At 44.2% G+C, this 57,671-nt stretch carries 53 protein-coding genes and 1 pseudogene (2 of these 54 running past the window's edge); 27 read left to right on the forward strand and 27 right to left on the reverse strand.

Annotated elements, in window-relative coordinates:
• On the forward strand, nt 1–565 hold the 3' portion of the coding sequence (locus tag RTS10_RS06460) for a response regulator (protein WP_312539676.1). The gene continues 365 nt to the left of window position 1, outside the view; only the last 565 of its 930 coding nucleotides appear in the window; its start codon lies off the left edge, out of view; it ends in the stop codon at nt 563–565.
• Nucleotides 566–690: 125 nt separating this feature from the next.
• On the opposite strand, the gene glyA is transcribed toward RTS10_RS06460, so the two are convergent.
• The 3 genes from glyA to RTS10_RS06475 all read right to left on the reverse strand — a co-directional run bounded on the left by glyA (nt 691) and on the right by RTS10_RS06475 (nt 4,044).
• Complete coding sequence (gene glyA, locus RTS10_RS06465; protein WP_312539677.1) at nt 691–1,950, reverse strand: serine hydroxymethyltransferase; 1,260 nt, start codon at nt 1,948–1,950, stop codon at nt 691–693.
• Nucleotides 1,951–2,200: 250 nt separating this feature from the next.
• The gene (locus RTS10_RS06470; protein ID WP_312539678.1) at nt 2,201–2,806 is read right to left on the reverse strand and encodes a chorismate--pyruvate lyase family protein; all 606 of its coding nucleotides are present in this window, start codon (nt 2,804–2,806) and stop codon (nt 2,201–2,203) included.
• Nucleotides 2,806–4,044 carry a GNAT family N-acetyltransferase gene (locus tag RTS10_RS06475; RefSeq protein WP_312539679.1) on the reverse strand — a complete coding sequence of 413 codons (1,239 nt, stop codon included), beginning with the start codon at nt 4,042–4,044 and terminating at the stop codon, nt 2,806–2,808. The genes RTS10_RS06470 and RTS10_RS06475 overlap by 1 nt, the downstream gene beginning before the upstream one ends.
• A gap of 242 nt (nt 4,045–4,286) precedes the next feature.
• Between RTS10_RS06475 and RTS10_RS06480 the strand changes: the two genes are divergently transcribed.
• The 3 genes from RTS10_RS06480 (at nt 4,287) to RTS10_RS06490 (ending at nt 6,446) form a co-directional block, all read left to right on the forward strand.
• Nucleotides 4,287–4,991: a pseudouridine synthase gene (locus RTS10_RS06480; protein ID WP_138018707.1), complete on the forward strand. Its 705-nt coding sequence runs from the start codon at nt 4,287–4,289 to the stop codon at nt 4,989–4,991.
• Nucleotides 4,992–5,043: 52 nt separating this feature from the next.
• Nucleotides 5,044–5,751 (forward strand): DUF1345 domain-containing protein, encoded by a 708-nt coding sequence (locus RTS10_RS06485; protein WP_050324991.1) that lies wholly within the window; start codon nt 5,044–5,046, stop codon nt 5,749–5,751.
• A 194-nt stretch (nt 5,752–5,945) separates the two neighbouring features.
• On the forward strand, nt 5,946–6,446 hold the full coding sequence (locus RTS10_RS06490; RefSeq protein ID WP_312539681.1) for a YfbM family protein: 501 nt from the start codon (nt 5,946–5,948) through the stop codon (nt 6,444–6,446).
• Nucleotides 6,447–6,581: 135 nt separating this feature from the next.
• Here RTS10_RS06490 and RTS10_RS06495 read toward each other — a convergent pair whose 3' ends face one another.
• Nucleotides 6,582–7,232, reverse strand: coding sequence for an OmpA family protein (locus tag RTS10_RS06495; RefSeq protein WP_007115417.1), 651 nt, complete (start codon nt 7,230–7,232; stop codon nt 6,582–6,584).
• Nucleotides 7,233–7,786: 554 nt separating this feature from the next.
• On the opposite strand from RTS10_RS06495, the gene RTS10_RS06500 reads away from it, so the two are divergent.
• The 5 genes from RTS10_RS06500 to minE all read left to right on the forward strand — a co-directional run bounded on the left by RTS10_RS06500 (nt 7,787) and on the right by minE (nt 12,481).
• Nucleotides 7,787–8,755, forward strand: a complete 969-nt coding sequence (locus RTS10_RS06500) for an acyltransferase (RefSeq protein WP_312539683.1) — start codon at nt 7,787–7,789, stop codon at nt 8,753–8,755.
• 148 nt (nt 8,756–8,903) lie between these two features.
• A complete protein-coding gene (locus RTS10_RS06505) occupies nt 8,904–9,965 on the forward strand; it encodes a hypothetical protein (RefSeq protein ID WP_312539684.1) in 1,062 nt (353 codons plus the stop codon).
• Between the two features lie 179 nt (nt 9,966–10,144).
• Entirely contained in the window at nt 10,145–11,134 is a 990-nt protein-coding gene (gene minC, locus RTS10_RS06510; RefSeq protein WP_312539685.1) for a septum site-determining protein MinC, read from the forward strand.
• A gap of 255 nt (nt 11,135–11,389) precedes the next feature.
• Nucleotides 11,390–12,202 (forward strand): septum site-determining protein MinD, encoded by an 813-nt coding sequence (minD, locus tag RTS10_RS06515; RefSeq protein WP_062332529.1) that lies wholly within the window; start codon nt 11,390–11,392, stop codon nt 12,200–12,202.
• Between the two features lie 3 nt (nt 12,203–12,205).
• Nucleotides 12,206–12,481 carry a cell division topological specificity factor MinE gene (gene minE, locus RTS10_RS06520; protein WP_007115412.1) on the forward strand — a complete coding sequence of 92 codons (276 nt, stop codon included), beginning with the start codon at nt 12,206–12,208 and terminating at the stop codon, nt 12,479–12,481.
• A 129-nt stretch (nt 12,482–12,610) separates the two neighbouring features.
• Here minE and RTS10_RS06525 read toward each other — a convergent pair whose 3' ends face one another.
• From RTS10_RS06525 to pilG, 9 genes and pseudogenes are all read right to left on the reverse strand, one after another.
• Entirely contained in the window at nt 12,611–13,168 is a 558-nt protein-coding gene (locus RTS10_RS06525; RefSeq protein WP_312539686.1) for a cytochrome b, read from the reverse strand.
• A gap of 104 nt (nt 13,169–13,272) precedes the next feature.
• Nucleotides 13,273–13,836 carry a hypothetical protein gene (locus tag RTS10_RS06530; RefSeq protein ID WP_312539688.1) on the reverse strand — a complete coding sequence of 188 codons (564 nt, stop codon included), beginning with the start codon at nt 13,834–13,836 and terminating at the stop codon, nt 13,273–13,275.
• A gap of 60 nt (nt 13,837–13,896) precedes the next feature.
• On the reverse strand, nt 13,897–14,850 hold the full coding sequence (locus RTS10_RS06535; RefSeq protein WP_312114615.1) for a chemotaxis protein CheB: 954 nt from the start codon (nt 14,848–14,850) through the stop codon (nt 13,897–13,899).
• Nucleotides 14,851–14,878: 28 nt separating this feature from the next.
• The gene (locus RTS10_RS06540; RefSeq protein WP_312539690.1) at nt 14,879–21,571 is read right to left on the reverse strand and encodes an Hpt domain-containing protein; all 6,693 of its coding nucleotides are present in this window, start codon (nt 21,569–21,571) and stop codon (nt 14,879–14,881) included.
• A 171-nt stretch (nt 21,572–21,742) separates the two neighbouring features.
• Entirely contained in the window at nt 21,743–22,606 is an 864-nt protein-coding gene (locus RTS10_RS06545; RefSeq protein ID WP_312383731.1) for a CheR family methyltransferase, read from the reverse strand.
• 243 nt (nt 22,607–22,849) lie between these two features.
• A pseudogene (locus RTS10_RS06550) lies at nt 22,850–23,881 on the reverse strand (methyl-accepting chemotaxis protein); the annotation flags it as partial.
• Nucleotides 23,882–24,303: 422 nt separating this feature from the next.
• Complete coding sequence (locus tag RTS10_RS06555; protein WP_312523658.1) at nt 24,304–24,840, reverse strand: chemotaxis protein CheW; 537 nt, start codon at nt 24,838–24,840, stop codon at nt 24,304–24,306.
• 5 nt (nt 24,841–24,845) lie between these two features.
• Entirely contained in the window at nt 24,846–25,208 is a 363-nt protein-coding gene (locus RTS10_RS06560) for a response regulator (protein WP_036592735.1), read from the reverse strand.
• Nucleotides 25,209–25,442: 234 nt separating this feature from the next.
• Nucleotides 25,443–25,829: a twitching motility response regulator PilG gene (gene pilG / locus RTS10_RS06565; protein ID WP_312539691.1), complete on the reverse strand. Its 387-nt coding sequence runs from the start codon at nt 25,827–25,829 to the stop codon at nt 25,443–25,445.
• A gap of 490 nt (nt 25,830–26,319) precedes the next feature.
• Here pilG and RTS10_RS06570 point away from each other — a divergent pair, with 490 nt between their 5' ends.
• From RTS10_RS06570 to RTS10_RS06600, 7 genes are all read left to right on the forward strand, one after another.
• A complete protein-coding gene (locus RTS10_RS06570) occupies nt 26,320–27,555 on the forward strand; it encodes an efflux RND transporter periplasmic adaptor subunit (RefSeq protein WP_312539693.1) in 1,236 nt (411 codons plus the stop codon).
• Nucleotides 27,556–27,646: 91 nt separating this feature from the next.
• The gene (locus RTS10_RS06575) at nt 27,647–30,829 is read left to right on the forward strand and encodes an efflux RND transporter permease subunit (protein WP_312539695.1); all 3,183 of its coding nucleotides are present in this window, start codon (nt 27,647–27,649) and stop codon (nt 30,827–30,829) included.
• A gap of 273 nt (nt 30,830–31,102) precedes the next feature.
• Nucleotides 31,103–31,840, forward strand: coding sequence for a response regulator transcription factor (locus RTS10_RS06580; RefSeq protein WP_062332572.1), 738 nt, complete (start codon nt 31,103–31,105; stop codon nt 31,838–31,840).
• A 169-nt stretch (nt 31,841–32,009) separates the two neighbouring features.
• Entirely contained in the window at nt 32,010–33,659 is a 1,650-nt protein-coding gene (locus RTS10_RS06585; RefSeq protein ID WP_312539697.1) for a sensor histidine kinase, read from the forward strand.
• A gap of 169 nt (nt 33,660–33,828) precedes the next feature.
• Nucleotides 33,829–34,566: a methionine ABC transporter ATP-binding protein gene (locus RTS10_RS06590; RefSeq protein WP_219331866.1), complete on the forward strand. Its 738-nt coding sequence runs from the start codon at nt 33,829–33,831 to the stop codon at nt 34,564–34,566.
• A 67-nt stretch (nt 34,567–34,633) separates the two neighbouring features.
• Nucleotides 34,634–35,323, forward strand: coding sequence for a methionine ABC transporter permease (locus tag RTS10_RS06595; RefSeq protein WP_099807509.1), 690 nt, complete (start codon nt 34,634–34,636; stop codon nt 35,321–35,323).
• A 162-nt stretch (nt 35,324–35,485) separates the two neighbouring features.
• A complete protein-coding gene (locus RTS10_RS06600; protein WP_065262707.1) occupies nt 35,486–36,463 on the forward strand; it encodes a MetQ/NlpA family ABC transporter substrate-binding protein in 978 nt (325 codons plus the stop codon).
• 147 nt (nt 36,464–36,610) lie between these two features.
• Here the strand turns inward: RTS10_RS06600 and RTS10_RS06605 are convergent, their stop codons facing one another.
• From RTS10_RS06605 to rpmI, 5 genes are all read right to left on the reverse strand, one after another.
• The gene (locus RTS10_RS06605) at nt 36,611–36,928 is read right to left on the reverse strand and encodes an integration host factor subunit alpha (protein WP_007117206.1); all 318 of its coding nucleotides are present in this window, start codon (nt 36,926–36,928) and stop codon (nt 36,611–36,613) included.
• 123 nt (nt 36,929–37,051) lie between these two features.
• Nucleotides 37,052–39,466, reverse strand: a complete 2,415-nt coding sequence (gene pheT, locus RTS10_RS06610; RefSeq protein ID WP_312539699.1) for a phenylalanine--tRNA ligase subunit beta — start codon at nt 39,464–39,466, stop codon at nt 37,052–37,054.
• Nucleotides 39,467–39,475: 9 nt separating this feature from the next.
• A complete protein-coding gene (gene pheS, locus RTS10_RS06615; protein ID WP_312539700.1) occupies nt 39,476–40,531 on the reverse strand; it encodes a phenylalanine--tRNA ligase subunit alpha in 1,056 nt (351 codons plus the stop codon).
• Nucleotides 40,532–40,645: 114 nt separating this feature from the next.
• Nucleotides 40,646–41,005: a 50S ribosomal protein L20 gene (gene rplT, locus RTS10_RS06620; protein ID WP_007117209.1), complete on the reverse strand. Its 360-nt coding sequence runs from the start codon at nt 41,003–41,005 to the stop codon at nt 40,646–40,648.
• 48 nt (nt 41,006–41,053) lie between these two features.
• Nucleotides 41,054–41,248, reverse strand: coding sequence for a 50S ribosomal protein L35 (gene rpmI / locus RTS10_RS06625; protein WP_036604595.1), 195 nt, complete (start codon nt 41,246–41,248; stop codon nt 41,054–41,056).
• A 528-nt stretch (nt 41,249–41,776) separates the two neighbouring features.
• Here rpmI and RTS10_RS06630 point away from each other — a divergent pair.
• The 7 genes from RTS10_RS06630 (at nt 41,777) to RTS10_RS06660 (ending at nt 47,821) form a co-directional block, all read left to right on the forward strand.
• Nucleotides 41,777–42,220 carry an acyl-CoA thioesterase gene (locus RTS10_RS06630; RefSeq protein WP_312539701.1) on the forward strand — a complete coding sequence of 148 codons (444 nt, stop codon included), beginning with the start codon at nt 41,777–41,779 and terminating at the stop codon, nt 42,218–42,220.
• 88 nt (nt 42,221–42,308) lie between these two features.
• The gene (gene hisIE / locus RTS10_RS06635) at nt 42,309–43,130 is read left to right on the forward strand and encodes a bifunctional phosphoribosyl-AMP cyclohydrolase/phosphoribosyl-ATP diphosphatase HisIE (protein WP_312539703.1); all 822 of its coding nucleotides are present in this window, start codon (nt 42,309–42,311) and stop codon (nt 43,128–43,130) included.
• A gap of 174 nt (nt 43,131–43,304) precedes the next feature.
• The gene (tatA, locus tag RTS10_RS06640; RefSeq protein ID WP_007117213.1) at nt 43,305–43,535 is read left to right on the forward strand and encodes a Sec-independent protein translocase subunit TatA; all 231 of its coding nucleotides are present in this window, start codon (nt 43,305–43,307) and stop codon (nt 43,533–43,535) included.
• Between the two features lie 53 nt (nt 43,536–43,588).
• Complete coding sequence (tatB, locus tag RTS10_RS06645) at nt 43,589–44,347, forward strand: Sec-independent protein translocase protein TatB (RefSeq protein ID WP_219331858.1); 759 nt, start codon at nt 43,589–43,591, stop codon at nt 44,345–44,347.
• 92 nt (nt 44,348–44,439) lie between these two features.
• Nucleotides 44,440–45,165, forward strand: a complete 726-nt coding sequence (gene tatC, locus RTS10_RS06650; RefSeq protein ID WP_228274288.1) for a twin-arginine translocase subunit TatC — start codon at nt 44,440–44,442, stop codon at nt 45,163–45,165.
• A 153-nt stretch (nt 45,166–45,318) separates the two neighbouring features.
• Nucleotides 45,319–46,833 (forward strand): UvrD-helicase domain-containing protein, encoded by a 1,515-nt coding sequence (locus RTS10_RS06655; RefSeq protein WP_312539704.1) that lies wholly within the window; start codon nt 45,319–45,321, stop codon nt 46,831–46,833.
• On the forward strand, nt 46,826–47,821 hold the full coding sequence (locus RTS10_RS06660) for a tRNA dihydrouridine synthase (protein WP_312539706.1): 996 nt from the start codon (nt 46,826–46,828) through the stop codon (nt 47,819–47,821). The genes RTS10_RS06655 and RTS10_RS06660 overlap by 8 nt, the downstream gene beginning before the upstream one ends.
• A 33-nt stretch (nt 47,822–47,854) precedes the next feature.
• Here the strand turns inward: RTS10_RS06660 and RTS10_RS06665 are convergent, their stop codons facing one another.
• The 3 genes from RTS10_RS06665 to RTS10_RS06675 all read right to left on the reverse strand — a co-directional run bounded on the left by RTS10_RS06665 (nt 47,855) and on the right by RTS10_RS06675 (nt 49,536).
• Nucleotides 47,855–48,517: a hypothetical protein gene (locus RTS10_RS06665; RefSeq protein ID WP_312539707.1), complete on the reverse strand. Its 663-nt coding sequence runs from the start codon at nt 48,515–48,517 to the stop codon at nt 47,855–47,857.
• Between the two features lie 138 nt (nt 48,518–48,655).
• Nucleotides 48,656–49,078, reverse strand: coding sequence for an MAPEG family protein (locus tag RTS10_RS06670; protein ID WP_312539708.1), 423 nt, complete (start codon nt 49,076–49,078; stop codon nt 48,656–48,658).
• An 11-nt stretch (nt 49,079–49,089) separates the two neighbouring features.
• Nucleotides 49,090–49,536, reverse strand: a complete 447-nt coding sequence (locus tag RTS10_RS06675; protein WP_138018688.1) for an OsmC family protein — start codon at nt 49,534–49,536, stop codon at nt 49,090–49,092.
• A 344-nt stretch (nt 49,537–49,880) separates the two neighbouring features.
• Here RTS10_RS06675 and RTS10_RS06680 point away from each other — a divergent pair, with 344 nt between their 5' ends.
• Nucleotides 49,881–50,399 (forward strand): RNA pyrophosphohydrolase, encoded by a 519-nt coding sequence (locus tag RTS10_RS06680; protein WP_036596083.1) that lies wholly within the window; start codon nt 49,881–49,883, stop codon nt 50,397–50,399.
• A 141-nt stretch (nt 50,400–50,540) separates the two neighbouring features.
• Here RTS10_RS06680 and RTS10_RS06685 read toward each other — a convergent pair whose 3' ends face one another.
• Both RTS10_RS06685 and RTS10_RS06690 read right to left on the reverse strand, forming a co-directional pair.
• Nucleotides 50,541–50,801 carry a type B 50S ribosomal protein L31 gene (locus RTS10_RS06685; protein ID WP_007117222.1) on the reverse strand — a complete coding sequence of 87 codons (261 nt, stop codon included), beginning with the start codon at nt 50,799–50,801 and terminating at the stop codon, nt 50,541–50,543.
• Between the two features lie 169 nt (nt 50,802–50,970).
• The gene (locus tag RTS10_RS06690) at nt 50,971–52,767 is read right to left on the reverse strand and encodes a M61 family metallopeptidase (protein WP_239741418.1); all 1,797 of its coding nucleotides are present in this window, start codon (nt 52,765–52,767) and stop codon (nt 50,971–50,973) included.
• A 162-nt stretch (nt 52,768–52,929) separates the two neighbouring features.
• Between RTS10_RS06690 and RTS10_RS06695 the strand changes: the two genes are divergently transcribed.
• Nucleotides 52,930–53,295: a hypothetical protein gene (locus tag RTS10_RS06695; RefSeq protein WP_007117225.1), complete on the forward strand. Its 366-nt coding sequence runs from the start codon at nt 52,930–52,932 to the stop codon at nt 53,293–53,295.
• Between the two features lie 302 nt (nt 53,296–53,597).
• Here the strand turns inward: RTS10_RS06695 and RTS10_RS06700 are convergent, their stop codons facing one another.
• Together RTS10_RS06700 and RTS10_RS06705 are read right to left on the reverse strand one after the other, a co-directional pair.
• Entirely contained in the window at nt 53,598–54,317 is a 720-nt protein-coding gene (locus RTS10_RS06700; RefSeq protein ID WP_312539709.1) for a M48 family metallopeptidase, read from the reverse strand.
• Between the two features lie 12 nt (nt 54,318–54,329).
• Nucleotides 54,330–54,953, reverse strand: a complete 624-nt coding sequence (locus tag RTS10_RS06705; RefSeq protein WP_312523592.1) for a PH domain-containing protein — start codon at nt 54,951–54,953, stop codon at nt 54,330–54,332.
• A 173-nt stretch (nt 54,954–55,126) separates the two neighbouring features.
• On the opposite strand from RTS10_RS06705, the gene RTS10_RS06710 reads away from it, so the two are divergent.
• A complete protein-coding gene (locus RTS10_RS06710) occupies nt 55,127–55,381 on the forward strand; it encodes a hypothetical protein (protein WP_095356739.1) in 255 nt (84 codons plus the stop codon).
• A 153-nt stretch (nt 55,382–55,534) separates the two neighbouring features.
• Here RTS10_RS06710 and hemH read toward each other — a convergent pair whose 3' ends face one another.
• Together hemH and RTS10_RS06720 are read right to left on the reverse strand one after the other, a co-directional pair.
• The gene (gene hemH / locus RTS10_RS06715; protein WP_312539710.1) at nt 55,535–56,554 is read right to left on the reverse strand and encodes a ferrochelatase; all 1,020 of its coding nucleotides are present in this window, start codon (nt 56,552–56,554) and stop codon (nt 55,535–55,537) included.
• A 125-nt stretch (nt 56,555–56,679) separates the two neighbouring features.
• Nucleotides 56,680–57,063 (reverse strand): hypothetical protein, encoded by a 384-nt coding sequence (locus RTS10_RS06720; protein WP_312539711.1) that lies wholly within the window; start codon nt 57,061–57,063, stop codon nt 56,680–56,682.
• A gap of 175 nt (nt 57,064–57,238) precedes the next feature.
• Between RTS10_RS06720 and metX the strand changes: the two genes are divergently transcribed.
• On the forward strand, nt 57,239–57,671 hold the 5' end (the start) of the coding sequence (gene metX / locus RTS10_RS06725; RefSeq protein WP_312539742.1) for a homoserine O-succinyltransferase MetX. It continues 734 nt past the right edge of the window; 433 of the gene's 1,167 nt are visible here — the first part of the coding sequence; the start codon lies at nt 57,239–57,241; the stop codon falls past the right edge of the window.

Consider the following 57,671-nt stretch of genomic DNA (forward strand, 5'->3'; position numbering starts at 1 on the left):
CACCCAAATCGCGCTGCAAACCAAAGATGTATTCAAAGAAAATCTGCAGGTCACTCAGCCAACCATCGCCAAACGCAAAGTGTTGGTGATCGATGACAGTGAAATGGTATATTTACAGATGCAGCAAAAATTCACCCAGTTTGAAACGCACTGGGCAAATTCATTAGAAAAAGCGATTGAATTACTTGAAAATGACCGTTTTGGCGTGGCAATCACCGATGTGTCCTTGGGTGGCGAGAATATTTCACCCGTAATCTATGCATTAAAACAAAGCTTTCCAGATTTAGCGGTATTGGTACTCACCTCACTCAACGATAGCCACACCTTAATCGACTTGATCAATAAAGGGCAAGTCTATCGCTACCTACCGCGCCCCAGTAATTTGTTGTTACTCGAAATCAGTATTCAGCGCGCTTATGATTATCACGAAACCTTAGTCAATCAACCAAAATTACAAGCGCGACATGTCGTTGATGCCGTCACTGAAGTTGAAACGCGTAGTTTTGGTAATAAAGTCAAAAAATTCTTATCACGCTTTGGTATTGGTAAATCGCGCTTTGCCTAGCTTAAAATCTAGTGGGTAAGATAACAGGTTCAAAGCGTCGCATTTGAGCCGTCTCAATCCATGAATGCTAGCCATAAAAAAACCACCCAAATTCAAGACTTAGGCGGTTTTTTGATAGCCAATGATTAAGCTGTTTGCTCGTACACTGGGTGTTTGGCGCAAATTGCTTGGACTTTTTCACGCACTTCGCCGATAACTTTTTCATCACCGCGGCTATCGAGCACATCACAAATCCAGCCAGCCAACTCTCTTACTTCCGCTTCACCAAACCCACGGGTAGTGACTGCGGGCGTACCAATACGCACCCCTGACGTTACAAACGGTGATTTAGGGTCATTTGGTACCGCGTTTTTGTTGACAGTGATGTGAGCATCGCCCAACCATTTATCCGCTTCTTTGCCGGTGATTTCTTGTTTGATTAAGCTAATCAGCATTAAGTGGTTTTCCGTGCCGCCCGAGACGATATCATAACCGCGCGACATGATGACGTCTGCCATGGCTTTGGCGTTTTTAACCACTTGTTGTTGGTAGGCTTTGAAATCTTCGCTTAACGCTTCTTTAAAACACACAGCTTTACCCGCAATCGCGTGCATCAATGGACCACCTTGGTTGCCAGGGAACACAGCAGAGTTGAGTTTTTTCTCAATCTCTGGGTTGGCTTTTGCCAAGATTAAGCCGGAACGTGGACCGCGTAGGGTTTTGTGGGTGGTGGTGGTAGTAACGTCAGCGATTTGCACAGGGCTTGGATAAACACCTGCGGCAACCAGTCCTGCTACGTGCGCCATATCGACCATCAAGTATGCGCCAACGCTGTCTGCGATGTCGCGGAATTTTTGCCAATCAACCACTTGGCTATAAGCAGAAAAACCCGCGATAATCATTTTGGGTTGGTACTCTTTGGCTAGGCGTTCCACTTCATCATAGTCGATGATGCCCGTTTCTTTGTTCAAGCCATATTGTACGGCTTTATAGTTGATACCAGAGAAGTTTACATGCGCACCATGCGTCAAGTGACCGCCATCAGCAAGGCTCATGCCAAGTACCGTGTCACCCGCTTTTAATAAGGCTAAAAATACCGCGCTGTTGGCTTGGCTACCCGCGTGTGGCTGAACGTTGGCATAGTCTGCGCCAAACAATTCTTTGGCACGGTCAATCGCTAATTGCTCAACCACATCAACATATTCACAGCCACCGTAATAACGTTTGCCTGGATAACCTTCCGCGTATTTATTGGTCAATTGGCTACCTTGCGCTTCCATCACCGCTGGTGAACAGTAGTTTTCTGAGGCAATCAGTTCAATATGGTCTTCTTGACGCTTGGCTTCATTGTCCATCGCTTGGGCAAGTTCAGCGTCAAACTGGTGAATAGTGACATTTTTAAACATGGCAATTTCCTTTTAAGTGAGTCAAAAAATGGGCGGATAAAACCGAAAAATATAGCTTAGTTTAGCATGGTTTGGTTTTTTTTAGTGAATAATCCAGCCATTTGGCTGAATTTGTCGTATTACTTGTCGTCGGCTACTGACCTGACTGATATTGATTTGAAAAACTCATTAATACAACGCGCCATCCAAAAAATTTTCATAAAAAAAGACAGTTATCCTAACTGTCTTTTTTTGGCTAACTATTTAAATACTAGCGCACAGCAACCAATGGTTTTTGTACCCAGCCTTCGCCTTTATCACTACTGACATAAATCATACCGCTTTCTTCTTCACCCATAAGGCTATGTTCAAATGCAGATAAAAAGGTCTCACTAATCAAAAAATGCCTGCCTTGCCACTGGTAAAGGGTGGTGCGTCGCCAGCCTTGCGCTGTCACATCAATCCAGCGATTGGTCATTGTGGCGCCATGCCGACGAAACAGTATATAGCCAATCGGTGTTGTGCCCAAATTCGCCAGTTTTCGCGCATTACCAATAAGGCTAGCAAACGGAAATACTGACCGCGCCACCACCCACGCCTCTTGATTAGGCTTGCCAAATAATAAGGCTTCGCGCACCCATGCCGATTGGCTCACACCAAGCGGTAACTGCAATTGGCGCTTTTCGCTCAGGGACAAGGTTTGCCGTCCTTCAAACGTCGGCTGTACGATGAGTCTATGCTGAGATAAGGCTTCAAATTTGGCGGTAAGCGACCCTGTTGACGTCAGCCAAGGGATAAGTTTCGGCGGTATCTGCTGTTTGTGTGCCACGCTCAAATGCGCGCCAGCCAGGTTTAGGTTTAGACCAATATTTATCATTATTTTTTCAAAAACTCATTATCGGTTATTGTGCCTTGCGCGGCACCGTCACCAAAAAATTGGCTTTTATAGGTGTCATTAAAAGGTAACGCGGTCATCGCATCGGCTTGGTACGCCAATATAGCGTGCTGTTCGTCTTGGCAAAACTGGGCAATGGCAGGGGCAAACACCTTGTCATAGACACGGTGTAGCGAATGAGTCAACACCGGATAAAAGCCGCGAATCAACTTGTGCTCCCCTTGGGTACCAGGGTCAAAGTAGCGCAAGCCTTGCTTGATAGCAAATTCAATGCCTTGGTAATAACACAGCTCAAAATGTAAACAATCATATTCTTCTAGGCAGCCCCAATAGCGACCATATAACGTACTGATAGCGGCATCGTCATCGAAAAAAAACAAACTACAAGCCACGATATCACCGTGTGCGTTATGCGCTTGAGCGAGCATCAGCTTGTCTGCCATCGTCTGCCCAAGCTGCTTAAAAAATGCTAAATTCAAATACGGCTGCCGTCCTCTGACTAGATAGGTCATGGCATAGCATTGGTAAAACACCGCCCAATCCGCCTCGGTGATATCGTCACCGATTTTAACCTGACAACTTAGATTTTGTTTGAGTACCTTTTGGCGTTCCACCTTAATTGACTTGCGTTTTTTGGCAGTTAATGTTGCCAAAAACTCATCAAAATTGGCGAATTTTTTATCCTGTAGATTGCGATTTTGCCATAAAAACTGACAGCTTAGCCGCTCGCAAAGATTGGGCACATTTTGCAACGCTTGGACATCTTTTGGGGAGACAAAAAGCCCGTGCCAAGTGGATGCTTGATAGCGGCTCGCCAATTCATCAATCGCTTGTAGTAAGGTCTCATACAGTGGCGCGGTTAATGACTTACCTTGTGCCAACCAAATTCGCTCGCCGGTGACGGGTGTAAAAGGCACGCTTGTCACCAATCTTGGATAATAATTTCTACCATAGCGCTCAAAGGCTTCTGCCCAGCTAAAATCGAACACATATTCACCTTGATGATGCTTTTTGATAAACACAGGCATCACGGCAATCAGTTGCGCACTGTCATCGACAATCTGCACATACTGCACCCACCAATCGCTGCGCTCACCAATCAGCTTTGCATCTATCAGCGCTTGCCAAAAATCAAAGTGCATAAAGGGCGTATCAGGCGTCTGCCACTGTGTCTGTAAGTGCCAGTCAAACTTAGTGGTAAATTGATAGTGATAGGACATATGTTAGTATTATTGTAGTTGTATGAACGGATTATTATACCTTGTTTTTAGCCAAAAATACGGGCTTATCCTTTTGTACAATTTGGCACAATTTGGTACAATTTTGCAAAATATGTATGGCGTTGGGCGGTATTTTTTACAACACTGCCTTTATTGCAATAGCCAGGATTAGCGTTTACACTAAGTCACTTATCTGCTAGATGCGCTTTAAGCTTTTTTTCACTCACTTGTCACCCTCTACCATGCCGACACTGATTTTATTTAACAAACCTTATGGCGTACTCAGCCAATTTCGCAGCGATGATAATAACAACTTTGCGACGCTCAGCGATTATTTTAGCGACAAAAGCCTACGCGTGGCGGGGCGATTAGATGCCACTTCCGAAGGATTGCTACTGCTAACCGCTGATGGACAAGTCAATAAAGCCTTGACCCATCCACCCAAAGCCAATGCAGGCAAACAACAAGGCAAAACCTACTGGATACAGGTGGAAGGCGATGCAAGCGATGCCCAGTTACAACAACTACAAACAGGGGTGCCACTCAAAGACGGTATCACCTTACCTGCCGAAGTTGTACGGCTAAGCGAAACACAAATTGCCGAGCATATTTGGCAAGCGCCGGACAAGATTGCCAAACGCAAAGTCACCACGTGGCTCGCCATTACTATTTTTGAAGGTAAAAATCGTCAAGTACGTCGCATGGCGGCCCATGTGGGACTGCCTTGTCTTCGGCTGATTCGCATGGCATCAAGTGGCTTTAGTTTGGGAAATTTAGAGGTTGGCGCATCCACACAAATACATTTATCACCTGCCGATTTAAAGCGACTGGGTGTCCAACCTTTATCCGCAGCAACCACAAAGCCACAATCGCGCAAAAAACCTCGCCTGTTAACGCCTAAATCGCCACAATCAAAGCACCCAACAAGCCGACACAGACAGCCCTGAGTGAACAGCCGTGAGCAGACAACCGTAAGGAAACCGCTATGAGAAAACAGCCATGATCGGTTACATCTATCGTTTTTTTCAAAGCCGCCCTCGTCTACTGTTAGGGTTTGCCACCATGGTGGTGGTGTATTTTGGGTTATCGACGCTGGTTGGCCTATTGCCCAAAGATTGGACGTTGGCGGTAGCCTATGATAAATTGAAGTTTGTGACGCAATTTTTGCTGGCTTGGAATATCGGACTTTGGGTTTATTTACTGGCTATTTTTCGGATGATGTATAAAGCCGATCAAAATGCAATTTTGGATAAAGCCCATGCTGAAGACGAAGGCACGATGTTAATGCTGATTTTGGTTTTTGTCACAGCCATTGTCAGTATGCTAGCGATTGTCGTAGAGTTGGGCGCGAGCAAGGACGCCAAAGGCGCTTTGATGCTGTTTCATATCGCGCTCACCGCCATGACGATTTTGACGGCCTGGCTGTTTATTCATACCATGTTTGCTATTCATTACACCCACGAGTATTTCTTGCTTAAAGAAGAAAAAAACACAGAAATGCTAGATTTTCCTAACGATGACGACCCCGCCTACTGGGATTTTTTATATTTTTCCTACATCATTGGCACATCTGGTCAAACAGCGGATGTCGCCTTCAACACCCAGCAAAGTCGAATCATCGGTACCATTCATTGTGTGTTATCATTTTTCTTTAATACCGCAATTTTAGCCTCATTAATCAATATGTCAGCGGGTCTAATCGGTTAAAGTTAAATAAGTCAGCTAAATGAGTCAGCCCAATACAGCTAAATGAGTCGGTCAATTCAAGTGAATACATCGTCAAAATCGCTTGCTGTATGAGGTATACTATCCTCGCTTGTGGTCCTCGTCTTAACATAAAATGATAGAGCTGTCATATCCCACTACGCTAATATCTCGCTACTTTATAACTAGGAAATTGTATGATCGCACAATATTTGATGGTCGATAACGCCCTGCTCGAGCAACTGCAAAATGCCACTGATACAGCGCGAACGGCGTTACTTGAAAGTATGAGTGAGCAGCCTCAAGCGCAATTGGTAGATTTGGGCAAACTGTGGGACATTATCCATTTTGTGCTAACCAAACACAGCGCCACCCAACCTGTACCTGATGAGCCTGTCAGCGAGTTTGTGGTGGGTGTAGAAACCTTTAGCGACAATGAAGATGCCGATTTTATTGCTTTTACCCCGTGGGCACATATTGTTGAAATCGTTGATGTACTAGAACAAATTAACTTTAAAAAACGCTTAGAAAAAGTATCGATGAAGTCACTACGTGAGCAAGCTATTTTTCCACCCAATATTTGGCAAGACAAAAAGGAAAACTTGGATAAAGAATTGCTGGCTTCGTATGATGAGTTATTGGCGTTTTATAATGACGCCTTAGACAATGGCAATAATATTGTGGTGAGTATTTTATAACACCGATATAGTCCGTTTGTTATTTTTTGAACCAAAAAAGCACCTTAAACAAAAAGCACCTTATAAAAGGTGCTTTTTTTATCAATGCGCGGATGAAAATATCATCTAGCTTGACTTGATTAGTTAACTGACTGGTTAGTTAACCGATTGCGGTGCAAGGATAATCATCTCTACACGGCGGTTTGGTTCATAGCTTGAGCCAAATTGTGTTGTCGCACCGCGACCAATAGCGCTGATACGGTTACCAGAGATGCCACGATTGACTAAGTAATTAGCGACTGCTGATGCACGGCGTTGTGATAACGCTTGGTTTCTATTTGCATCACCTTCCACTGAGGCGTAACCATTTACTTGAATGTTAGTTTGGTTATAGTCACGTAGTGTGGTAGCTACTTTGTCTAACGTATTATAGAAGTTAGGTAGAATAGTAGAATCACCAACGCGGAAAGTTATCGCTTCTGGGATAGACAAGTTAATGTTATTAGTCACTGGGTCACGTGTTACCGTCACGCCAGAACCTGCGGTTTCTGCACGAAGTTTAGCTTCTTGTTGCTGCATGTAGTAACCAACACCAGCACCTAGTACACCACCGATTGCCGCATCACGACCGGTTTTTTCACCGCCCGTTGCCTTTGAGACACCCGCACCTGCGGCTGCCCCTAATAGACCACCAATAAGCGCTTTATTGTCGGTAATGCCTGTTGTTGTCGTACCAGTTGGCGTTGTTGCACAACCTGTTAAGATAACACCTGATGCTAAAGTAGCTGCTAATAATTTAGTACGCATGAGTAATCTCCTTTGAATTCCTCTAGTTATAATGGCTTAGTTATAATTGCCACGCACCAACTTGTTGTTTTTATCTCATTTGCCAGATAAACCTGACAACACTCAGTTGCTTTGTGATTGAGCTCATTATGCAATAAACTTTTCCTTTATATGTAATGATTTGTCTTAAGGATGTTGTAGGATGGCATAATTTGTTACAAAATATTTTCAAGTATTCATTATTTATATTATTTATTCTTATATATTAAATGCTTTGTGATTTTGTTGAAAACTATGCTGCATAGTCAACCTATCATCTACAGATTATTCAATAACTTGTTAATTTTTAATAAAAATTTTTGACAATTAACTTTACTGGGATTTATAGCGTAGCATCGTTAAACTCGAAAGATTTGTGCTTGCCAGTGTATAAAAATTTATTAGTGAACATTTTTGACGTTTGCTAAACTAACACTTATTTTTACAATTAACGAAGCCAAATTAATGAAGCCAAGTATTTTTTCTTATGTCTCATTCAAATAAGCTTTTTTGAATAAGCTTTGTGGGAGCCAAATATGACAAATAACAATAAACCATCATTGCTCAAAAACACGTTCAACAAACTGCGTAAAACATCATTACCTTTGGCGCAAAACGCCAGCTTAGCGGTGGCGGCAGGCACCATTACCGGCAATTCAGTGCTGTTTAGTCTACCGCTTTGGGCGATGGGCGCGGTAAAAACATTAACGGGTCATACATTGGCAGATAAATCCGTGTTAAAAATAGCCAATCACTGGATCAATACCAACAATCGTTTGATTGACAACATCCTGCCCGATATTGATTTTCGCGTCAACCTGCCTGATGACTTATCGGTCGATGGCAAATATATTTTGCTGAGTAATCACCAATCTTGGGTCGATACCACTGTCATTCAATATATCAGTGAAAACCGACTGCCATTAACGCGATTTTTTGCCAAATACGAGCTACTGTATATCCCAATTGTGGGACAAGCGTTTTATTTTTTAGACTTTCCGATGATGAAACGCTACTCGAAAGCAGCGATTGCTAAAAATCCAGCGCTAGAAGACCGCGATATCATCGAAGCCAAACGCGCTTGTCAAAACTTACTCGACAAACCTTTTACCTTACTTAACTTTATCGAAGGCACGCGGTTTACCCAAAAAAAACGTGACTTGCAACAATCACCCTATCAACATTTGCTAAAACCCAAAGCGGGCGGCATTGCACTTGCATTGGGTGCGTTGGGTGATGATCTAGACGCGGTGCTTGACATGACGATTGTGTATCCTGACGGTGTTCCTACCTATCAGGATTTATGGCAAGGTAATATCAAACGCATCGGGGTGGATATTCAAAAAATTGCATTGCCAGATGATTTGCTACAGCGGCTCATGGATGGAAAATACCAACAGGATGAACAAACCAAAATAGATATGTACCGTTGGCTTGATGATGTGTGGCAGCAAAAAGATCAACGTATCCAAGCCATGCTCGATGATTTTACCCGTCATCCCTAGCAACACATTATTAGCGACACATGACTAATGACATATCACTAGTGACACTACTAGTTAAAATCTCAGGTGAGTCATGCAAGGTATGACTTACCTGCCTTGTCCTCATTCACATTTTTTGCGGTATTGACCCCATTTTGAGCACTTTTTTATGCCAACTGCTAATTTAGACCCAAAATCCAGCCCAACGCCAAGCTCGAATATTAGCCAACCGCTCGCTGCTCACCCTGCCAAACCCAGTCGTTGGCAGTTAGCCTACGATACCATCATGATGGTTGCCATCGTGTTGGACTTGCTGCTCATGGGGTTTGACGCTTTGATGCTAAGTAGCTTTATGGCAAAAATAGCAAATTGGCTGGGATTTGTTGACAGCATCGTCAGTTATCAGCAAGGATGGCACGAGCCGCTCAAAATCGCAGGGGGTCTGTTTACCATCTTTTTGGTAGCAGAGCTTGTGGTTCGTTGGTTGATTGCCATCGCCCAAAAACGCTATTACCGCTGGTTTTTCTTTCCATTCGTGCATTGGTATGAAGTGTTGGGGTGTGCACCGCAGCTGCGCGCATTACGACTGCTGCGCGTTGGCGTGATTGGTTATCGTCTGCACAAGCTGGGCTACAAAGTTTTGCCCGCCAGTTGGCTTGCCACTATCAAATTTTATTACCAAATGATTATGGAAGAGATTTCTGATCGGGTGATTTTAACTGCGATTGACAATATCCGCACCGAAATAAGCAACGCCGATGGGCATTTGGTCAAAAATATCATCGACAAGCATCGAGATGACATACAAAAGGTCATTGTCGAAGTGCTGCAGCAAGAGGCCACACCGTTATTACAATCCACGCCCGCCCATCCTGCCATCTTTGCCAAACCTTTGGCAGAACAAGTGGGCATCGCCATTCAGCAAGCGCTGACCGATACGCCCGAGCTGCATCGCATCTTACGGTTGATACCAATTGCAGGTAGTCTAATAGAAAACCAAATGCACAGCATCGGGCAACACATTGGGGAAAATCTGACATTAAGCTTGACCACTAACCTTACCAAACCGCAAACGCTCACGCTGATGTATGAAGAAATCGCCAAAAGCTTAGTACAAATTGACGTCACTAGCCCTGCGCTAGAAAAATTAGTTAGCGATATTATTGATGATAGTTTGACGTCACTTGCCAACCAAGTTCGTATTCAACAATGGAAGCACCAAATACGCTGATTGAATCCACCGATCTGGCGCCGATAACCGCTATTCAACGCTTTTTTTATCGCCCTATTATGGCTTTGGTTGCCAAACAATAAATAGCGCGGTGAATGGTTGTTGTTTTAAATAATACTTGCTAATATGCGGTATGAATCGATTTTGATGTATAAAAAGTTATTATAAAAAGGTTTTTCATGACACAGCCCGCTGCCCTTGACTTGACCCAAGATAGTTCCTCACAAAACTTACAAAGCGTATCTAACCTATCAGAGCAGGATTCACCGCAAAGTCAGCAGCTAGCCAACCCATTACCCACCGACCCTGTAGCCACTAGCGTGAAACTTACGGGCAGACTACTGAACTTTACCCGCCTACATATTGAAGGCAATGATATCAAAGTAATTTTGACAAAGATTGCACAAAAGCTAGGCCGTCAACGTCAGTCTAACTTACCGGTGATTGTCAGTTGTCAACAGCCATTAAATTTAGCCCAGCTTTGGGGCGGCTTATGGGTGCTAGGGTTACAGCCGATTGGGTTGGTCACAGGCGCCAATGATACCCAAGCCAATGAGCTTCGCATTGCCATTTTTCCAGCAGATGGGCAACGCATTGATGGCAAAGCACCAAAAAATGCGGCGACGGGTAGTGAGCAAAAATCAAACAGCACAGCCAATACTCCATCCTCTCAATACGTTGCGCAGCCCCCTACCCAATCACTCACATCCGATAGTCAAGCGACCAAACGTCAAAATCAAACCGCCAGTGATATGGTAACCAATAATACCGCAAGCAATGATACCGCAGCTGCACCTGACAAATTTGTCGCCTCAGCGCATCACCAATCGCAGCTTGAAGGCGATTTGGTGCATAGTCAAATTTTGCGCTCAGGTCAAAGTATCAATCATGTTGGGGGTGACGTGATTTTGACCAAAGGCATCAATGCCGGCGCGGAAGCGATTACCGATTATAGCCTACACGTGTATGGCAAAGCCGAAGGGCGATTGGTCGCAGGGGCGACGGGCGACACCAATGCCAAAATATTCTGTTTGCGTTTTAATCCGTCACTGGTATCAGTTGCGGGGACTTATTGCCTAAAAGAAAATATTCCCACCGAGTATTTGGATAAAGCGGTACAAGTCAGCTACTTGGATGGACAAGGTTTGGTGTTTGAATTGATGGAATAACAATCACCCGAACAACCACTTATCCCACAATCTAGGCAAAAATCGTCAATCTCTCGATTAACTTCGAAAAGTTTTTTATGCTAAACTAGTCCAATTAACCAAATTTAGGCTAACTAAAATTTAAGTCTTAATTTCTAACGATTTACGTTAATTTATATCCATATTTTTCAAACCAGTTTAGCGTGAATGTGTGTATGGCTTGAATGATTCAATACCGCCTCACTGACACCGTGCTATGAATAGGAGTATGCCAAAGTGGCAAAAATTGTTGTTGTAACTTCAGGAAAAGGCGGGGTAGGTAAAACCACCACCAGTGCCTCTTTCGCTACGGGTCTCGCCGTCCGCGGCTTTAAAACTGTGGTGATTGACTTTGACGTGGGTCTTAGAAACCTTGACCTCATTATGGGCTGTGAAAACCGCATCGTGTATGACTTTGTTGATGTTATCTCAGGGAACGCGCGCCTGTCACAAGCGTTGGTAAAAGACAAACAACTCAATAACTTGTTTATCTTACCTGCCAGCCAAACGCGCGACAAAGACGCCTTGACAGATGAAGGAGTCGCCGAAGTCATTAATGAGTTAGCCAAACAATTTGACTACATCGTGTGTGACTCGCCTGCTGGTATTGAGCGCGGTGCCCAGCTTGCTATGTACCATGCCGATGAAGCCATCATCGTGACCAACCCAGAAATCTCATCGGTGCGTGACTCAGACCGTATCATTGGTATTTTGCAAAGCCGCACCAAAAAAGTTGAAGAAGGTACAGGCGTGGTACGTGAGCACTTGGTCATCAACCGCTATAACGCTGAGCGTGCTGAGCGCGGTGAAATGATGGATATTAATAGCATCTCTAATGACATCCTAAAAGTGCCGCTACTTGGCGTGATTCCTGAAAGCAATAGCGTACTTGAGGCATCAAACCAAGGTGTACCTGTGGTGCTGGATCAAAATTCAAAAGCCGGTCAAACTTATGATGACATGGTCGCTCGTTTCTTGGGGGAAGAACGTCCCTATCGCCATATCGAGGTGAAGAAGAAAAGCTTCCTACAACGCTGGTTTGGAGGTTAGGCTATGGGATTTTGGAGTAATTTATTTGGCGGTGAGCAAAAGTCAAACAGTGCCAATACTGCCGCAGAGCGCCTAAAGGTCATCGTTGCCAGCGAAAACCGCTTGCACAATCGGTTAACCCCAGAGCGTATCGAAAAAATGAAACGTGAGATTTTGGCCGTGGTCAATACCTACGTATCAGGCGTCAACATTGATGACGTCAATATTCAACATCACAATGAAGCGAACATGGAAGTGTTGGAGATGAATATCAGCTTGCCTGATAGTACACGTCAATAATTCATGTTGCCTTTAATCTAGGTTACTTTTAATCTAAGTTACTTTTAATCTAGGTAATCTAGGTTGTATTTAAAAAATTGTGACTAAAAAGCCCATGATGACATGGGCTTTTTTATACTATCGGCTAACTTAGCGCATACGGCGAATCAAATGGTCTTTTTGGATAAATTGGTGATACAGCGCGCCGATAATATGCAGTGCCGTGAAAACTAGCAACAACGTCCACAACAGATTTTTATGAATTTTTTCTAACGTGCCTGACAAATCACTGTTTTCACTGACAAAGGCTGGGATATCAAATAGCCCAAACATACTCACCCCTTCCCCATCAAACATAACAGAAAACCAGCCCGCCAAAGGCATGGCAAGCAAAATCAAGTACAATGCTAAATGGGTTAAATGCGATAGTTTATTTTGCCATTTTGGCATTGGTACATCAGCGGGGGCTGTGGTGACAAAACGGTTGATAATACGACCTACTGTCCAAAATAACACACTGAGTCCAAACGCTTTATGCAAATCAAAATAGGTAAAGTCAGTCGCATCTTCATTAAGCTCTATCATTGCCCAAGTCGCAATCAACAATACCACACTAATCCAATGGAAAATACGTGACGATAGCGACCATTTGTTGACACCGTGTGGGGCAATCGGCTGTGGCGCTTCATTTGCAGGAAATAATGCCATAATGGATTTTACCTTATCATGATTTGTTTTGGGTTATTCTAGCAATGTTTGGGCAAAATAAAAGTAACAAACTGTTGGCAAAATAGCTCAAAAGCGGACTGGGTCTAACTATCTAAATCCACCAAGAAATGCGAGAGCTTGTCCAAATCTGGCACTACACATAGCTCACCTGCCAACATGACTGGCTGAAAAATATAGGCGTGCTGTAGGCTGTAGTCTGCCAAATTCGGTGCGCGCGAGCTCTCGACGAGCTCGTCATTTGGTGCATTTAAGGCGGCTAATAAGTCAGGATAGTTAGTCGCTAATTCAGCTTGGTAAGTGGCGTCATCAGCGTCTTTAAGTTCGGCAATACGCACAGAATGGAAAGTCACTTCCCCGTGAATTTGCAAGGCAAGACGATGGATATCGGTGACGCTTTCTAACACCACTAAGTGGGTGGGCTGCTCATCTTTTGTCAACAAGTGATACACTGACACTTCTTGACCGCGCCAAATATAATTCCAAATGCGTTCATCATAGTTATCAATGCTCAAAATCAAGGCTTGTGGCACAATCCAGTCAGGCGAACTGCTAGAAGGAATTCGAGCAATGGTTAATTGACCTGTGGTGATACTTAGGACGCCTACATCTTCATCTTGCTTAAAGTAACGGTTTAACTCGTTTGCCATGGCTTGCTCATTTTAGTGATTAATAAGAAATTTAGCGATTATCTTGACCAGCCTATAGGATTAGCCACACAAGGCGATTAGCTGCTCAGCTAACTGCTTAGGGGTGCCAACAAAAGTAACTTGATTGCTTTCAATCATGCTTTGTGGCTGACTGGCGCAGGTGCTGCTATCAGGGGTTTGTGCCCAAATAATACTGCCATTTTTTTTGACCGTCGCTGCCGCATCACTACCATCATTGCCCATACCGGAGAACACGATAGTGATTAAGTTGTTGCCAAACGCTTCGCTGCAATTACGCATGACCTCACTGATTGGGGGTTTGTAACTGCCTTGCCAAGGTTTGCGCTGCAAAATTACCCGTCCATTGGAATCACACACCACGCTGTGGTCAATCGGTAAAATCAAACAACGCCCTGACAATAATTTTTGGGTATTGGTCACTATGTCACAGCGCCACTCGTTGTGACGATTTAAAATTCTTGGCAAGGTGTTGAGCATATTTTGGTTGAAGTGCTGCGCTAGTAACAGCGATACTGGCAAATCTTCGGGCAAATTATCTAAAAATTCCTTAATGGCGAGCGGTCCGCCCATTGATGCTGCGAGCAATACCACATATTTCCACGGTTTGATTTCACGCTTGGCAGCCTCATAGTGCGCTAGCAAATCGCTACGTTCTAGCATTATAGCGATTTTTCGCTTGAGTTGGCGTTGCCATTTGGCATATAACAGACTTTCATTGATATAAGGTGCCGTGACAAAGCCCAGTAATACAATCTTAGTCAAATTGACATTCAGCTGTTTTTCAACATTTTGAATGACTGCGTAATCATCTTGGGTATCGACTAGCCATACATCCACTTTTTGCTGAAAATGTTTTTCGGTCAGCTGTGACGCTACCAAGCATTCCACGATTTCAAATCCCCATGAACGAATAGTATCGCTAAAGGCAAGCCGTTGCTGATTTTCCTCAGCAACGATAAAAAATCGCAGCGGCGGTGAGTGCTTTGACAGCATGAATGATTGTATCCTTTACATGGTCGGCTTAGTCAGTTTTTGCTTGTTGGGTAAAGCGCGCTAACGTGTCTAACAGCATTTGTTCTTGGAATGGTTTACCCATGTATTCATTTACCCCGATACCAAACGCCCGTTCACGGTGTTTTTCACCGGTACGCGATGTAATCATGACGATAGGGATATGCTTAAGTCGTGGGTTATGGCGAATATGGTTGGCGACTTCAAAGCCGTCCATACGTGGCATCTCAATATCCAATACAATGACTTCCGGTAGCATTTCTTGCAGTTTTTCTAGCGCATCAATACCATCCGTTGCCACTTGGGCATCATAGCCGTTACGCTCCAGTAGGCGCGAGGTGACTTTACGTACGGTTACTGAGTCATCCACAATTAGTACCACGGGTTTGTGCGCTTGTTTGACCGACTTATTGGCTTTTTGCTGCTCGACTTTGGCGATATTGCTGACATTACGCATCAATGCCACCAAGTCAAGAATGAGCATGACCGAACCATCCCCCATGATGGTAGCAGCCGAAATTCCATCGATATGTGAGAGCTGACGACCGAGTGGTTTGACGACCACTTCAATACGAGAGCCTGCAATCATATCCACTTGCAGCGCCATGCGCTGACCTAAGTCAGTACGAATAATAATCACGGGTACGCTGCTTGACTGGTGCGCTAGTGCATCTACCGGGTCGCTGCCGTACAAAATCTGATTGAGATAGCGCAGACGATAGGCTTGTCCATCGATATTGATGCTATCGGCATTCGTGGTATAAAAATTAGCAATCGCATCGACATTGACCCGCATCACACGTTCAATTTGCACCAATGGTACAGCAAAGTATTTATCGCCTGCCCTAACCATCAAGGCATCAGACACCGCAACCGTCAATGGTAAACGCATGGTAAAGCGTGAGCCTCTGCCAGGCTCAGAGTCGACAGTGACTACACCACCTAGCTGTTTGACCTCACTTTGTACCACATCCATACCTACCCCACGGCCTGAGATTTGTGATACGGATTTGGCGGTGGACAGACCCGCGTTAAAGATATACTGCATGATATCAAGTGTTTTTAGACTGGTATCTTTGGCAGAAATCAAGCCTTGCTCAATCGCTTTTTCGCGTACCGCATTCACATTAATACCGCGCCCATCATCGATTAAGTTGATAACGATTTCACCGCCTTCACGCAGCACTTCAAGCGTGATTAAGCCTGTTCTTGATTTACCACTTTCAATACGTTCTTGCGATTTTTCGATACCATGGTCAACGGCGTTACGTAGCATATGCTCAAGCGGTGAGGTAATACGCTCAAGGATATTACGGTCAATTTCACCTTCATCGTTTAGGATTCGCAGTTCAACAGACTTGCCAAGCTCGGTGGCTGTTTGACGGACGACCCGTTGCAGACGTGGCGTGATACGCGAGAATGGCACAGTACGTGAGTCCATCAACCCTTCTTGCAAATCGGACTGGGTGCGTGATAACTGCAGTAGCAAGTTTTCGGTTTCACGGGTTTTATCGAGCATGGTGGTTTTGATGTCTAACAAGTCCGATGCCGATTCCGAGAGCGATTTTGACAGTTGGTTGAGCGCTGAATATTGGTCCATCTCTAACGGGTCAAAGTCATTTTCTAACGCATGTTCATCACCAATTTGTGACAAAATTTGAATCTCAAGCTCAGTTTCCATACGGCGTAGCTGATCTGCTAGACGCTGTACGGTTGCGCCCATCTCTTCGATATTGTTTGATAGACTCGATATACCCATCTCAATTCGTGAGCGGTTGATCGCGGACTCACCTGATAGGTTAATCATACGCTCCATGGTACTTGCAGAAATCCTAAGCGTCTCAGCATTAAGGCTCGATTGATCTTGCTCAGATTCAAAGTTACCCGTCATCAGCGGCATGACGCTTAGGTCGCGCTGTTTGACTTCTAACGTGTCTTGCCCGAGACTACTGCGATAGATATCAATTTGTTCAATTTGGCTGGTGAGGTTAACATTGGGGATTTCTTTTAAGCTATCAGGCTTTCGCGAGAATTGTTGCAGCGCTGCAACCAACGCCACCGGCGTTTGTGGGTTAAATTTATTTTCTAATACATAAATCGCACTTGCTAACCAGTCATGACACACCGCCAATAGGTTACCAATCATCCGAGTGGCAGGTTTGCGGCGGCTGCCTAGCTCTTCGTAGATGGTTTCCATTTCGTGCGCTAATGTAGCAATCCCTTCTGCACCGACCATTCTTGCGCCACCTTTGATGGTGTGCAATTCACGTTGCAAGGCTTGTAATGCTGCAAGATCACTGTTATTACTACGGAACTCTTGTAAATGCAGGCTGCTGCTATCAATCAGCTCTTTGGCTTCTTCAAGATACACTTTTAAGATATCTTCGTCAGGCTCTTGACCTTTCCAAGTCTCTAAACGACGCTCTTCAAAGTTGTTAATAATTTCTTCGATGTAGAGTGGATCATTTTTCGCAAGTGCGCTATCACCCTCTTTGGCAGGTTGTTTTTGCTCTATCGACTCTTCAGGATTGGCTTCAACAATCAGTGGCACCGCAAATACCAAGTCCCGACTTTGTACTGTGCCGGCGATGACCTCATCGATTTGGCGGGCAAAATCTGTGGCTTCAAAAGAGCGACTAAATTGTCGAACTTGCTTGAGCTGTGAGGCAATGGTTTCATGCAGTTTTTGTAGCAATGAAGCGGTATCGGTATCACTGGGTAAAATACCTTTGTCAATGGCGTCATACACTTGCTCACCACGTAACGCCATCTCGACGATACCCGATACCCCGATTAGCTCTGCACCCCCTTTTAAGATGTGCATATAATTAGCTAGTTCTTTGACCACCGCTAAATTGCTAAGGTTATTGAGCCATTGGTTGTAGTAATTTTGCATATCGGGCTGAATGGTTTGCACTTCATCCAAGAAAATCTGCAATAGTTCATCGTCGGTAGCAACTGGTTGGTACTCGATAGCATCCATCTCAGCTTGGTACTGACTTTTTGCCAATAATTTTCTTAAGGTTTCAATCGCCTCTTCATTGATATTGACGCGCAGTCCTGCTGCAATGGCGTCAAACATATTGATGAGCTGATTGTGTAAGCTCATTAAGCCATCATAAATGTCTTCGTTTTTGGCAAATTGCGGATAATCAGCGAGTTTTTTATAGGCAAACTGTAAGGTGCTTGGAATGATAAAATAGCTCAAACCTTCAGTCGCTTGCGCAAGCCTTGAGGCTTGTTGTTCAAGCTGCTCGGCATAAGCAATAACTTGTTCACTCTCACCAGCAAACTTAGCCTGTGCTTGCTGATCGGCATCGAGTAAGTCATCAATCCCAAGCGCTATCAAATCTTTGACAGTCAGTTTTGTGCTTTCATAAGATTCGGCATTGGCATCTGTTAGCCGCTCAATCAAGTCGGCAACAATGTCAGTGTTATCTTCCACCACCGTCACATCATGATGGATTTTATGCTCATCAATGTAGGTTTGCAGTAGATCTGTGGCCTCTTGCAAGGTCAATAACTGGCTGGCCGTGAGCGGCATTTCATTATGTAATAAGTCGCCCAGTGCTTCTTCTACCGCGGCACTTAAGCGATAAACATTGTTGAGTTCAATCAGCGCTGCGCCACCACGCAAGGTATGAAATGCCCGTAATATGGCATCAGGCACATGCGTTGCAGGCTCACCCAAATGGTGGGTGATAAAGTTATCAATATCGACCAATAACTCGTCTGCTTCTTCAATAAATACTTCATCAGCGACTTCCATCTCACTGATGTCACTAATGCCACTGACATTCTCTAGCACTTGAGTTTGGGCGTTGGCGTGACCAGACGAAAGCGCCGCATCTGTGCGTGGTGCACTTGGCGAAGCTGCTGCCTGCCCCGCAAAAGCGGATAAGGCTTGATAGTAGCTAAAGCTGTCGCCATGTTTTTTGGCATAGCTATTAGCAACGGCTTGCCATAATTGAATCACTGCGGGATAATCTGTACGATTTTGGGCAAAAATCGTGATGAGTCCACCAAATGCGTCAATGACATCAGCAACCAGGTGTAAAACCCCCTCATCAACCGCTATGGTATGGTCAAGCACGCGATTGAGCATGTTTTCAATCGACCAAGCAAGCTCCCCTAGCTGATTGGCGCCAACCATGCGACCTGAGCCTTTTAAGGTATGAAAACCTCGGCGAATTTCTTTTAAGGTATCAAAATCATTGGGCTTAGCTTGCCAAGCTTGGCTAAGCGGTGCAATTGTCTCAATCACTTCATTGGCTTCTTCGATATAAATTTCTTGAATATCGGGATCGCTGACCGCATCTGTAACCGTCGTTAGCTGCTCATATTCGCGAGACACCACCTCAGGTAAGGCATGAATATCCCCTGTGGTTGATGGCGCAGTGTCGCTCGCAACTTCCCTGCCTTGAGCCATATTATCACTGTCTTTAGCCAAACTAGCACTGACTGATACAAGGTTATCTAAGCCATTCGTTTTTGGCAGACCTGTGTTAATTGGCTGCTGCTGTAATAGATTAGTCGCTTGCAACACGGTAACCGCAGGGTCAATACTTGGCGCCCGCTGCTGCTGAAAATCTTCAACCAGTGTCGGCAGTTTGCGATGGGTATCTTTGATAAAGCCCACTAACGCATCACTAACCGCTAAAGTGCCATCTAGCACACGGTTGAGCATGTTTTCTACCGCCCAACACATCTCACCAATTTGATGAGCGCCGACCATACGACCTGAGCCTTTTAAGGTATGAAAACCTCGGCGGATATCTTTGAGCGCGACTAATTCACGGGTATCCACTTCCCATACGGGAATTTGCTCACCCAACTCAGCGAGGACTTCTTGCGCCTCTTCAATGAAAATGTCTCGGATATCTTCATCCATACTATAGTCATCATCTTTGAGGGCTTGCCTTGCAACCGCCAGCGCTTGCGATTCTTGCACGCCAGGCATTTGCATCATAGGCGTTTGCGTGGCAGCCGTTTGCGTGGCAGGTATTTGCGTGATAGACGCTTCTCCAGCAGTAGCTACCCCTTGTGATAGTGATTTAATATCACTGGCAATACGTTCGCCTTCATCATCGTAAATCACCGTATCTCTGCCAAAGTGCTTGGTGGGTGCTACCACTTCAGCGGCGGTTAATGGCGTTTCGATTAAGCGATTAAGCAATAAATTGGCGCGGTTAAGCTGTGTTTGGGTTTCATCCAAAAATTCTTCGTTGACAGACTGGTTGGATAAATAATCCAAAAATAGCTCAAAGCGGGCAATCATGTCGGCGATGGCATCACTAGCTTCCCAGCTTAATACCTGTACCGAATTTTTATGGATACGGCTAAATAATAAGCGAATTTGTTCGACCAATTCTTTGGGACGTGTTAAGCCTAATGCCCCAAAAACCTGAATGGTGGCAATCAATTCGTCATTAACTGTTAACTTATTTAAATCACGGGTTTGGATATATTGATTAAACGACCGCTTGATATTTTCAACATGCACGCGCGTTTGCCGCACCGCTTCATTTTGTGGATTGCTGGCATAGGCAAAATGCTGTAAGCCAATTTGGCTATCAAGGGTTTCAACCGTTGACAACAACTGGCTATAAAAATCTTGCAACTGGCGTTCTACCTGCCAGCTGAGTGATGACGCCATAAAGGTATCTTGCGTCATCAAGCGCACGTCATCGATAATTTGCGCCATTTGGTTTTCATAAAACACCCAACCGCGATTTGCCAAACTATTTTTGACCGATTCAAGCAGCGGCAAAATAGTGAGCGGCTCATGCACTTGATAAATAATTTTTTCAAGTTTTTCTAATACTTGACTAAATAAATTATCAAGCGTATCACTACTATTGATATCCAAGCTTGATAGCAGGGCTTTAGCGTCATGCGATTTGTGGGTTAACGCATTGAGCGCTAATAATACATCAACTGCCAGACGCGACACGGTAATATCAGGGGTGAGAGTCAAATCATGCGTCAGCATCAATGACAGACTGTTTAATAGCGAAGCATAGGCGGTTGGCGCAGGCTTGTCATTGATGGTTAGGTTATTGCACCACACTGCGACCAACTGCCAAAATTGACGCCAAGCAGGATTGATGGCAGCCTGGGATAAATAGCCAGCAACCTTGGTCAGTGCATCTAAATGTTTGCTATCGTTGGTCGCGTTTTGTAGTAGTTGCAAACTGGTATAACGCCAGATTTTAAGTAACTCATCGGCTTGGGCACTGTCCCATGAATGTTTGATGTCTGGCGTGGGTAATTGGCTTAAAAATAATAAAGTATTGTCTGCAGCAGCTTGGATGGGCTCATAAGATGATGCTATGCCAAGCAATTGCTCAAAATAAGCGATTCGGTCATTGACCCAGTCGGTATGAATCTGCTGTTTAGCTTGTACTTGTTCAATATCAAATTGCAGCAACCTCACCGCATGGCTGATTTGACTAAAATACTGCGGGGATAAAGTTTCTTGCTGAATGGCGATAGTGGTTTTATCAAGCGTTTTTGCCAGTTTTGATAAGGCTGGCTGGTTGGCAAGCGCGAGTGCACCGGTGATTTGGTGCAAATGTTGACCGATTAACTGCCACGCTGGCTGCGTGTCCTGTCGTTGTAGCAACTGGTTAAGTTCACCAAATACGTCTTTTAAAACAGGCATCAACCAGTCTAAGGCGATCAAATTACGTTGTTTACTCATACCATATTCCTAGTACAACGACTGTCAAAAACGATGACGATTTTTCTCGATGTTAAGTTAGCTGTAACGCAGTCGTTTATTAATTTCTTATATCACTTAAAATAACTTACCAGCTGTCTGGCGTCAACTCAGGTTGATAGCTTTTATAACCTTCAATATTGACTTCACTGATTAGCGCTCAATATTTGCCACTGCTTTGAGCCAATCTGGGGCAACCGTTTTGCAATAGCCATTGATTGTCGGTACGGCAATTTGCTGTAAATCTGGATCACTAAACACCAGACTTTCACCTGCGCCTAATAACAAAACACCATCATCCGCCAAATAACGGGCTAAATAACGCACGATGTCACGCTGCTCAAATTGCCGAAAATAAATTAACACATTATTGCAGACAATCATTTGGCATTGACCTGCCTCTAGAGGAATCGATTGCTGAGCATCGACTAAATTTTTGCTAAAAAACTTCAATTGCGATTTTATTGTAGGGATTAGCGTAAATTTATCCCTACCAACGTCTTTAAGATAGTGATGATACAGAGCAGGAATAAACGGTTTTTGCGCGTTGTCATAGTTGCCAAGCGTTGCATCAATCAATGATTGCTGGTGAAAATCTGAGCCAAACACCTGATAAACTTGCATCCCATCCAAGGCATTTTCTAGACATAGTGTAATCGTGACTGCCTCCTGCCCTGTCGAACACCCCACACTCCACGCTGTAAAACTATGTTGTTGGTTTTGTGGCTGCAAATGCCATGCGTTGGCAACTGCTTCAGCAAATGCAAAAGTAGGTAAATGCCGAAAAAACTGGGTTCTAGGAATCAATATATCATCGATTAGCTGATGATAGATAGTAGTATTCTGCACAATTGTCTGTAATAACGCCGTACTGTCAAGCGCATTGCGCCGCATATGCCGCTCAATGATACCTTTTACCCAGTTGTTCTGAGACTTTGGTAGGATAAAACCCACTTGGTGTTCAACATAGTTGAGCCACAGTGACAATGCTTGCTCAGATAGATGGTATTGTTGCATAAAAGTTATTTAGTCTTACCTCTAGCCTAGTTGTTATCGGTGAATAACTTATTATCGGTACGTGACTTGGCATTAAAAAATCTCAATTAGTGATTAAAACAACCGCGTCCAACTCCTCATCTAACACCCATACCCTTGTTTACTACTTATAATTCATCTAACAGTCATAAAAAGAAAGGTGGTAAAAACCACCCTTTACTTTTAGCTAACTGTTGATTACTAAGCCTAATTAAGCATTAGCCATTAAGCGCTTGCTAAAGCATCATCTGGCAATTTAAAGCCCGATACTGATTCTTGAAGCGCCGCCGCCATTTCATTAAGCTGACCGATTGAACGAGCGGCTGCCATGGTACCTGAGGTGGTTTGCGAGGTAATATCTTGAATGACGTTCATCGTATTTGAAATATGACCCGCCGAGGCTGCCTGCTGACGCGCAGCATTCGAGATACTCTGAATCAATGATGCCAAGTTGTTAGATACAGTTTGTACTTCTTCAAGCGCCTCACCCGCGTCTTTTGCAAGTTTTGCACCGCGTACAACTTCTGCGGTGGTTGATTCCATCGACATCACCGCTTCGTTCGTATCTGCCTGAATGGTTTTAACCAGTGTTTCAATCTGTTTGGTCGCTGTGGCTGAACGTTCTGCTAGGCGCTGAACCTCGTCAGCAACAACCGCAAAACCACGCCCTGCTTCACCCGCCATCGATGCCTGAATCGCCGCATTCAACGCAAGGATGTTGGTTTGGTCAGCAATGTCATTAATCAGTCCAACGATATCGCCAATCTCTTGCGATGATTCACCGAGGCGCTTAATACGTTTTGAGGTTTCTTGAATCTGGTCACGAATGGTATTCATACCATCAATAGTACGTTGCACCACTTCTGCCCCGTTATAGGCAATCGCAACCGAACGGTCCGCAACCGCAGCAGATTCGGCGGCATTTGACGATACTTGGTCAATCGACACCGCCATCTCATTAATCGCTGCAGAAGCTCCTGCAATTTCTTGCGCTTGGCTTTCAGAGGCTTCAGCCAGTTCAACTGCCGTTGCCTGTGTTTGGTCAGATGCGCGCGCGACCCGCTCTGCGGTGACGTTAATCGCAGAAACCAGTTGACGCAATTGGTCAATCGCAAAGTTGACCGAGTCTGCAATCGCCCCTGTAAAGTCTTCTGATACTGTCGCGTTCACGGTCAAGTCACCTTCCGCTAAATCGCCTAACTCATCAAGCAAACGCAAAATCGCCATTTGGTTGCGTTCGTTTTCTTCTTGGATTTTACGGGCACGCTCAGATTCAACTTCCATTTCATGACGTTGGCGCAGCGTTTCACGCTCACCTTCTGCCTTCTCTCGATAGGTTTTAGCATTAATCTGGCGAGTCAAAAAGTAAATCGCCCCAATGACGCCTAATACAATCAAAATAGAGGGCAACCAAATCGTCAAAAAACTATTGGCAACACTATTATCTTGACGCACCAAAATCAGCAATTGGTAAAGTCGATAAATAAACGCCAACGCAGCCACGCCACCACAGATACTTGCCCAAAAAATCCAGTTGGTTGAGCGTCCCCTATCCATACGATAATTACTGTTGCCAGGCCCGACCGCGACAGGGGAGTTGATATTGGTACTTAGGGTCGAAGTTTTAGTATCCATGATATGGTAAACCCTCAATTATTTTAATGAGTTAGAAAATTAGGTTATAACGCTGCTTCTAAATAACGCGTGTCTTGCGCCAATAAGCTTGGCATAAACACATACCAAATCTGCTCATTTTGTTTAAACCGACCATGCGTATACTGAGCGAGCGGTGAATCATTCGGCATTTCGATAGGCTGATATTGCCCTTGACTAAAGGTTTGGATACCCAATATCTCATCGACTTGTAAGCCACTAAAGAGCTTGGGTTGATCAATTACCAAAATCTTTTGATTGGCGGATTGGTAATTTGAGCTTAGTGGATGTAAACCTAAAAAGTTCGACAAATTGGTAATCGGTAACAACCGTCCCCGCACATTGGCAATCCCTAATAGCCAAGGTTTTGACAAAGGCACTGAGGTATAAGCAGGCAAAGATAGCACCTCAGCCACATCGCCGAGTGGGGCTACCAAGTGGTAGCCACCGAGCGAAAACGCAACCCCTAACCACTGGGTTTTTTGGTCAAAGTGAGCACCTTTTTGTCGTTTGATACCGCGGTCAGCGAGTCGTAAAAGCTCAATAAAGCCATTTGAAGACACGAAACCTACTCCATCACGGAACGGATTACAGTGATTAATGCTTCTTCTGTAATCGGCTTACTTAGATAATCCCGGGCACCTTGGCGCTTGCCCCATACACGGTCAGTTTCTTGATTTTTAGTACTGATGATAACAACAGGGATATGACTGGTTTTTGGGTCACGGGTAAGTTTGCGGGTCGCTTGAAAGCCGTTCATCTCTGGCATGACCACATCCATCAAAATCACATCTGGGAAAAACTCATTGGCTTTTTGAATCCCATCATCGCCTGTATGGGCTTCAATGACTTCGTACTGATGACGGGTCAAAATATCCCGAAATTTTGCCATTTCTGATGGTGAATCATCAACTACTAAGATTTTGGCCATAGACTTACCTTTTTACCTGCTGATTGATTATATTAATCGCTTTATATTTTGCTGTTTTGTGTATCTTTACTCATGACAGCACAACTTTAAACACGCATCCCAAATCTATGCCCATCTAGGTTGCAATCTGCGCTTTTATGTTAGTCATCTCTAGTTTGGTCGTGGCTAGTGATTGTAAACTTTAAGTATTAACAACAGTGGTACTGGCATGTTGTTAATCTTCAGCACAGCGTATTAAGACGCAGGACGATGACGTTCAATGGCGTCAAATAGCTCTTCTTTACTAAATGGCTTGGTCAAGTACTCATCTGAGCCGACAATACGACCGCGCGCTTTATCAAACAAGCCATCTTTTGATGACAGCATAATCACGGGCTTGGCAGCAAAATCCGCGTTGTTTTTGATCAGTGAACAAGTCTGATAACCATCGAGTCGTGGCATCATGATATCGACAAAAATCAAATCTGGGTTGCTATCCGCGATTTTTGCCAACGCATCAAAGCCATCAACCGCAGTAATCACGTCACAGCCTGCTTTGGCAAGTAACGTCTCTGCGGTACGACGAATGGTTTTTGAATCGTCAATAATCATGACTTTTAGGCCTTCGAAATTTGCATGCATAATATTTTCCTAAGGGTTGTTTCGCTATGATTTTGCTACCCACTGTCCTATAGCGATTGCTCAAAACTTTAAGTCATAGGCGTTGGGGCAGGTATTAAATGATGCCATCAACGCTCAAAAGTCACTGGTACAATATTTGACAATCAAACGAAGCTATTGTAAATAATTTTTATAAGATATAACAAATATTTCAGACAGATAGTTAAAAACCAACTGTATGGTAATTATTGTTAAAATACTACCATACTTTTTTGCTGCAAAGTATGCTTAAATCGATGCACTTATCGTTCATTTTTAACATCCTGATGACCATTCGAGTTTGATCTGGTGACTGCTTTGGTAGATTGCCCATAGAGCCATGGTAATATACAGGTATTACCTGATGATAGAAACATGTTGAAATAAGCTTAGAAAAACGCATTTTACTGGTTATTTCTCCATCATTTTATATTTTTTTAAGTTGATTGTTTGCGCTGAGGACGTCTCGTTCATGATAACACCGAAGTTTATCACCAAAGTTGTACCGCTGAGCCTAGCTGTGGCTAGCGCTGTTATGAGTTTGAGTGGCTGCCAAAAACAGCAAAACGACAGCAAAAGCCCGCTGTCAACCCAGAACACTCAAGTCACCACCGCGTCAGCCACCACGCAAATCGCCAATAACGAGATTCAGCTATTAGCTGCTGATGTCATCACCGCCAAAGCAGACCGATTTGAACCGAGTGTCACCGTGACAGGGACACTGCAGCCTTCAGACCACACAGTGGTGCAATCAACCGTAAATGCGCAAGTGCAGCAAGTGCTCGCTGATGTGGGTAAAACCGTGGCAAAAGGTGAGCCACTGGTACGTCTTGATATCAGTGATAGTAAAAACCAACTCGCTCAGGCGCAAGCCGACGTTGCCGCCGCCCAAGCTCAAGCCATCGTCGCTAATAAACTTGCTGAGCGTAATAAAATTTTGCTCGAGCAAGGCTTTGTCTCACAAATAGAGTATGAGCGTAGTGTAGCAGACAGCATTGCCCAGCGTGAATCCATCAAAGCCAAACAAGCCCAATTAAGTAGCGCACAAAAAATGTTTGGCGATACCACGATTTATGCGCCTACTACTGGGATTGTCAGCAGTCGCAGCGTCAATGTCGGACAGGTAGTCACACAAAACCAAGCCTTGATGGAAATCATTGACCCCAATAAACTTGAGTTTGCCGCCAATGTCCCTAGCGAAGCACAAACACAGCTACAACTCGGTCAACAAGTGCCTTTTACTATTAGTAATCAAACCAATCAGTACATCGGACAAATTAGCCGCATTTCGCCCCAAGTCGATGCCGCCACTCGCCAGCTGACGATTTATATCGCGGTTAAGCCTTCTCAGCGTAATCGTGGACTTCGACCGGGCATGTATGCGACAGGCAAGCTTAATTATGGGGTTGCACAAGTTGGGGTATTGGTGCCGATGTCAGCGGTAATGCTGGAATCTAAAGCGCTCGAGTCTGGAGCAAAAAACGCAGCCAATAAACCCACCGACCAATCCGCCACAAGTCCAACCTTAGAAGCAGGCACGATTTTGGTGGTGAGTAAAGACAATGTGATTACCAAACAGCCTATCAAGGTACTCAAACACCTTGACGATACCAGTCAGTATTTAATTGCTGGCATCGAGCCTAACACCACGGTGATTGTGGCAAATCTCAATGCCAATGACGTGGGTAAAAAAGTCGTGCTCAAATAGCTTACTGATAGTGTTTCATTCAATCATTCTATATTGTTAAAAATATTGTTAAAAATTTTATTTTCAAAAATTTTGGTATTAGGAATTTGCTATGTGGCTCACCCGCGTCAGTATCAACAATCCTGTGTTTGCTGCCATGATCATGCTCGCGCTGATGGTCATTGGATTACTGGCAACATTTCGCATGAAAGTTGAGGAATTTCCTAATATTGAATTCCCTTTTGTGGTGGTCAATACCGTTTATAGTGGTGCTTCGCCTGAAGTCATCGAGACCGACATTACCAAAAAAATTGAAGACCAAGTCAATACCATCGCCGGTGTCAAAGAAGTGACCTCCGTCACCCAACAAGGCCTGTCACAAGTCATCGTGCAGTTCGATTTAAATATCCCGTCCGATGTTGCCGCGCAAAATGTGCGTGATAAATTGGCACTGGTGACCCCCACCTTTCGGGATGAAGTCACCACGCCTATCGTTGCGCAGTACAATCCTGCCGACGCACCTGTAGTGTCTGTCACGTTTCGCTCTGACAAAATGTCGCTTCGGGAATTATCCACTTATTTAGACAACACGGTCAAAAAACAGCTACAAACAGTCACAGGGGTGGGTCGTGTCGATATCTTGGGGGGTCGTCAGCGTCAAATCCGTGTGCTACTCAATCCCACCCAAATGAATGCCTATAAAGTCTCAGTCAATCAAATTAGCAATGCGCTACGCTCAGAAAACGTCGAATTACCTGTTGGTACTATCAACAATCAAAACCAAGAAATGGTGATTCAAGTCAACGGGTTGGTCAAAACACCCAATGAGTTTAACCAAATCATTGTCGCCCAAAATCGTTCAAGCACGGGTGCTATCGTGCCTGTGTACTTATCGCAAGTTGCCCAAGTCGTTGATGGGCAAGCCGAGGCTGAGTCAGCGTCGCTACAAAATGGTCAACCTGCGGTGGCAATGGATATTATCAAAATGTCGGATGCCAATGTGATTGATGTGGTTGATAAAACCCAGCAGCGTCTGGCAGAAATCCAAGCGACCCTACCCTCAGGTGTCACTATGACGGTGGTGGCTGATAGCTCCAAAAGTATTCGCGGCTCGTTAAATAATGTGGTACGCACCTTGATTGAAGGGGCGATATTGGCGGTGTTTATTGTTTGGTTGTTCTTAGGGTCGTGGCGCTCGACCATTATCACAGGATTGACGCTGCCCATTTCGCTGCTCGGTACTTTAGCGGCGATTTGGACGTTTGGTTTTTCCATCAACATGATGACCCTACTGGCGCTGGCATTATGTATCGGACTACTGATTGATGATGCGATTGTGGTGCGGGAAAATATCGTACGCCATGTGGGTATGGGCAAACATCACCGCCAAGCGGCGCTTGATGGCACCCAAGAAATCGGGCTTGCCGTGCTAGCGACGACGCTGGTGATTGTGGCGGTATTTTTACCCGTGGCTTTTATGGGCGGGATTATCGGACGCTTTTTTTATCAGTTTGGCGTGACCGTTTCCACCGCTGTGTTGCTGTCGTTATTTGTTAGTTTCACACTTGACCCGATGTTGTCTTCGATTTGGCCAGACCCAGATGCCGCGCACCAACATGACCGACTCAATGGGCGGGTATCGTTTCGCAAGCGACCGATTGCTTGGCTATTAGCGGGTTTTCAGCGCCTGTTAGATCGGTTGACCAATCTATATAGCCATATTCTTGCGTGGAGTCTACGCCATCGTTTGATAACGGTGCTTATTGCAATTGGCTCACTGGTTGCCGCATTTTTTGCCGTGGGGTTGGTGGGCAAAGAGTTTGTCCCGCAAGCGGATATGAATGAAATCAAAGTCAAATTTGAAACGCCTGTCAATGCCAATCTTGACTATACCCAGCAAAAAGCAGCACAAGTCAACGCGGTATTACAAAGTTTTCCCGAGGTTACCAATACTTATGCCACGGTTAATGCGATGTCGTATAGCGGCAACAATCGGGTACAAGTGAATGTATCATTAGTACCCAAAGATGAGCGCACGCGCGGATTAGATGCCTTAAACCGTGCCATGCGTGAGCAATTGCAGCAGGTAGGCGGCATTAAAGTCACCTCAGTGGCAGCCGCTGCCATGGCGGTCAGCGGTGGCCTTAAGCCGATTATGATATCCATCAAAGGCAATGATTTAAATGAGCTGCAACGTTTATCCAATGAGTTTATGCAAAAACTCTCAAACGTCAATGGCTTGGTAGATTTGGAAAGCACGCTTAAACAGCCCAAATCCATGGTCAATGTCACCATTAACCGAGAAGCAGCAAATGACGCCGGTCTTTCGATTGGGCAAATCGGACAAGCATTACGCCCGCTGCTGGCCGGTGACAATGTGAGCACCTTTAAAGATGACAACGGCAACAATATCGATGTCAACGTGCGCTTAAATGACGACAACCGCCAGACCATCTCGCAACTACAATCCATGTACTTGTCATCAAGCCGTACGGATCAAAATGGTCAACCAGTGCTAGTGCCGCTATCGCAAGTGGCGAATTTTAGTGAAACCTTAGGTGCACCGCAAATCAACCGGCGTTCGCTGTTTCGTGAGGTGGTAGTCCAAGCCAACACGGACGGCAGACCGGCAGGTGATATCGGCGCGGATATCACAAAAATCCAAAACGAAATGAAACTGCCGCCCGGTTACAGCTTTGCGGTACAAGGCTCTAATAAGGACATGGCCGAATCCATCGGCTACGCCACAACCGCGCTTGGACTGGCAATCGTGTTTATTTATATGTTGTTAGGGTCACAGTTTAATAGCTTTTTATACCCTGTGGCGATTATGGCATCGCTGCCGTTATCGCTGATTGGGGTGTTCTTTGCATTATTTTTATTTGGCTCTAGTCTTAATATGTTTTCTATCATCGGCATTATCATGCTGATGGGATTGGTGTGTAAAAATGCGATTTTGCTCATTGATTTTATTAAAGAATCCTTATCAAACGGTTTGAGCCGTACAGAAGCTATTATGCTCGCAGGGCAAACGCGCCTGCGCCCCATTTTGATGACTACCGCTGCTATGGTGATGGGGATGATACCGCTGGCACTGGGTATTGGTGAAGGGTCGGAGCAGCAAGCACCGATGGCACACGCCATTATTGGCGGGGTGATTACTTCAACCTTATTGACCTTGATTGTGGTGCCTGTGATTTATACCTATTTAGATGACGGCAAACAGCGGTTTTTTCGGTTATTTGCTAAAAAGAAAGCAGAAACCTCTACCATAGAGCCCCACGACTCACTTTAAGCAATAATTCATTACAATTTTATACAGTGTAAAGAAACTTAAGAATGAGTAGCCCAGTACAATTTTAAATTGGGCTATGCATTAATTGGGCTGTGTGATTGATAGCTGTATGATTGGCAGCTAAGAAGTTTTATAAATCTGTGTAAGACACTATCATATTGGCAGTCTATTGCTATATGATAATAGGCTCTTGATTGATGATAGAAGCCTGGCTTTGATGAGCAAAAGCAATAATAACAACTGATTTATTTTAGAGAATTTTTGGAGTTGGTGATGGAAGAAAATAATAGTGGTACTAAAACCGTACTATTGATTGAGGATGATCCAGATTTAGCCGAGTTGATTAGCGAATATTTGGGCATGAACTACTATGAGGTTCAGCATGCCCCAACCGCAACAGAAGGTCTAGAGACGCTATTTAACCCTGCAAAATCCATTGATTTGGTAATTTTAGATTTGATGTTGCCGGATATGGATGGCATGCAAGTGTGTCAACGTATTCGTCAGCACAAAGATAGTCGTCTGGCGCAAACGGCGATTATCATGCTCACCGCCAAAGGTGACACCACTGACCGTGTGTTGGGTCTTGAAATGGGCGCGGATGATTATGTCTCAAAACCATTTGAACCGCGTGAACTATTGGCGCGTATCCGTGCGGTCATGCGCCGTCATGACCTGCCGCTTCATCAGCAAAAAGAAGATAACTTAGTATTTGGTCGCTTAAAGGTTTATCCGGACAGCCATGAAGTGACGATTGATGATGAGCCGGTGCGTTTGACCACCCACCAGTTTCAGTTATTGCATTACTTTGCTACCCACTCAGGTAAAGTACTGAGCCGTGAACAGCTCTGGCATGCGATGCCAAACGATGACAGCAGTGATAACATCGACCGTGCCATTGATGTGCATATTTCACGTCTGCGCGCGCTGATTGAAGACAATCCTCGCCAGCCAAAACGCATTATCACAGTGCGTGGTGTCGGCTATCAGTTTGCCACTGACCAAGTGTAAGAGTGTAAGATAGCTTGACAAATTTAACACGCAAAAGGTCATCATCCTTGGTTATTTATGCTAGCAAAGCTATTATAATAGCCAATGATGACCCACGATTTCTGGATTCTGTGTGCGATTAAGCGGCATAAAATTTAACAGTGTATTTAGCAAGTTATTTGCCAGCGTTATGCTGGCATTGGTCATTTTTGCTGGGGCAATGGTAGTTTTAAGCCATTTGGTACACGATACTTCGGCCAACACCCGCCACCAAGTCATTGCCAGCCAAGTCACCCAGCAGCTAGACCCGCTACTAGTGGAGCTACGTACCGCTCAAGACCAACAAAAAAACCTCGAAACCCGTTATTTACTTGCCCTCGTACGTCGTAGTTTTAATATCTATAGCGATTCACTCAACGCCAAATTTGGTCTATACGATGGCAAAAGTGGCGAAGCGATTATGATCATGCGTGGGCTGCCTGCCACTTTACCCCCAAACCCGCCATTTTTTTCCTCTTTGTTTCCTAGAGATGATCCAAAACACCCGACCGAAATTCAAGTCAATAGCCAATCAGGTTATGTGCTGTTATACCAATCAAAACTTAGTAACCGCCGTGCGATTTCGCCCGCGATTAATTTACTGACAGGCACCTTGCTACTGCTGCTCATCATGTCGGGCATGTTATGGATGATTGCACGTACCATGACATGGCGTATCAATCAGCTAAGTCGGCAAATCACCCAACTGGGTGATGGCGATTTCTCTGCCCGTGTCACGCCCGTGGGCAACGATGAAATTACCATTTTGGCACGCGGTTTTAACCAAACCGCCGAGCGTATCGAAACCTTGATGAATGCCAATAAACTGCTGTTAGCGCATGCTTCTCATGAGATTCGCACACCGATTACCCGTATTCGTCTACAAGTTGAAATGATGACCATGCTGGCAAGTCATTTTGACAAAACAATACAAGATAAAGTACAAAAACGTGCCGATGCCATCAACCGTGATTTAACGGGTCTTAATGATTTGGTGGAAAGTATTTTGCTCGTCAGTCGTATGGATGCCGGTCATGCGATAGAAAAAGTAGAAGACGTCGATTTATATGAGTTAATTAAAAACGAGATTCAGCACTACCCCCAAGCTAGCTTTACGGGTGGTCATATTATCATCCAAGGACAAGCCAAACTTCTCACCCACCTGGTGCGTAATTTGCTCGACAATGCCCATCTTCATGGCGTCCCACCTGTGACCGTACAGATGTACGCCATTGATGATGCGGGTAATCAGCTGGCAATTGATGCTCTACCAACCATCCAAGAGAGTACAAAAGATACCGATACTCAAAAACATACCGATACCGGAAAAGATACCGATGCTCAAAAAGATAAAGTGGCTTTTCCCGCCACACCCGCCCCTATAAAAAGCACCACCAGTGACCCCACAAACGGCGATGACATCACCGTTGACCCTGAAATGTCATCGACAAATAGTCCCGCCGCAACGGACACAGCAGATAGCGAGGCAACTTCGAGCAAACTGGCTAACAAACAAAAAAATAAATCGTCTATTTTTTCCCGTAAAAAATCTGACGTTGTGCACCTGCCAGAATTTCATCAGGTATGTATTGCGGTTATCGACCAAGGTACAGGCATTCCTGAAGACAAACGCACCGATATTTTTAGCCCATTTGTACGGTTACAACAAGAGAAAAAAGGCTCAGGGCTCGGGCTATCTTTGGTCGCGCAGATTGTCAAAGCCCATGGCGGTAGTATCATCACCGACACAGTGCATGGTCATACCCGCTTTTTGGTCACATTACCTATCACCCAATCGTAACCGCTTTTAACTCTGCCTATAGTTTTGTCACAATTTTTTTTGCTTTTCTCCTTTATTATTTAATTAAACCCACCATTCGGCATTTATTTATTCGTTAAAGCGACTAAACGCTGACGACGAGCTGTGCTAAAATTACCTTCTTTTAGCCACTGCAAAATTTTTTATTATCATGATTACCATTGATAAAGTTACCAAACGCTTCCAAACCCAAGATGGCAACTGGTTTACCGCGGTAGAACCGACATCGCTCACAATCCAACAAGGCGAGATTTTTGGCTTGATGGGTTATTCTGGCGCAGGCAAATCCACCTTGCTACGCTTGATTAATTTACTTGAACGCCCAGATAGCGGCACTGTCACCATTGATGGTAAGGAGCTGACCTCACTATCCACCCACGATTTGCGCCATGCCCGTCAAAATATTGGGATGATTTTTCAGCAGTTTAATCTAATGGCAAATCGCACGGTGGCACAAAACATTGCCTTTGCCCTAGAGATTGCAGGTTGGGAAAAAGCAGCCATTATGCCGCGGGTGATGGAATGCCTTGAAATTGTCGATTTGGTCAATCGCGCCAACCACTATCCTGCCCAGCTCTCTGGCGGTCAAAAACAGCGGGCAGGTATCGCACGCGCCTTAGCACCCAAGCCTCATGTAATGCTCGCCGATGAGCCCACCTCAGCTCTCGACCCTGCGACAACAAAATCGGTGTTAGCCTGTCTCAAGGATATTAATGACAAGTTTAACGTCACTATCGTGATTGTGACCCATGAAATGTCCGTGATTCGCAAGCTGTGTAACCGCGTTGCTCTGCTTGATAAAGGCAGATTGCTAGAAGTCGCTGACGTACATTCGGGGCAAATTCATGCCACCACGCCGATTGGGCAACTGCTAATCAGTGATGATTAACGGCGCACAAACATGGTCGATGACTGGATAATTTTTTAAGTTTTAAATTGAATCGTTGGGTAATTTCATGGCAAATACATTAACTTGGCAAAGCGCGGTTGATAATCTTTTGGGGATGAAGGCAGAAATTTGGCAAGCGTTTTGGGAGACGCTGATTATGGTGGGTATCTCAACGGTTGCGTCAGTTATCTTTGGTACCTTGCTCGGCGTCGCGCTATTTTTGACCAGTAAAAATCAGCTCGCCGACAACAAATCGCTGTATGCAGGACTTGGCAACTTTACCAATATCATGCGTGCTTTTCCGTTTGTGATTTTGATGATTGTGATTATTCCTGTCACTCGCCTCATTGTCGGTACCACCATTGGTCCAATCGCGGCATCGCTTGCTTTGAGTGTCGCAGGTATTTTCTACTTTGCTAGGCTCGTTGAGCAAAATCTGCGTGATGTGCCAAAAGGTATCATCGAAGCGGCGTTATCGATGGGTGCAAGTACAGGGACGATTATTCGCAGTGTGTTATTGGTCGAGTCACGCTCAAGTTTGATTTTGAGTATTACTACCTTGATGATTAGTTTACTCTCTTACAGTGCGGCAGCGGGTATGATTGGGGGTGGCGGACTCGGTGATTTGGCGATTCGTTATGGTTATAACCGCTACCAAAATGATGTAATGATTTTTATGGTGATTCTATTGGTGGTGATGGTGATTATTATCCAATCGGTTGGTAATATTTTGGCGCACCGTCTGGATAAACGTTAATTTTAGCTGATGGCTGTTTAAAAAATTGTTATTGATGGTTTTTCTAGGAATTATGAAAAAATTTCATATCCATAGGTTAACTCTCAATAACATTTTTTTTATAGGTATGTTAAGGTAAGCTGATTATTTTATCCGTTTATTTTTTCTTTTTTGGAGTTATGTATGAAATTAACGCATTTATCAAGCCATATCGCGCAGCTATTAGCAACTGTAGGGGTGGCAGGGATTGCCCTAGTCGGTTGTAGCAAACCAGAAAGCAAAACCGAAACCACAGCACAAGCCAGCACCACCACAACTACAACCACGACCACCGCAAGCTCAACCACGACCACGGCAGCGGCAAGCACAGGTATCGACCCGAATAAATCTGAAATTGTGATTGGTACTACTGTGGGCGACTTTGGTGACATGGTCAAAAACTCTGTAAAACCGCAGTTAGAAAAACAAGGCTATAAAGTCAGATTGGTTGAATTCTCTGACTATGTGCGCCCAAATAAAGCCTTAGCCGATGGCGATATTGATATCAACGTGTTCCAACACAAACCTTATCTTGATACTTTCAAAAAAGACAACAACTTAGATATCGTTGAAGCCTTCCAAGTGCCTACCGCACCGCTTGGCATCTACCCAGGTAAATTAAATGACCTAAAACAAGTCAAAGACGGTACCACCGTGGCTGCACCGAACGATCCAAGCAACTTTGCACGCGCGCTGGTAATGCTCAACGAACTAGGCTGGGTAAAACTTAAAGCCAATATCAACCCACTGACTGCATCAAAAAATGATATCGCAGAAAACCCAAAAAATATCAAATTGGTAGAGCTAGAAGCGGCACAATTACCACGTGCGCGCTCTGACGTTGACTTTGCAGTCATCAATGGTAACTATGCGACCAGCTCAGGTATCAAATTGACTGAAGCGCTGTTCCAAGAACCTAGCTATGCGTATGTCAACTGGTCAGCGATTCGCACCAAAGACAAAGACACACAATGGGTAAAAGACGTGACCAATGCGTATAATTCAGAAGAATTTAAACAATACGCCCACAAAACTTTCCCAGGTTACAAATACCCAGCTATCTGGGGTGAAAACCCTGCGACACCAGCAGCTGCCAGTGCAACCGCCTCTGCTGCCAAATAGTGGCATGATTGGCATAAAAAAAGAAGCATTAAGCTTCTTTTTTTTATGGTTAAAATTTATAGACAGAATGTTTTATGGTCAAAATGCGTTAATTGATTTTAAAACGCCTAAATTAACTGGAAATAATCTAAAAAATAATAAAGCGCGTTATTCTGTGAATAGTTTATCTTCAATACTGCGACGCATTTTTTGCCCCGCTTTAAAGGTAACAACGCGGCGCGCTGTGACATGAACCATCTCGCCAGTCTTTGGGTTGCGACCTGGACGTTGGCTTTTATCCTTGATTTCAAAGTTACCAAACCCCGATAGCTTGACTTGGTGACCTTTGGTCAACGTCTCCGACAACTCTGAAAAAAAATTCTCCACAAATGCGCGGCTGTCTTGGCGCGTCATGCCCAAATTTTCCATCAAATGATTGATCATTTCTAATTTGGTTAAGGTTTTTCCTTCAACTTGCATATTCATTATCATACCCACCCTACTAAATGTTCCTATTCTAGCGATTCTAGCAAATACAGTCGATAGTTATTTTTACTTTAAAATCAAAGAAAAACATTGTATCGACTGTCATAATTTGCTAGTCCAAGATTACATACGTAGCGTTGCGTGATACTGCTCATGTAGCGCAGCGATGACAGCTTCCATTTGTGCATTAATACGCTCGTCAGAAAGCGTGGCTTCGACGTCTTGCCACACCAGTGCAAAAGCAAGCGATTGTTGGTTTTCAGGCAGGTTACTGCCAGCATATACATCAAACAACCACACATCTTTTAATAGCTCGCCCCCGACTTGTTTGATAGTATCCTTCATTGATTGCATAGCAATCGACTTATCTACCACTACAGCGATATCACGGCGTACTTGTGGGAATTTACTTGGCGTCATGATGGTCAATGCCTGCTGGTGCATGTCAATCACCGCCTGTAAATTCAGCTGTGCCACCCAACTGGTCGGCAAATCCAAGGCTTTGGCAATCTGTGGGTGCAACTGACCTAACCAGCCAATCACCTTGCCTTGATAGTGTACATCGGCACTTTGACCGGGGTGTAAAAACGGCTGCTCGCTACGTTGATAACGGATAGCAGACTGCGCAAACCGCGGAAAAACCGATTCGACGTCATTTTTTAGGTCATAAAAATCCATCACACGGCTGTCATGATGCTGCTCTGGATGAGTGCTGCCGACTGCCACCATCGCCAAGGTGTCCACTTGGTTTAAGCTTGCGATATCACTGCCATCAAAACGCAGACCCGTCTCAAACAGACGCACGCGGTTTTGTTGACGGTTTAAGTTATATTGCACACAAGGCAACAAACTAGACAGCAGGGTACGACGCATGACCGCTAAGTCACTTGAGATTGGATTGGCAAGCGCGAGTGGTGCAGCAAAATGCGCCCCATCAAACAAAGCTTCGACTTTGGCATCACTAAAACTAAAACTCACTGCTTCAAAATAACCTTGATTGACCAAGCTCATTTTTAAGTTATGCAGATCATTTTGGCGTTTATTGTCAAACAAGTTACTGGTAAACGCCGGCAGTTTGTTGGCAATATTGTTATAGCCATAAATGCGGGCGATTTCTTCAATCAAATCTTCGGGCAAGGCGATATCAAAACGATGGCTCGGCGGCGTGGCAACCAGATTTTCGCCTTGTACCTCGGTGCTGATTTGTAGACTCTCTAAAATCTCAATGGCTTTGTCGGTGGCGATATCCGCGCCTAACAATTTATTGATACTGACAATCGGTAGCGTCACTGGCGTACGTTTTGGCAGTTCAGCGGTGTTTTCAACCAGCGTGATTTGACCGACCTTAACCTCACTTGAGCCCTTGCCAAATGTTGCCAATAGATTGACCGCGCGGTCGAGTGCCAATTTTGGCAATTCAAAATCAACACCCCGCTCAAAACGCTGTGACGCATCGGTATGCAAGCCAAAACGGCGTGCTTTACCTGCAATCGCCAACTGTTTGAAAAATGCGCTCTCGATTACCACTCGGGTCGTGCTATCGGTCACTGCGGTGCGAAGCCCACCCATAATCCCTGCTAACGCAATGACACCTTGTTCATCGGCAATCACCAGCTCATCACCTTGTAAGGTAATGGTTTGCTCATTTAAAAGCTCAAGGGTTTCGCCTTTTTGGGCATGGCGCACGATAATTGCGCCCACCAACTTGTCGGCATCAAACGCATGCAGCGGCTGACCGAGCTCAAGTAATACGTAATTGGTAACATCCACCAGTAGATTACGTGGCTTGACGCCTGAGGCATTCAGGGCTTGTTTCATCCAATCAGGTGATGGCGTGGTGCCTGTCAGCCCACTGACCAATTGCGCGTAATAACGCGGGCAGTCCGTGGTCTCCACGCTAACCGCTGGGCTATCGTTGTCGGTCACAGCTGCGGTGATGTTGTCAAAGGGCAGTTGAAATGTTAAATCATTGAGTACTGCAAGCTCACGGGCGATACCGCGCACACTAAAACAATCCCCCCGGTTTGGGGTAATTGAAATATCTAGCACATGATTGTCTAAGCCAAGATACGCTCGTATATCCATGCCAATGGGCGCATCATTTGGCAAAATTAACAAGCCATCAACACCATCATCACAGTCAATCTCACTACCACCGCACAGCATACCGTGCGATTCTACGCCGCGCAGTTTACCTTTTTTAATGTTAAAGGGTTCATCCCCTTGTGCAGGCGGCAGTTTGGCGCCCACCAGTGCCACAGGCACACGCACGCCAACCGCGACATTGGGTGCACCGCAAACGATTTGTAGGGGTGCTTCGCTATGCTCACCGACATTCACTTTGGCAACGCGCAGTTTATCGGCATCGGGGTGTTGGGTGACGTCAATCACTTCACCGACCACCACACCACTAAAGTCTTTGGCGACTTTATCCAAGCTATCAAGCTCTAAGCCTGCCATCGTCAGTTGTTCGCCAATTTGCTCAGCGCTTAAGTTTGGGTTTGCCCATTGGCGTAACCAGTTTTCGCTAATTTTCATTGTTTTCCCCTAAGCAAACTGCTTTAAAAATCTGACATCATTTTGATAGAACAAGCGTAAATCATTTACCCCATAATACAACATGGCAAAGCGTTCAATCCCCATCCCAAATGCAAAGCCTTGGTATTTGGTCGGGTCAATACCGCTATCGGACAATACCTTTGGATGCACCATACCGCAGCCCATCACTTCTAGCCACTTGCCCCCACCTGCATAAGTATCGGCAAGGATATCCACTTCTGCAGACGGCTCAGTAAATGGAAAATACGACGGGCGAAAACGCACCGTAAGTTTGCGACCAAAAAACGCCTGCAAAAACTCATGAATCAAGCCTTTTAACTCAGCAAAATTGGTCGATTCGCTGACATATAAACCTTCAAGCTGATGAAACATCGGTGAGTGGGTTTGGTCGCTGTCGTTGCGATACACACGTCCTGGACAGATGATACGAATCGGCAGGTTGCCTTTTTCCATCGTGCGAATTTGCACCGAACTGGTATGGGTACGTAGCACATAATTGGCATTAAAATAAAAGGTATCGTGCATGGCGCGCGCTGGGTGATGGCTTGGAATATTTAGCGCCTCGAAGTTGTAGTAGTCGCTCTCAACTTCAGGACCTGTTGCGACTTCAAAACCTGCTTGACGGAAAAACCCTTGCATACGCTCAGCAGTCATGGTGACAGGGTGCAAATTACCCGCTTGTTGTCCACGTGCTGGCAGGGTGATGTCAATGGATTCGTTGGCAAGTTTGGCAGCCAAGGCTTTGGCTTCTAAATCGCTTTGCGCTTGTTGTAGGCTGTCATTGATTTGGGCACGTACTTGATGCAGCATACCGCCGATGGTCTTTTTGCCGTCGGCATCGAGTCCGCCCAGCTGTTTTGACCAGGTGGTCAAATGGCTTTTTTTGCCCGTTAAAGTCACGCGGATGTTTTGTAGGTCTTGGGGGTTTTGTGCGGTGCTGATTAAGGCTTTGGCATCTTGAACAAATTGGGTGAATTGGTCTTGGGTGATATCGGTTAAATTTTCAGAATATTGGATAAGTTTGTCAGTCGTTATTTCTGTCATGAGCATTGCAATCTTGGTTATCAATAGTGATAGGCATTTTAACTAAAATATGGCGATAAAAAAAGCCATTAAGCTTGCACTTAATGGCTTTTTGAAAAATCGCTTTAAAACAAATTAAGCAGCCAGTGCTTGTTTTGCTTTTTCTGCCAACGCCGTAAAACCTTGCGCGTCATGCATAGCGATGTCTGCTAATACACGGCGGTCGATTTCGATGCTGGCTTTTTTCAGACCGTTGATCATACGGCTGTAGCTTAAGCCATTTAGGCGCGCACCCGCATTGATACGTGCAATCCATAAACGACGGAATGAACGTTTTTTGTTACGACGGTCACGATACGCATATTGACCAGCTTTGGTAACTGCTTGTACAGCAACACGGAAAACACGAGAACGCGCACCGTAATAACCTTTTGCACGAGCCAATACTTTTTTATGACGGCGATTTGCCTGTACACCACGTTTTACACGAGCCATAATTTACTCCTAAAGTTTTGTAATATCAGTTGATTGAATACCTATAAATTATAGGTAAGGACACATACGGTAAACACGTTTCTCATCAGACACGTGTACCAATTTGCATCCACGTAATTGACGGATACGCTTAGGAGATTTTTTGGTCAAAATGTGGCGTTTGAATGCTTGTTTGCGTTTGATACCGTTACCAGTTTTTTTGAAACGCTTGGCAGCACCACGGCGAGTTTTTAATTTCATGATAGCCTCTTGTTCGTTTTTGACAAGGATTAAACATCTTTATCAAGTGAAGTTAACCTGTTTGTCAAAAAATCCTCATCACACTGGATTTTTTGCCTTGAGGTGGGAGGCGGTATTTTATCAAAAATCATTCGTGAATGCACGCTAATGTTATCACTAATTTTTCTTTGACATCTATTTTATTGATGTTACTTTAATATTTCTCTACTATAATAGATAAATTATTATTAAGGGCTGTTTGTAGAATTTTTAAAAAATAAATTATATCAATTACTTAGCATAAAGACTTGGTAAATCTATCACGGAATTACATTAATTAAGTTAACAAATTAGTTTATGAAAACTGCGGTTAAATTGGCTAAAAGTGATAAGTGAGCCCTATTTTGGACACAGTTTACGTTAGTTTGTTTGACCTTAAGGTATTTATCGTGCTCTTAAGTTTCTGAAAAGTTTAATGTGTAATACTCTCTTATCAACATCAACATCAACATCAACATCAACATCAACATCAACATCATGAGGTTAGAATTCTTGTCAACGTTAAGCACAAATATTGAAGTTGCCCATTTCGTGTTTGAGACCGTCATGCGCGTGCGCAATACCGAAATTGGATTAGCACAACATTTAACGGTTGAAAATTTGGTGGCATTGCTTACCGAAGCCCGTTTTCGTTTTTTATATTCAAAAGGCATTAAAGAGGTTAATACTGAGTACCAAGGCTTGGTCATTAATCATATCGAGACCCAAATACTTGATCGGGCACGAGCGCGTGAAGAACTGTTATTTGAAGTCGGCGTGCAGCATTTAACCGATTTGGGTGGGGATTTTGTGTTTAAAGTCTCGCGGATGTTTGATGACTCCTTGGTGGCGTATGCCAAAATGGGCTTTGTGGCGTATGACTATCGTCAAAGCCAAGAAATCCCGTTATCAGCTACCATCAAAGAAGCCTTAGATGTGAAACCCTTTGAGATTTAGGGCTTGATGAATTATGATAAATGCACGCATCGCTTGATGGGTGCTTTTTTTTGGTTAGAGCTTGCATAGTATGATACAGGGCGTGAATATGAATTGGCTAGATACACTAAAATTTGATGACAATGGGCTCATGCCTGCAGTCGCTCAAGATTTTCATACCGGGCGCATTTTGATGATGGCATGGATGAATCGCGAGTCATTACGTCTGACTGCTGAAAAAATGCAAGCCGTGTATTGGTCACGCTCTCGCGGTAAATTATGGCACAAAGGCGAAAGCTCTGGGCATTTTCAGCAAGTCCATGAAATCCGCTTAGACTGCGATGCTGATGTGATTGTGTTATCAGTCACCCAAGTGGGGGGGATTGCTTGCCACACGGGTCGGCAGTCTTGTTTTTATCGTCTGCTTGCCGATGACCACGGACAGCTACAATGGCAAATCACTGATGCGATCATCAAAGACCCTGATGCGATTTATGGTGACAACGCTAAACCAACTCATGAACACTCGCAGCTTTCAAGCAATCCGACACAAACCCCTACGACGTCAGCGGATATTTTAACCGCGTTAGATAAAGTATTGATTGAGCGTAAAGATGCCAATCCTGATAGCTCATACGTGGCAAGCTTATACCATAAAGGTATCAACAAAATCTTAGAAAAAGTCGGTGAAGAAGCCACCGAAGCCATTATCGCTGCCAAAGATATCAACATTGCCAACGATACCCCTTATGAAGCCGTCGCCGATGATACCGCGGTGAAAGATTTGGTATATGAAGTTGCTGATGTTTGGTTTCACACAATGGTCACATTGGCATGGTTTAATATACCGTCTTGGGCTGTCACCAATGAATTGGCAAGACGTTTTGGCTTATCGGGTATCGATGAAAAAGCCGCACGTCAAATCCCTTAAGTAAGCGCCACTAAACAGTCGATAATTCCTGAGTATTGCTGGCTATCAGTGCAAAAAATTCGCCGTGTTGCACACCGTTTTTTGCACAGTTATGTCAACGCAATGGTTATGTGTTACACTGCAAATTCATATTGTCCTCACCCCTATTGTCAAGGTTAATCAAAGGATATTCTCATGGGTAGTTTCTCAATCACACATTGGTTAATTTTACTGGTTGTTGTTGTGGTCATTTTTGGCACTTCAAAACTGAAAAATGCCGGTAAAGATTTGGGTGGTGCCGTTAAAGGCTTTAAAGATGCGGTCAAAGATGAAAACGAGCAGCATCTGAACAAAAACCGTGTCCTTGAACACGAAAAAGCTGAACTCAATACCACGCAGACCCAACAAGATAAACATAACGTTTAAACCCTAGTCGTTACTTTTTCTTTGGTTTTTAATCCCTAGCTGCCACGGTTGTTATGTTTGATATAGGTTTCTCCGAAATACTGTTATTTGGGGCGATTGCACTGATTGTGCTGGGCCCTGAAAAACTCCCCCAAGCGGCGCGTACTGCAGGTCAGTGGTATGCCAAATTCCGCCGTACGGTTGCAACACTGCAATCAGAAATTGAAGCGGAACTTGATCTTGCCGAAACGCGCAAGCAAATGCAGCTTGAGCTGGAAAAAATCCGCCAAGCTGAAGTTGATATGAAGCGCGAGATGGAAGCGCTGCGCAGCAGTGTGAGCGAACTACAGCAACATGGCAAAGTGCCTTCGATGCAAGCTCACAATCAATCGGCTGATACAACCCCTAGTCTTGTTCATGATACTAACGCAGTTAGACTACCCCCTGAACCACTCAGCCATGAATCACCCAGTCATGAACCTTCCAATCATAAGCCACCTAGTCATTTAGCTAAGCCAACAACGGATATCACCGCGCTTTTACCAGACAAGCCACTAGATAATTCACTAGACAAGCCATCTGACGAATCTTATCTGACAGAAACTAAAGCAGATGATTATTTGCTGAGTCTAGAAGCTGATGTCGAAGCCGATGCAGTGGCTAAAGACTTACATGAAGCCCTATTTGCTGCCACTGAGCCAATGTATTATCGTTGGTTTTTGCTCAGTGATTATGACCGTGTCAGACGTCTTCCCAATCCACCGTTTTTACCCAATTATCAAGCCGATCCGCTACTGCACAAGTTGTCAAGTTTGGGTGGAGTTGCCCAGTGATTAAGCTTATCAAAACCAAAAAAACGCCTGAACAATTAGCCATTGAACAAGCTAAAGATGATAGACCATCGCAAGACAACACTCTGGTAGATATGCCCATTACTGAGCATTTGATTGAACTGCGCCGTCATTTGATTCACGGTTTTGCGGCGGTATTGGTGATTTTTTTGGCATTGGCGGGCTTTTCGCGGGAAATCTACGATATTTTTTCCGCCCCGTTAACGGCGTTGTTGCCAGTCAATTCTTCTATGATTGCAACCGATATCACCTCGTCATTTTTGGCACCGATTAAATTGACGCTGTATCTAGCTGTTATCTTGGCAATGCCGTATATTTTGTACCAGATTTGGTCGTTTATCGCACCAGGGCTGTATAAGCATGAAAAACGTATCGCCCTACCCGTGCTATTGTCATCGGTGATTTTGTTTTATCTGGGGATTGCGTTTGCCTATTATGTCGTGCTCAAAAGCGTGCTGGCTTTTTTTATCAAATTCTCCCCCGACAATGTGCTACCGATGACCGATATCGAAAGCTATCTAAATTTTGTGCTCAAGCTGTTTTTGGTGTTTGGGGCAACCTTTGAGATTCCTGTGTTGACACTGCTACTGGTGTTGGCTGGGGTAGTGACGGTGGATAGCTTGGCGCAAAAACGCCGTTACATCATCGTGGGTTGTTTTGGTATTGCGGCATTGGTGACACCGCCAGATGGCTTGTCGATGGTGATGCTGGCTATCCCGATGTGGTTATTGTTTGAACTCGGTCTAGTGATGGCGCGGGTATTGGTTAAAGAGAAAGCGTTATTACAGAACAACAGCTAATCTGGCGGGATACAGCTAAAATCGAATCAACCTCTCATTCATCCCCACTTAGTAAATAAACGCTAGTAAATAAATGCCTAGTAAATAAAGGAAACTGAGCAAAACTTGCCAAATTTTGCTAAAATAGCTCACTTTTCTTTTAGCAATGGCCTTATGTCAAACCCCAGCGTTATCCCCAATCAATCCCCTGTCCACAGCCCGACCCAACGCCCAACGGGTGAGCAGCAGCAGGCTGTCGATATGGCACTCACGCGCCAGTCGTTTAAGGTGGTGGCGTATGCAGGCGCAGGCAAAACCACCACGCTTAATCTGATTGGCAATCAGCTACGTGGTCGTGGGGTTTATTTGGCATTTAACAAAGCAATTGCTGCAGAAGCGCAGCGTAAATTCCCCCACCATGTTGACTGTCGTACTTTTCACTCATTGGCATTTCGTCATACCGCTCGCGATATCACCGCAAAACTGCAACTACCGCGTTTTTCTCCCAGTCGCCTCGCCTCAGATTTGGGGTTGACCCCTGTGCAAGTCAAACGCCAAATTGAAGGCAAAAGCCAGTTTGTGACCTTAACGCCAGAGCGACAAGCGCGATTTGTGTCCGATGCGGTGAGCACGTTTTGTAGTACCCATGCCAGTTACCCCGCGCCGCGCCATTTGCAGTTTCCTGACTGGTTGGTTGCCAGTGAAGCTGAGCAGCTGCGCGATACCTTATACCCGTATGTAGAGCGCCGCTGGCAACAGTCGATTGACCCGCGCCACCCTGGCGGGATTGGGCATGATATTTACCTTAAACTCTGGGCGCTATCTAAACCGGTGATTCCTGCGGATTTTATCTTATTTGATGAAGCGCAAGATGCCGACCCCTTGATGATGGGGATTTTGTCCAATCAGCCCAACCAAGTTATCTATGTGGGTGACGCGCATCAGCAAATCTATGAATGGCGCGGCGCTGTCAATGCCATGAAGCGCCTGCCGCTACCCCAAACCTTGCTTACCCAATCGTTTCGATTTGGCGACCAAATTGCTGATGTGGCGAATGGGTTTTTAAAAGCGCTGCAAGAAGAGGTGCCACTGCGCGGCAATCCTGCGATGGCGTCTACCTTAGGCAAAAGTATGGTGCATGGTCAAAAAGATGCCATTCTTTGCCGTACCAATGCCAGTGCCATGGTCAATCTGTTATCTGGGCTTAAAATGGGACATAAAGTTGCGCTACAAGCTGATACAGACCGTTTGCTTAAATTTAGCCAATCTGCCGAACGTCTAAAAAAAGGACAAGCGGCGTATGGTGTGCCTGAGCTTGCCTACTTTAACAATTGGCGCGACGTGCAGGATTATAGCGAGACGAGCGAAGGCAGCGATTTAAAAACCCTCGTCAAACTGGTCGATGAACATGGCACCGAAACGCTAAACCAGGCAATCAATAGCTTGACCACACTGGACAAAGCCGACTATATCATCTCTACAGCGCATAAAGCCAAAGGGTTGGAATGGTCACGGGTGCAAATTGACAATGATTTTTATTATGATGTGACTTCTCAGGCGGTAAAAATCTCCCCCGAAGAATTGCGCTTATTGTATGTCGCCTGTACGCGCGCCAAGATAAATTTGGATATTTTTAATATTCAAGATTTGATTCACGGACTCAAAGATAAAAAGGTGATTTATGGCTAGTCACTTATCGCAGTTTAGCACCGATTTTACCCAGCCGCAAATTGTCCTTGCGCCGATGGAAGGACTGACCGACCCATTGATGCGGGATATTTTAACCAGTATCGGGCATTACGACTGGACGGTGAGTGAGTTCATTCGCGTCACCCAGCACGTCCTGCCCGCGCATGTGTTTTATAAATTTGTACCCGAACTTTTGCATGAGGATGGTTTAAAAGGCAAAACCATTCACGGCACGCCAGTACATGTACAGTTATTGGGCAGTGAGCCCGACTTGATGGCAGGTAATGCCGTCAAAGCGGTCGAGCTTGGTGCGTTAGCCATTGATATTAACTTTGGTTGCCCTGCTAAAACTGTCAATAGTCACCGCGGTGGCTCGGTGTTGCTCACCGAACCTGAAACCTTGTATCAAATCATCCATGCAGTACGCCAAGCCGTACCATCAGATACGCCTGTATCAGCAAAAATCCGACTCGGCTATGAAGATACCTCACTAACCCAAGAAATCGGCGATGCGGTGCAATCAGCCAATGCCAGTTGGCTGACCATCCACGCCCGTACCAAAACCCAAGGCTATAAACCCCCTGCCTATTGGGAGTTAATCGCGCCCCTGACCCAGCGGTTAAGCTTACCGATTATTGCCAATGGCGAAATTTGGCAGACTGAACAAGCCATGCGTTGCCGCAAACAAGCCAACACCCCACATATCATGCTCGGACGTGGTGCGGTCACTCGTCCTGACTTAGTGAATCAAATCAAAGCGATGGATAAAGGTGACAGGGCAGAAAATATGGCTTGGCACACGCTACTTAAGCTACAAATTGCGTTTTTGCAAGGACATGCCCGTAGCGACAATATGCTGGTGGGACGTTACAAACAATGGCTTGGCATGTTAACCCAAGGCTATGAAGAAGCCAGCGAGCTTTGGCAAAATGCCAAAAAAATTAAAAATCTTGATGAGATGTTAAAATTATTAGCTAAATATCTTTGATTAGATGTATATCTGTCTTAATTGATACTTGTTTTAAACCTCGAGTTTTAAGAAATAAAAATTCCCTATTTCCTGCCATTTAAACTCATAATCACTATCCAAAACAATTTCAGCACCATAAGGTTTTTGTGTATTATAAATTAGAGATGTGCCCTTTTTATATATACTTCCTTGCCTAAAATCAAAATCAGAAGTATCGAGTGAATATTGTTCTGCATTGAAGTAATGAGGATGATTTGTACCTAAAACAAAAAAACATAAATCTATATCATTATTTTTATAGATTTCTAAATTTCTTATATCTTGAAAAACATCATAGCGATTATTTGGCTCTCTATAATTTTCACGCTTAAAAAATTTTAATTCAATCGCTGTTTTAACGCTTAAATTAGGATTTTTATATTCCATATAAATATCTATTCTTGCTTTTTTCGATTTACTTTTATTAGTTATTGCATTTAGTAATTTGCCACTCTCAAATTCCATATGAAACTTATCATCTGTACTAAACTCGTATAAGTTCCCGACCGTTTTTAAAATGCTACCAAATTCCAGCTGAAATGAAGCTTCATTCCACGCATTGATAGTACCATTGCCAATTTTTTGGATAAGAATTTTATAAGAAATATCAATAATTTCCCTTACCCTTCCTATGAGTATTTTTTTGCGTGATTGAGTACTATCTTCTAAATACATATTTCTATTACCAAATTTGAATATGAATTAATTTATCAACTTCAAAAATTTTTCAACTAGATTAAAAAAAATTGACGATACTACAAGTAGCACCGTCAATCTTAAAATAAATTCAAAAGTTGTTCTAGATTATAAAAACTAACTCAACCGAATCGCAAGATAAAACAGCATCATTGGACATGCTAGGCTCAGTGCCCAAATGATTGAGCGAAAAGTTGCCCAATTGGCAATATACGCCAACCCATAAATAATCCGTAATATCACATACAACCACGCCAACTGGGTCACCACTGATAGCGGTACAAAAAATAGCAACGCCACAATCACCGCTGCCAAGAATACTGGCAAGGTTTCATAGCTATTTTGCTGCGCGGCATTGGCGCGCGCTGCCGCGCCCGTTTGTTTACCCAAAAACTCGCGCGGATTGGCATTGTCTTTGCTTTTAAATCCGCCAAAGACCTTTGCCAATATCGCAAACACCAAGGGCAATAAACTGGCAACCATCATTGCCAGCACCACGCTGCTATTGGTGGCAGGGATAGCACTTAAGTAGGAAAACATGCCGTTATTCCCTAACCTTTAACCGTTTTATCAGTCATTTCACTAGAGGTATCATCAATGATTTCATAGTCATGGGTGATTTTGACACCGCCATTTTCTAGCATACGACTGGCTGAGCAGTATTTTTCTGCCGATAATTCGATGGCTTTTTTAACCTGCGCTTCTTTGATAGCATTGCCTTTGACCACAAAATGCAAATGAATATCAGTAAATACCGCAGGAATCGTGTCGGCACGCTTAGCCGATAGCTGACACTCTACATCGCTCACCGCTTGACGGGCTTTTTGCAGGATACTGACCACATCATAACTGGCACAGCCACCAAGCCCCATCAAAACCATTTCCATGGGTTTTGCACCCAATTTTTCGGTTGAATCCATGATAATTTTATTGCCATTTTCAGTCACGGCTGCAAAATTAATGTCTTCGTTTTTTAACCAATTTACCGTTGCTTTCATACTATCCCCAGATGTTTTAATTTTTTAAAAAAATATTCTGTATAAAATCAAGCGATATTATGCGCTTTTTATGTCCGTGAAACAATTTATAGCAAATAAACATTACACTTTTGACATAAAAACTGGTTTAATAGTGGGTAATAAAGGCAGTGATTACATTGTCCATGTTTTTTAGTAATAATAATAAAATAAGCGTCTGTTGGTAGAGATGGGTTTATGCCCGATGATTTGATTGACCAAAACTTTAATAATGGTCTGCAAGGATGTGTGTAAACCTTGCGACCCAAAAAACTTGATAATGTGATTGCCTGCCGATTTTAACCATTAAATTGAAGGTAATCGTCATGATTGATGCAGACGGCTTTCGAGCCAACGTAGGTATCATCTTGGCAAATACACACGGACAAGTACTGTGGGCAAAACGCGTGGGTCACGATGCTTGGCAGTTTCCACAAGGTGGCATTGATTTTGGTGAAACGCCGCTTGATGCAATGTATCGAGAATTGTGGGAAGAAGTCGGACTGTATCCTCAGCATGTCAAAGTGTTGTCACAAACCCAAAATTGGCTGCGTTATCGGTTGCCAAAACGTTTTGTACGACAAGGACAATATCCTTTGTGTATTGGACAAAAACAAAAATGGTTTTTGCTCCAGCTAGATGAGAACAATGTAGAACATATCCGTTTTGATACGGCAAAACCTGAATTTGACCGCTGGGAATGGGTCAGTTATTGGTATCCACTTAACCAAGTGGTGGCATTTAAACGTAATGTATATCGCCGCGCCTTGTTTGAGTTATCACCGCAGTTGCCACTCAAAAAAGAATTGTTACTACCGAAAAACGTAAAAATTCATTCCTATTAAACCTAAATAAATAAACCCAAAAAAAGCTCACTTCGGTGGGCTTTTTTTGGCGTATTGTTAGTGACTGTCTAGTATGTCCCATTCCAGCCAATAAAAAACCCTTCGCGATTGCAAAGGGTTTTTGATAATAAGCGATTAAACTTATTTTTTGTTACGACCTGCAAATGCGCCGAAACGTTTGTTGAAGCTTGCCACACGACCTTCGTTTTGGGTTTTACGTTGTTCGCCAGTATAGAATGGGTGTGAGGCACTTGAAATATCGAGTGCGACGTATGGGTATTCTTTACCTTCGTATTCGCGAGTTACTTTTGATTTGATAGTAGAGCGAGTTAAAAAGTAAACGTCAGCGTTGGTGTCGTGGAATAAAACTTCTTGATAAGCTGGATGGATATCTGCGCGCATGGTTAGGTCTCTAGTCATTATCCTGCCCTTTGGTCTGCAGTTAGTATGCGTGGCATGAATCTTTATTTTGCTAAAAATTCACCCAAACACCCAACCGATTAAAGCCAACACAGGATGGATTGATAAAATTGGAAGCCGAATTTTACTAGATTTGCTTTATTTTTGCAAGTTATTTCCACTGCAGCCATTTGGTGAGGCTTGTATTTTCACCCGCTAACAGCGTCCATATTAGCGGTTGTTTAACATGCGAGTCGCTCACGGGTGGCACTTCAAGCACCAGCAGCTCATCACGGCGAAATACATGACACACGGCAGGGTCTTCACTAATTGTTTGGGTTTTAGCCGTAGATTTTAGCCATTTTTCGCTCGCCTTTAACCCATCAATTGCCACGATGACGTCATTAGCAGAAATCCCTGCAGCGGCGGCTTGGCTATTTCGCACAACACGTTGCACTTTTAACCCAGTAGGCTCGCTCATATATTTCATGCCCCAAGTAATATCATCGTCTTTTTGCTCAATACTCACACCCTGTTCTGACAACAGTTCAAATAGCGGTAATTCTGTGGTGCCGTCGATATAATTGGCTCTAAAATCTTGCCAAACCTCTTTGGGTAAACATTCATTCATGACGTCATCTAGATTGGCGTCCGTCATACCAAAACGGCGATTATCTTGGGCTTTGGCTTTATCATAAAAAACTTTTATCACATCAAAAATACGTTTGCCATGGTTTATCAAAGTCAAGTCTAAACATAACGCCACCAGCGCGCCTTTGTTGTAGTAGCTAATCCCGGCATTGGCGGTGTTCTCATCGCTACGATATAGTTTTATCCACGCATCAAAGCTTGATTCTGCCACGCTTTGCAAGGCGCGCCCGTGGGTTTGATAGTAGCGATTGATTTGTTCAGCAAGCAGCTTCAGATAGCTATGTTGCGAAATAACCCCGCTTTTTTGTAGCATAAAATCATCCACATAACTGGTAAAGCCTTCAAACACCCATAGCAAGGTGGTGTAAGTCTCTTGGTTAAAATTGGCGGTTAAAAAGACTTCGGGACGCACGGTTTTAACCCACCACGCATGAAAATATTCATGGCTACACAAGCCCAAAAAGCGTTGATAACTCTCGCTTGGCTCAGCTTGTTCAAAAAATGTGGGTAGGTCATCTCGTGGGGTAATCAAACTGGTACTGGCAAGGTGCTCAAGCCCGCCATAGTCGCTTGAAGTTGCTATGGTCATAAACAGATAATCATCAAACGGCGTATCACCGAGCCAATCGACATAGCTTTGACAAATTTTGCTAAGGTCAGTTTCTAGCCGTTCAAGGTCGCTGTGGTGTACGCCAGAAATCACAAATCGGTGGGGAATGGTGTTTTCGCCACTTTTTACATCGAACCAAAATTCATCTTGCTCAGCGATTTCAAACGGGCTGTCGGTGAGTTGCTCGTAGTTGTCGGCAGTTAGCTGATAGATGGTTTGTTCGGCTTGTTGGTGCATTTTTTCGGGTAAAACAGTGGCTAGGCTGACTTCCACGCCGTTTACCTCATAAAAGTCTTGCGGGCAAATGAGTTCGGCTTTAATCGCTTGGTTTTCTTGCCCTTGTACCGCTAATGCTAGGGAGGTGAAGTTGCCGTACAGGCGAGTTTCATCGACATATGCCCCACGCACGGATAAGTCATAAGCATAGACTTCATAAGTGACGCTAATGCGGTCGCCTTGTTTGGCGTGGATTTGCCAGTGGTTTTTATCAAGTTTTTTAAGGCGTTGATTGTTCTTGGCGTTGGGGTCATGGATGGTGGCAGTGACTGCCGTAATGTGTTTGCTAAATTCTCGAATCATATAACTACCCGCAATCCAAGCAGGTAGCCAAACGATTGGGTTGTCGTTGTCCGCAGTAAACGTAAGCGTGACATCGACAAGGTGTTCGCGGAAGCGTTTAAAGTCGAATTGATAATGAATTTTGTTCATGATATTTTCTTTTTCAATTTTACGAAATTTTAAATAGATGCTAGGATAAAACAAAATTTTAACCCAAATTTTGTTTTTAGACCGAATTTTCTACAGGCAATCAACGATGAATTATTACAAATTGGATTTTTTCTAAGTTTTTTAACTTAGGAAAAATCTATTATGCAAAAACTTGAAAAAACTCACAAAAAAACCAAAGTTCAATATCGCAGTTCTGGGCGTAAGAAAATCTATTTTCCGTGGGAAAGTTGTCGTTATCCAAATTTACGCAATCAGATTTATAGCTACTTTAGAACGCAACAAGAACGCTCATTTCATTATTTGCACAAAGCGGAATATTGGGACTATAACATCAAGCTACGCCCCAAGCGTGGTAAGCATTTACCGCATATTTGGGATGACAAACCAACTTATGCGTTCAAATATGCAAAAAGTTGGAAACACAATTCTAAACGCCGTCATCAATGGTATCGTGAAAAAGATGGGTTTCGTGAAAAAATGCAATCTGATTACATTTTAACAGATTGATTTTGAGGATTTGCAACTTTATAATAAAGACAAGGAGTGGGCTAACGGTTTCCCGAAAGCCCCAGCGTTTTAGTTGTTCCAGCAACTGCCACGCTGTCTTGCGTCCGTCTAATAAGCGTTACTGCTTAACAGCATTAGGACAACAAGAACGATGATGATTAAACAGCGTTTCATCGTTCTTTACTCCGTTAAGTGTTAAGTCCAAGCTTAACGGCTCGTTTAGCATAACGTCACGCCAAACTCTGCTATTATATTTTTATGCTTGCAAAAAAGCCATATCAAAGCGATATGGCTTTTTTCATTTATAAATCCCCAAATTTCAACTTATCATGCCAATGTTTGTAATCTGGCATGACTCGTGCCACTTGCGCCCAAAATCGTGCCGAATGATTGGGCTCAATCAGATGACAAAGCTCATGCACCAACACATAATCCGCGCAGTCTGGGGGAAATTGCGCCAGCCAAACCGACAAGCGAATGGTTTTGGCTTGGGTGCTACAACTGCCCCATCGGGTCTTCATGGTGTAAGGCGTGATGCTATTGGCGGATTTACCCACTTTGTCTTGCCAAAACGCTTGGCGGTTTTGGATAAATTGAGTGAGCCAAAATTTATAAATATGGCGTAAGGTTTTGCCAACATCCACTCGCGCCAGCTCGCTTGGTTTTATGTGGTGCTTTAACAATAAGTCTTTAAGCACAACCTGTTGCCCTTCAAAATAAATGTTGCTTTCAAGGGTCAAATTTGCCAAATCTTTGACATCATTGATATAGGCAGGTTTTTTGGCTTTAAGTTCTTTGAGTTTTCGTTGTTTTTGCTGACAGTCGATTGCCCATGCAAGGCGATGTTCAAGCGATTGCATCAGCAGGTGTTGTGGCATACGCATGGGATAAGACACGCTGAGCAAGCTGGTAAACGGTGCTTCATCAATCGATTTGATACGAAAGTTGATATGTTTGACCCGTTTGCTTTCAATCGCAAGTTTGATACCTTGCTCAGCGTAGGCGGTGAGTACAGTTTGCATAAATTTTAGCAATTATTGACGCAAATAATGCTCAAAAATCGCCCCAAAGTCATAATTACGAATGGTCTTTAAACGCTCGCCATAGGCATTTTCTACTTGTGCGACAGTTTGGTTGATGACATCCGGCAAATTGAGCACCACGTTTTCTGACAATTCGCGTAAGCTAAACATACTGGTGACGGTATTAAAGGATTTTTCTAGCACCGTTTCTTCATGGGCAATGCGTTTGCACTGCTCGCTAATCGCAGTCAGCGCCTTATAGATGTCGCGGATTTGCTCGATTTGATTTTTGTCGATATCAATCGAAAACGCCACACCGCCCAAGCTAAATTTTAGCTCAGCATCCATATCCATCGTGCCTGCGGTCTCAATCATGATATTGGCGGGCTGAAAATTGCGGTACGGATAGCGTTTTAGCAAGCGTTTTTTACTGGTCGCCGACTGCCCATCAAGGTGGATAAAGGCGACATTGGTAAAGCAATATTCGTCCATTTTTGACTTAATCACAAAATAAATGCGCTCGTTATCTTCATGAAAAATATAGTCATCAATATCGGTTTGGTTAAACTGACTGGCTGGGATGATTTTACCGATGTCACTTAAACCCAATGCATCTGAGGCAAGATTTTTAAACATAGTCACTTCCTGTTTTATCCATAAAAATTGTTAAAAACGCTGTCTGTGCGAAAAACTGTTTTCGATAACATAACACAAATATCACATTGGCAACATAGATGTCATGCTGATTACTGGCTATGATAACGCCATAACACTGATAATAAACAATAAATCAAAATGAAGGAACAACAATGAAAGCCAAACCAACATCTAGCAATTTGACCGATATTGATTCGGATAGTTTTACTGTGCAATTGGATGATGAATCCTTGTCATCAAGCCATATTGAAGCGGGTGAAAGTGGTTTGACCGCGATTCATCGCCAAAATATTGATGAGCAGCGGATTGATGAATTACTGGTTGAGGATAGCTTTAGCGAAGAGCACTATCCGACTATTGGTGATATCGCTGACCCTGATGCCGCAGATGAAAGTTATAAAGACTGATTTTATGTACTGAAATTTCTTGTATTTAAAGGTCAAAAACAAACGCCAAAAAGGTTGGTAAGTTACCAACCTTTTTTATTGACTTGCAGTTAATAAGACTTGCTATTAATGCGCTTAATAATCCGCTTTCAGCCCAAGCTTTAACAATAAATGTTAATACCAACCTTGCAGATTTTGTTGCCACGCTTGCACGTGTGGCAATGCCAGTGATTCAAATAAATCAATATGCGTAGCATCTACATTGAGTGCAGGGATATAATGATAGTCCCCACCGCCATTGGACTGGAATGTCTGTCGATTTTCGACTGCCAACTCTTCTAGCGTCTCTAAGCAATCTGCCGAAAATGCCGGACTCAGCACCTGTACTGACTTGATGCCTTGCTTGCCCCACTCAGTTAAGGTGACATCCGTATAAGGTTTGACCCATTCTTGCTTACCAAAGCGTGATTGAAAACTACATTCCCACTCATGACGCTCAAGCCCCAACACTTGCGCCAAATGCGCTGCCGTACAGCGACAACGTCTGGCATACGGATCGCCTTTTTGCTCATACGGCTCGGGAATCCCGTGAAAACTCAATAGCAGTTTTTCAGGTTTGCCATGTTCAGCTTGGAAGCGTTTGACGCTCTCAGCCAAGGCGTGGATGTATTGCGGATGGGCAAAATAATCTTTGACAAAGCTGATGCTGGGTAAATTACGCTGCTTAAGCCCCCATTTGGCGACGACATCAAACACCGCGCCAGTGGTGGAACCGGAAAACTGCGGATAAGCTGGCAACATTACGATTTGCTCTACTTTTTTGGCATTTAGTGCCGATAGCACATCTGTTAACGCAGGTTTGCCATAGGTCATGGCAGCATGGACGCTTACTTTGCAAGGCAGTTGATGTTGGTCAAAACGCTGCTGCAACAAGTCCACTTGGGCAAGCGTGATTTTACGCAGTGGGGAATCACCGTCCCACACGCTAGCATAGGCGTGGGCAACCCGTTTGGGGCGACTGCGTAGCACAAACAAGTTTAAGATGATTTGCCAGATAAACTGCGGGATTTCAATCACGCGCGGATCGGACAAAAATTGTTTGAGATAGCGGCGCACCGCTGCTTCAGTTGGTGCATCGGGTGTTCCCAAATTCACAAGGACAACGGCAATTTCAGGTGGGTTGCTTGGCTTCATAATTTGTCTTTAATCCAAAAAATCATAAAAAAAGTGGGGTTAAGATTAGCATATTTACTAAGGTGCGCGTACTGGATAATCACCTGAAATTGCTCAATTGTTGCATTTTTTAAGCTATACTTGAATCAATGACAACCTAGCCCACCCATCACCAATAGCGCATCCACTAGGCGAGAATTTTGTTCAGAGGGTATGGGGCTTTTAGCAGGACTTTTACTTTTAAAGATTGCGTTTTGTGAGGGGCTGCTAGCTGACTCACCGTCTGATTGGTGGTTATGCTGTTTGGGCTGTTGGTTTTGATAGTGGTTTTGGTGGCTGTTTGGATGGCTGAGGGGATGATGGCTTTGATGATGGCTCACCATCGTGTCGCTTGTAACTGTAATAGCATTGGCAGCCAAAACCGATGTTGGCTGATGAAACGCTAAATACGTCAATGCCAAAAATCCCGTGAGCGCCAATCCCGTGAGCGATAGGAATGTATGGTGGGGTGATGATGCTAAATTTGGCATTTGAATTCCAAGTTGTGATAACCCATATAAACCCTTACAATAGCTATACTTTTAATGCGTTATCAATCAAAAATTAGTGAGAAAGCGGGTGAGCACACAGCAACACAAACCACATGCCAAGATTTTACCTGAAGCTGAATTGACTGTCCCCAAAAATTTTGACGACGATCATCCTATTAGTTTTGCCAAATCTGGTGGCAAATCTGTGGGTATCGTCACACCGCAAAAAATTCATTTTGATACCCCATTGACGCTAGAATGCAATCGCACGCTGCCGTTTTTTGATTTAATGGTGGAAACTTATGGCGAGCTCAACGCCGATAAATCCAATGCGATATTGATTTGTCATGCGCTATCGGGCAGTCATCATGCGGCTGGCTATCATAGTAGTGATGATAAAAAAGCCGGCTGGTGGGATACTTTTATCGGTCCTGGCAAAGCGATTGATACCACGCGTTTTTTTGTGGTGTGTCTTAACAACATTGGTAGCTGCTACGGCTCGACCGGTCCAACCAGTACCAACCCAGAAACCGGCAAGCCGTATGGTCCAGATTTTCCCTTAGTCACCATCAAAGACTGGGTAAAAACACAAGTCATGCTCTCTGACT

The sequence above is a fragment of the Moraxella sp. CTOTU47616 genome (genome assembly GCF_032017465.1).
GTDB classification, from domain to species: domain Bacteria; phylum Pseudomonadota; class Gammaproteobacteria; order Pseudomonadales; family Moraxellaceae; genus Faucicola; species Faucicola tetraodonis.

Bases quoted from the DNA above. Each gene is read 5' to 3' on its own strand.
- RTS10_RS06495 (WP_007115417.1), bottom strand. From the start codon at position 7,232: ATGCGTACTAAATTATTAGCAGCTACTTTAGCATCAGGTGTTATCTTA.
- tatB (WP_219331858.1), top strand. From the start codon at position 43,589: ATGTTTGATATAGGTTTCTCCGAAATACTGTTATTTGGGGCGATTGCA.
- RTS10_RS06700 (WP_312539709.1), bottom strand. From the start codon at position 54,317: ATGCAAACTGTACTCACCGCCTACGCTGAGCAAGGTATCAAACTTGCG.
- RTS10_RS06690 (WP_239741418.1), bottom strand. From the start codon at position 52,767: ATGAACAAAATTCATTATCAATTCGACTTTAAACGCTTCCGCGAACAC.
- RTS10_RS06540 (WP_312539690.1), bottom strand. From the start codon at position 21,571: ATGAGTAAACAACGTAATTTGATCGCCTTAGACTGGTTGATGCCTGTT.
- tatA (WP_007117213.1), top strand. From the start codon at position 43,305: ATGGGTAGTTTCTCAATCACACATTGGTTAATTTTACTGGTTGTTGTT.
- RTS10_RS06485 (WP_050324991.1), top strand. From the start codon at position 5,044: ATGATCGGTTACATCTATCGTTTTTTTCAAAGCCGCCCTCGTCTACTG.
- RTS10_RS06535 (WP_312114615.1), bottom strand. From the start codon at position 14,850: ATGCTGTCAAAGCACTCACCGCCGCTGCGATTTTTTATCGTTGCTGAG.
- pilG (WP_312539691.1), bottom strand. From the start codon at position 25,829: ATGCATGCAAATTTCGAAGGCCTAAAAGTCATGATTATTGACGATTCA.
- RTS10_RS06490 (WP_312539681.1), top strand. From the start codon at position 5,946: ATGATCGCACAATATTTGATGGTCGATAACGCCCTGCTCGAGCAACTG.
- RTS10_RS06470 (WP_312539678.1), bottom strand. From the start codon at position 2,806: ATGATAAATATTGGTCTAAACCTAAACCTGGCTGGCGCGCATTTGAGC.
- RTS10_RS06595 (WP_099807509.1), top strand. From the start codon at position 34,634: ATGGCAAATACATTAACTTGGCAAAGCGCGGTTGATAATCTTTTGGGG.
- RTS10_RS06680 (WP_036596083.1), top strand. From the start codon at position 49,881: ATGATTGATGCAGACGGCTTTCGAGCCAACGTAGGTATCATCTTGGCA.
- hisIE (WP_312539703.1), top strand. From the start codon at position 42,309: ATGAATTGGCTAGATACACTAAAATTTGATGACAATGGGCTCATGCCT.
- RTS10_RS06530 (WP_312539688.1), bottom strand. From the start codon at position 13,836: ATGGCAAACGAGTTAAACCGTTACTTTAAGCAAGATGAAGATGTAGGC.
- RTS10_RS06705 (WP_312523592.1), bottom strand. From the start codon at position 54,953: ATGTTTAAAAATCTTGCCTCAGATGCATTGGGTTTAAGTGACATCGGT.
- RTS10_RS06675 (WP_138018688.1), bottom strand. From the start codon at position 49,536: ATGAAAGCAACGGTAAATTGGTTAAAAAACGAAGACATTAATTTTGCA.
- tatC (WP_228274288.1), top strand. From the start codon at position 44,440: ATGCCCATTACTGAGCATTTGATTGAACTGCGCCGTCATTTGATTCAC.
- RTS10_RS06585 (WP_312539697.1), top strand. From the start codon at position 32,010: ATGCTGGCATTGGTCATTTTTGCTGGGGCAATGGTAGTTTTAAGCCAT.
- RTS10_RS06590 (WP_219331866.1), top strand. From the start codon at position 33,829: ATGATTACCATTGATAAAGTTACCAAACGCTTCCAAACCCAAGATGGC.
- RTS10_RS06685 (WP_007117222.1), bottom strand. From the start codon at position 50,801: ATGCGCGCAGATATCCATCCAGCTTATCAAGAAGTTTTATTCCACGAC.
- pheS (WP_312539700.1), bottom strand. From the start codon at position 40,531: ATGACAGAAATAACGACTGACAAACTTATCCAATATTCTGAAAATTTA.
- RTS10_RS06570 (WP_312539693.1), top strand. From the start codon at position 26,320: ATGATAACACCGAAGTTTATCACCAAAGTTGTACCGCTGAGCCTAGCT.
- RTS10_RS06710 (WP_095356739.1), top strand. From the start codon at position 55,127: ATGAAAGCCAAACCAACATCTAGCAATTTGACCGATATTGATTCGGAT.
- RTS10_RS06505 (WP_312539684.1), top strand. From the start codon at position 8,904: ATGCCAACTGCTAATTTAGACCCAAAATCCAGCCCAACGCCAAGCTCG.
- RTS10_RS06500 (WP_312539683.1), top strand. From the start codon at position 7,787: ATGACAAATAACAATAAACCATCATTGCTCAAAAACACGTTCAACAAA.
- RTS10_RS06575 (WP_312539695.1), top strand. From the start codon at position 27,647: ATGTGGCTCACCCGCGTCAGTATCAACAATCCTGTGTTTGCTGCCATG.
- RTS10_RS06525 (WP_312539686.1), bottom strand. From the start codon at position 13,168: ATGGCATTATTTCCTGCAAATGAAGCGCCACAGCCGATTGCCCCACAC.
- minE (WP_007115412.1), top strand. From the start codon at position 12,206: ATGGGATTTTGGAGTAATTTATTTGGCGGTGAGCAAAAGTCAAACAGT.
- RTS10_RS06695 (WP_007117225.1), top strand. From the start codon at position 52,930: ATGCAAAAACTTGAAAAAACTCACAAAAAAACCAAAGTTCAATATCGC.
- minC (WP_312539685.1), top strand. From the start codon at position 10,145: ATGACACAGCCCGCTGCCCTTGACTTGACCCAAGATAGTTCCTCACAA.
- RTS10_RS06665 (WP_312539707.1), bottom strand. From the start codon at position 48,517: ATGTATTTAGAAGATAGTACTCAATCACGCAAAAAAATACTCATAGGA.
- rplT (WP_007117209.1), bottom strand. From the start codon at position 41,005: ATGGCTCGTGTAAAACGTGGTGTACAGGCAAATCGCCGTCATAAAAAA.
- RTS10_RS06720 (WP_312539711.1), bottom strand. From the start codon at position 57,063: ATGCCAAATTTAGCATCATCACCCCACCATACATTCCTATCGCTCACG.
- RTS10_RS06670 (WP_312539708.1), bottom strand. From the start codon at position 49,078: ATGTTTTCCTACTTAAGTGCTATCCCTGCCACCAATAGCAGCGTGGTG.
- RTS10_RS06660 (WP_312539706.1), top strand. From the start codon at position 46,826: ATGGCTAGTCACTTATCGCAGTTTAGCACCGATTTTACCCAGCCGCAA.
- RTS10_RS06580 (WP_062332572.1), top strand. From the start codon at position 31,103: ATGGAAGAAAATAATAGTGGTACTAAAACCGTACTATTGATTGAGGAT.
- RTS10_RS06600 (WP_065262707.1), top strand. From the start codon at position 35,486: ATGAAATTAACGCATTTATCAAGCCATATCGCGCAGCTATTAGCAACT.
- RTS10_RS06545 (WP_312383731.1), bottom strand. From the start codon at position 22,606: ATGCAACAATACCATCTATCTGAGCAAGCATTGTCACTGTGGCTCAAC.
- pheT (WP_312539699.1), bottom strand. From the start codon at position 39,466: ATGAAAATTAGCGAAAACTGGTTACGCCAATGGGCAAACCCAAACTTA.
- RTS10_RS06480 (WP_138018707.1), top strand. From the start codon at position 4,287: ATGCCGACACTGATTTTATTTAACAAACCTTATGGCGTACTCAGCCAA.
- RTS10_RS06475 (WP_312539679.1), bottom strand. From the start codon at position 4,044: ATGTCCTATCACTATCAATTTACCACTAAGTTTGACTGGCACTTACAG.
- hemH (WP_312539710.1), bottom strand. From the start codon at position 56,554: ATGAAGCCAAGCAACCCACCTGAAATTGCCGTTGTCCTTGTGAATTTG.
- glyA (WP_312539677.1), bottom strand. From the start codon at position 1,950: ATGTTTAAAAATGTCACTATTCACCAGTTTGACGCTGAACTTGCCCAA.
- RTS10_RS06655 (WP_312539704.1), top strand. From the start codon at position 45,319: ATGTCAAACCCCAGCGTTATCCCCAATCAATCCCCTGTCCACAGCCCG.
- RTS10_RS06605 (WP_007117206.1), bottom strand. From the start codon at position 36,928: ATGAATATGCAAGTTGAAGGAAAAACCTTAACCAAATTAGAAATGATC.
- RTS10_RS06560 (WP_036592735.1), bottom strand. From the start codon at position 25,208: ATGGCCAAAATCTTAGTAGTTGATGATTCACCATCAGAAATGGCAAAA.